The organism is Enterobacter asburiae (assembly GCF_001521715.1).
Taxonomy (GTDB): Bacteria; Pseudomonadota; Gammaproteobacteria; order Enterobacterales; family Enterobacteriaceae; genus Enterobacter; species Enterobacter asburiae.
In genome coordinates, this window is record NZ_CP011863.1 from 742,508 (window position 1) to 797,107 (window position 54,600).

At 59.0% G+C, this 54,600-nt stretch carries 56 protein-coding genes, 2 tRNA genes, 2 pseudogenes and 1 riboswitch (2 of these 61 only partly in view); of the genes and pseudogenes, 30 read left to right on the forward strand and 30 right to left on the reverse strand.

The genetic code is table 11. The annotated features are described in order from the left end of the window. Positions 1 to 433, forward strand: the 3' portion of a protein-coding gene (gene uraD, locus ACJ69_RS03605) for a 2-oxo-4-hydroxy-4-carboxy-5-ureidoimidazoline decarboxylase (protein ID WP_059346451.1). It extends 68 nt beyond the left edge of the window; only the last 433 of its 501 coding nucleotides appear in the window; its start codon lies beyond the left edge, outside the window; the stop codon is at positions 431 to 433. Further along, entirely contained in the window at positions 430 to 753 is a 324-nt protein-coding gene (uraH, locus tag ACJ69_RS03610) for a hydroxyisourate hydrolase (RefSeq protein WP_059346452.1), read from the forward strand. Before uraD ends, uraH begins: the two co-directional genes overlap by 4 nt. Here the strand turns inward: uraH and guaD are convergent. Both guaD and ACJ69_RS03620 read right to left on the reverse strand, forming a co-directional pair. Beyond that, positions 733 to 2,052 carry a guanine deaminase gene (gene guaD / locus ACJ69_RS03615; RefSeq protein WP_059346453.1) on the reverse strand — a complete coding sequence of 440 codons (1,320 nt, stop codon included), beginning with the start codon at positions 2,050 to 2,052 and terminating at the stop codon, positions 733 to 735. The genes uraH and guaD overlap by 21 nt on opposite strands. Before the next feature lie 98 nt (positions 2,053 to 2,150). Continuing rightward, on the reverse strand, positions 2,151 to 3,647 hold the full coding sequence (locus ACJ69_RS03620; RefSeq protein ID WP_059346454.1) for an NCS1 family nucleobase:cation symporter-1: 1,497 nt from the start codon (positions 3,645 to 3,647) through the stop codon (positions 2,151 to 2,153). A 144-nt stretch (positions 3,648 to 3,791) separates the two neighbouring features. Between ACJ69_RS03620 and ACJ69_RS03625 the strand changes: the two genes are divergently transcribed. From ACJ69_RS03625 to puuE, 3 genes and pseudogenes are all read left to right on the forward strand, one after another. Next, positions 3,792 to 4,508 (forward strand): GntR family transcriptional regulator, encoded by a 717-nt coding sequence (locus ACJ69_RS03625; RefSeq protein WP_059346455.1) that lies wholly within the window; start codon positions 3,792 to 3,794, stop codon positions 4,506 to 4,508. Next, positions 4,508 to 5,382: pseudogene (gene hpxA / locus ACJ69_RS03630) on the forward strand (allantoin racemase). The gene ACJ69_RS03625 and the pseudogene hpxA overlap by 1 nt, the downstream one beginning before the upstream one ends. Then, the gene (puuE, locus tag ACJ69_RS03635; RefSeq protein WP_230598734.1) at positions 5,300 to 6,199 is read left to right on the forward strand and encodes an allantoinase PuuE; all 900 of its coding nucleotides are present in this window, start codon (positions 5,300 to 5,302) and stop codon (positions 6,197 to 6,199) included. The pseudogene hpxA and the gene puuE overlap by 83 nt, the downstream one beginning before the upstream one ends. A gap of 69 nt (positions 6,200 to 6,268) precedes the next feature. Here puuE and hpxZ read toward each other — a convergent pair. The 4 genes and pseudogenes from hpxZ to hpxW form a co-directional block, all read right to left on the reverse strand. Continuing rightward, positions 6,269 to 6,654 (reverse strand): annotated as a pseudogene (gene hpxZ / locus ACJ69_RS03640) (oxalurate catabolism protein HpxZ). Further along, on the reverse strand, positions 6,651 to 8,048 hold the full coding sequence (locus ACJ69_RS03645) for an AtzE family amidohydrolase (protein WP_059346458.1): 1,398 nt from the start codon (positions 8,046 to 8,048) through the stop codon (positions 6,651 to 6,653). The pseudogene hpxZ and the gene ACJ69_RS03645 overlap by 4 nt, the downstream one beginning before the upstream one ends. After that, a complete protein-coding gene (gene hpxX / locus ACJ69_RS03650) occupies positions 8,045 to 8,233 on the reverse strand; it encodes an oxalurate catabolism protein HpxX (RefSeq protein ID WP_054830440.1) in 189 nt (62 codons plus the stop codon). Before hpxX ends, ACJ69_RS03645 begins: the two co-directional genes overlap by 4 nt. Before the next feature lie 10 nt (positions 8,234 to 8,243). After that, positions 8,244 to 9,827 (reverse strand): oxamate amidohydrolase, encoded by a 1,584-nt coding sequence (hpxW, locus tag ACJ69_RS03655; RefSeq protein WP_059346459.1) that lies wholly within the window; start codon positions 9,825 to 9,827, stop codon positions 8,244 to 8,246. A 142-nt stretch (positions 9,828 to 9,969) separates the two neighbouring features. On the opposite strand from hpxW, the gene hpxU reads away from it, so the two are divergent. The 7 genes from hpxU (at position 9,970) to hpxK (ending at position 16,317) form a co-directional block, all read left to right on the forward strand. Continuing rightward, a complete protein-coding gene (hpxU, locus tag ACJ69_RS03660) occupies positions 9,970 to 10,809 on the forward strand; it encodes a MurR/RpiR family transcriptional regulator HpxU (protein ID WP_023311063.1) in 840 nt (279 codons plus the stop codon). Positions 10,810 to 11,000: 191 nt separating this feature from the next. Further along, entirely contained in the window at positions 11,001 to 11,783 is a 783-nt protein-coding gene (locus ACJ69_RS03665; RefSeq protein ID WP_023311064.1) for a transporter substrate-binding domain-containing protein, read from the forward strand. A gap of 4 nt (positions 11,784 to 11,787) precedes the next feature. Then, positions 11,788 to 12,453 (forward strand): amino acid ABC transporter permease, encoded by a 666-nt coding sequence (locus ACJ69_RS03670; protein ID WP_032648997.1) that lies wholly within the window; start codon positions 11,788 to 11,790, stop codon positions 12,451 to 12,453. Beyond that, positions 12,453 to 13,109: an amino acid ABC transporter permease gene (locus tag ACJ69_RS03675; RefSeq protein WP_071789398.1), complete on the forward strand. Its 657-nt coding sequence runs from the start codon at positions 12,453 to 12,455 to the stop codon at positions 13,107 to 13,109. Before ACJ69_RS03670 ends, ACJ69_RS03675 begins: the two co-directional genes overlap by 1 nt. Continuing rightward, entirely contained in the window at positions 13,090 to 13,827 is a 738-nt protein-coding gene (locus ACJ69_RS03680; protein WP_008499843.1) for an amino acid ABC transporter ATP-binding protein, read from the forward strand. The genes ACJ69_RS03675 and ACJ69_RS03680 overlap by 20 nt, the downstream gene beginning before the upstream one ends. A 13-nt stretch (positions 13,828 to 13,840) precedes the next feature. Further along, positions 13,841 to 15,082, forward strand: coding sequence for a pyridoxal-phosphate-dependent aminotransferase family protein (locus ACJ69_RS03685; RefSeq protein WP_023335201.1), 1,242 nt, complete (start codon positions 13,841 to 13,843; stop codon positions 15,080 to 15,082). Then, positions 15,079 to 16,317 (forward strand): allantoate amidohydrolase, encoded by a 1,239-nt coding sequence (gene hpxK, locus ACJ69_RS03690; protein WP_059346460.1) that lies wholly within the window; start codon positions 15,079 to 15,081, stop codon positions 16,315 to 16,317. Before ACJ69_RS03685 ends, hpxK begins: the two co-directional genes overlap by 4 nt. A gap of 43 nt (positions 16,318 to 16,360) precedes the next feature. Here hpxK and ACJ69_RS03695 read toward each other — a convergent pair whose 3' ends face one another. Next, positions 16,361 to 17,362: a magnesium transporter gene (locus ACJ69_RS03695; protein WP_054830409.1), complete on the reverse strand. Its 1,002-nt coding sequence runs from the start codon at positions 17,360 to 17,362 to the stop codon at positions 16,361 to 16,363. A gap of 60 nt (positions 17,363 to 17,422) precedes the next feature. Beyond that, a riboswitch (M-box (ykoK) riboswitch) is annotated at positions 17,423 to 17,592 on the reverse strand. A gap of 159 nt (positions 17,593 to 17,751) precedes the next feature. On the opposite strand from ACJ69_RS03695, the gene ACJ69_RS03700 reads away from it, so the two are divergent. Beyond that, the gene (locus ACJ69_RS03700; RefSeq protein WP_054830410.1) at positions 17,752 to 18,255 is read left to right on the forward strand and encodes a DedA family protein; all 504 of its coding nucleotides are present in this window, start codon (positions 17,752 to 17,754) and stop codon (positions 18,253 to 18,255) included. A gap of 1 nt (position 18,256) precedes the next feature. Here ACJ69_RS03700 and ACJ69_RS03705 read toward each other — a convergent pair whose 3' ends face one another. After that, positions 18,257 to 19,006: an SDR family oxidoreductase gene (locus tag ACJ69_RS03705; RefSeq protein WP_029741836.1), complete on the reverse strand. Its 750-nt coding sequence runs from the start codon at positions 19,004 to 19,006 to the stop codon at positions 18,257 to 18,259. 100 nt (positions 19,007 to 19,106) lie between these two features. On the opposite strand from ACJ69_RS03705, the gene ACJ69_RS03710 reads away from it, so the two are divergent. Then, a complete protein-coding gene (locus ACJ69_RS03710) occupies positions 19,107 to 19,466 on the forward strand; it encodes a winged helix-turn-helix transcriptional regulator (RefSeq protein WP_023335206.1) in 360 nt (119 codons plus the stop codon). A gap of 1 nt (position 19,467) precedes the next feature. On the opposite strand, the gene ACJ69_RS03715 is transcribed toward ACJ69_RS03710, so the two are convergent. Both ACJ69_RS03715 and ACJ69_RS03720 read right to left on the reverse strand, forming a co-directional pair. Beyond that, complete coding sequence (locus tag ACJ69_RS03715; protein ID WP_059346461.1) at positions 19,468 to 20,262, reverse strand: SDR family NAD(P)-dependent oxidoreductase; 795 nt, start codon at positions 20,260 to 20,262, stop codon at positions 19,468 to 19,470. A 125-nt stretch (positions 20,263 to 20,387) separates the two neighbouring features. Further along, on the reverse strand, positions 20,388 to 20,831 hold the full coding sequence (locus ACJ69_RS03720; RefSeq protein ID WP_059346462.1) for a winged helix-turn-helix transcriptional regulator: 444 nt from the start codon (positions 20,829 to 20,831) through the stop codon (positions 20,388 to 20,390). A gap of 152 nt (positions 20,832 to 20,983) precedes the next feature. On the opposite strand from ACJ69_RS03720, the gene agp reads away from it, so the two are divergent. Then, positions 20,984 to 22,225, forward strand: coding sequence for a bifunctional glucose-1-phosphatase/inositol phosphatase (gene agp / locus ACJ69_RS03725; protein ID WP_059346463.1), 1,242 nt, complete (start codon positions 20,984 to 20,986; stop codon positions 22,223 to 22,225). A gap of 33 nt (positions 22,226 to 22,258) precedes the next feature. Here the strand turns inward: agp and ACJ69_RS03730 are convergent, their stop codons facing one another. Beyond that, entirely contained in the window at positions 22,259 to 22,486 is a 228-nt protein-coding gene (locus ACJ69_RS03730; RefSeq protein WP_008499832.1) for a YccJ family protein, read from the reverse strand. A 20-nt stretch (positions 22,487 to 22,506) separates the two neighbouring features. Then, positions 22,507 to 23,103, reverse strand: a complete 597-nt coding sequence (wrbA, locus tag ACJ69_RS03735; RefSeq protein ID WP_023311076.1) for an NAD(P)H:quinone oxidoreductase — start codon at positions 23,101 to 23,103, stop codon at positions 22,507 to 22,509. Positions 23,104 to 23,493: 390 nt separating this feature from the next. On the opposite strand from wrbA, the gene ACJ69_RS03740 reads away from it, so the two are divergent. Both ACJ69_RS03740 and ACJ69_RS03745 read left to right on the forward strand, forming a co-directional pair. After that, positions 23,494 to 23,664 carry a con-10 family general stress protein gene (locus ACJ69_RS03740; protein WP_023311077.1) on the forward strand — a complete coding sequence of 57 codons (171 nt, stop codon included), beginning with the start codon at positions 23,494 to 23,496 and terminating at the stop codon, positions 23,662 to 23,664. Between the two features lie 117 nt (positions 23,665 to 23,781). Further along, the gene (locus tag ACJ69_RS03745; protein ID WP_059346464.1) at positions 23,782 to 24,705 is read left to right on the forward strand and encodes a DMT family transporter; all 924 of its coding nucleotides are present in this window, start codon (positions 23,782 to 23,784) and stop codon (positions 24,703 to 24,705) included. Here ACJ69_RS03745 and rutG read toward each other — a convergent pair. Genes rutG through rutA form a run of 7 tightly spaced genes read right to left on the reverse strand, consistent with a single transcriptional unit; the run spans position 24,693 to position 30,127 of the window. After that, on the reverse strand, positions 24,693 to 26,015 hold the full coding sequence (rutG, locus tag ACJ69_RS03750) for a pyrimidine utilization transport protein G (protein WP_054830356.1): 1,323 nt from the start codon (positions 26,013 to 26,015) through the stop codon (positions 24,693 to 24,695). The genes ACJ69_RS03745 and rutG overlap by 13 nt on opposite strands. 21 nt (positions 26,016 to 26,036) lie before the next feature. Further along, positions 26,037 to 26,531 (reverse strand): NADH-dependent FMN reductase RutF, encoded by a 495-nt coding sequence (rutF, locus tag ACJ69_RS03755; protein WP_023311082.1) that lies wholly within the window; start codon positions 26,529 to 26,531, stop codon positions 26,037 to 26,039. A 9-nt stretch (positions 26,532 to 26,540) separates the two neighbouring features. Further along, on the reverse strand, positions 26,541 to 27,131 hold the full coding sequence (locus ACJ69_RS03760; protein ID WP_054830357.1) for a malonic semialdehyde reductase: 591 nt from the start codon (positions 27,129 to 27,131) through the stop codon (positions 26,541 to 26,543). A gap of 9 nt (positions 27,132 to 27,140) precedes the next feature. Then, complete coding sequence (gene rutD / locus ACJ69_RS03765; protein WP_059346465.1) at positions 27,141 to 27,941, reverse strand: pyrimidine utilization protein D; 801 nt, start codon at positions 27,939 to 27,941, stop codon at positions 27,141 to 27,143. 7 nt (positions 27,942 to 27,948) lie between these two features. Then, a complete protein-coding gene (gene rutC, locus ACJ69_RS03770) occupies positions 27,949 to 28,335 on the reverse strand; it encodes a pyrimidine utilization protein C (protein ID WP_010429508.1) in 387 nt (128 codons plus the stop codon). An 11-nt stretch (positions 28,336 to 28,346) separates the two neighbouring features. Continuing rightward, positions 28,347 to 29,036: a pyrimidine utilization protein B gene (gene rutB, locus ACJ69_RS03775; RefSeq protein ID WP_028012657.1), complete on the reverse strand. Its 690-nt coding sequence runs from the start codon at positions 29,034 to 29,036 to the stop codon at positions 28,347 to 28,349. Then, entirely contained in the window at positions 29,036 to 30,127 is a 1,092-nt protein-coding gene (rutA, locus tag ACJ69_RS03780; protein WP_059346466.1) for a pyrimidine utilization protein A, read from the reverse strand. The genes rutB and rutA overlap by 1 nt, the downstream gene beginning before the upstream one ends. Before the next feature lie 245 nt (positions 30,128 to 30,372). Here rutA and rutR point away from each other — a divergent pair, with 245 nt between their 5' ends. Then, positions 30,373 to 31,011 carry an HTH-type transcriptional regulator RutR gene (gene rutR, locus ACJ69_RS03785; RefSeq protein ID WP_029742089.1) on the forward strand — a complete coding sequence of 213 codons (639 nt, stop codon included), beginning with the start codon at positions 30,373 to 30,375 and terminating at the stop codon, positions 31,009 to 31,011. On the opposite strand, the gene ACJ69_RS03790 is transcribed toward rutR, so the two are convergent. After that, positions 31,008 to 31,403: a lysozyme inhibitor LprI family protein gene (locus ACJ69_RS03790; protein WP_059346467.1), complete on the reverse strand. Its 396-nt coding sequence runs from the start codon at positions 31,401 to 31,403 to the stop codon at positions 31,008 to 31,010. The genes rutR and ACJ69_RS03790 overlap by 4 nt on opposite strands. A gap of 51 nt (positions 31,404 to 31,454) precedes the next feature. After that, entirely contained in the window at positions 31,455 to 35,417 is a 3,963-nt protein-coding gene (putA, locus tag ACJ69_RS03795; protein WP_059346468.1) for a trifunctional transcriptional regulator/proline dehydrogenase/L-glutamate gamma-semialdehyde dehydrogenase, read from the reverse strand. A gap of 422 nt (positions 35,418 to 35,839) precedes the next feature. Between putA and putP the strand changes: the two genes are divergently transcribed. Both putP and ACJ69_RS03805 read left to right on the forward strand, forming a co-directional pair. Continuing rightward, positions 35,840 to 37,348, forward strand: a complete 1,509-nt coding sequence (gene putP / locus ACJ69_RS03800) for a sodium/proline symporter PutP (protein ID WP_029742086.1) — start codon at positions 35,840 to 35,842, stop codon at positions 37,346 to 37,348. 116 nt (positions 37,349 to 37,464) lie between these two features. Next, the gene (locus tag ACJ69_RS03805; protein ID WP_038417548.1) at positions 37,465 to 37,884 is read left to right on the forward strand and encodes a DUF3574 domain-containing protein; all 420 of its coding nucleotides are present in this window, start codon (positions 37,465 to 37,467) and stop codon (positions 37,882 to 37,884) included. A gap of 79 nt (positions 37,885 to 37,963) precedes the next feature. On the opposite strand, the gene ACJ69_RS03810 is transcribed toward ACJ69_RS03805, so the two are convergent. After that, positions 37,964 to 39,148 carry a NupC/NupG family nucleoside CNT transporter gene (locus tag ACJ69_RS03810; protein WP_054830147.1) on the reverse strand — a complete coding sequence of 395 codons (1,185 nt, stop codon included), beginning with the start codon at positions 39,146 to 39,148 and terminating at the stop codon, positions 37,964 to 37,966. Between the two features lie 251 nt (positions 39,149 to 39,399). On the opposite strand from ACJ69_RS03810, the gene efeU reads away from it, so the two are divergent. The 5 genes from efeU (at position 39,400) to ACJ69_RS03835 (ending at position 45,882) form a co-directional block, all read left to right on the forward strand. Next, positions 39,400 to 40,233, forward strand: a complete 834-nt coding sequence (gene efeU, locus ACJ69_RS03815) for an iron uptake transporter permease EfeU (RefSeq protein ID WP_023327085.1) — start codon at positions 39,400 to 39,402, stop codon at positions 40,231 to 40,233. 40 nt (positions 40,234 to 40,273) lie between these two features. Continuing rightward, positions 40,274 to 41,401, forward strand: coding sequence for an iron uptake system protein EfeO (gene efeO, locus ACJ69_RS03820; protein WP_059346469.1), 1,128 nt, complete (start codon positions 40,274 to 40,276; stop codon positions 41,399 to 41,401). Between the two features lie 5 nt (positions 41,402 to 41,406). Further along, complete coding sequence (gene efeB / locus ACJ69_RS03825; protein ID WP_054830148.1) at positions 41,407 to 42,690, forward strand: iron uptake transporter deferrochelatase/peroxidase subunit; 1,284 nt, start codon at positions 41,407 to 41,409, stop codon at positions 42,688 to 42,690. Between the two features lie 500 nt (positions 42,691 to 43,190). Continuing rightward, positions 43,191 to 43,982: a phosphate starvation-inducible protein PhoH gene (gene phoH / locus ACJ69_RS03830; protein ID WP_029740192.1), complete on the forward strand. Its 792-nt coding sequence runs from the start codon at positions 43,191 to 43,193 to the stop codon at positions 43,980 to 43,982. Between the two features lie 394 nt (positions 43,983 to 44,376). Continuing rightward, a complete protein-coding gene (locus tag ACJ69_RS03835) occupies positions 44,377 to 45,882 on the forward strand; it encodes an alanine/glycine:cation symporter family protein (protein ID WP_029740193.1) in 1,506 nt (501 codons plus the stop codon). A 243-nt stretch (positions 45,883 to 46,125) separates the two neighbouring features. On the opposite strand, the gene ACJ69_RS03840 is transcribed toward ACJ69_RS03835, so the two are convergent. The 3 genes from ACJ69_RS03840 to ACJ69_RS03850 form a co-directional block, all read right to left on the reverse strand. Continuing rightward, a tRNA-Ser gene (locus ACJ69_RS03840) sits at positions 46,126 to 46,213 on the reverse strand. A gap of 147 nt (positions 46,214 to 46,360) precedes the next feature. Continuing rightward, on the reverse strand, positions 46,361 to 47,038 hold the full coding sequence (locus ACJ69_RS03845; RefSeq protein WP_025755865.1) for an isochorismatase family protein: 678 nt from the start codon (positions 47,036 to 47,038) through the stop codon (positions 46,361 to 46,363). 20 nt (positions 47,039 to 47,058) lie between these two features. Next, positions 47,059 to 47,919, reverse strand: coding sequence for a pirin family protein (locus ACJ69_RS03850; protein WP_059346471.1), 861 nt, complete (start codon positions 47,917 to 47,919; stop codon positions 47,059 to 47,061). A 109-nt stretch (positions 47,920 to 48,028) separates the two neighbouring features. On the opposite strand from ACJ69_RS03850, the gene ACJ69_RS03855 reads away from it, so the two are divergent. After that, entirely contained in the window at positions 48,029 to 48,934 is a 906-nt protein-coding gene (locus ACJ69_RS03855; RefSeq protein WP_029742217.1) for a LysR family transcriptional regulator, read from the forward strand. A gap of 243 nt (positions 48,935 to 49,177) precedes the next feature. Here ACJ69_RS03855 and ACJ69_RS03860 read toward each other — a convergent pair. Further along, positions 49,178 to 49,265: transfer RNA gene (locus ACJ69_RS03860), tRNA-Ser, on the reverse strand. 232 nt (positions 49,266 to 49,497) lie between these two features. On the opposite strand from ACJ69_RS03860, the gene ghrA reads away from it, so the two are divergent. The 4 genes from ghrA (at position 49,498) to ACJ69_RS03880 (ending at position 52,413) form a co-directional block, all read left to right on the forward strand. Further along, positions 49,498 to 50,436 (forward strand): glyoxylate/hydroxypyruvate reductase GhrA, encoded by a 939-nt coding sequence (ghrA, locus tag ACJ69_RS03865; RefSeq protein WP_054830149.1) that lies wholly within the window; start codon positions 49,498 to 49,500, stop codon positions 50,434 to 50,436. Between the two features lie 84 nt (positions 50,437 to 50,520). Then, a complete protein-coding gene (locus tag ACJ69_RS03870; RefSeq protein WP_054830150.1) occupies positions 50,521 to 51,258 on the forward strand; it encodes a phosphatase in 738 nt (245 codons plus the stop codon). A 21-nt stretch (positions 51,259 to 51,279) separates the two neighbouring features. Then, positions 51,280 to 51,834, forward strand: a complete 555-nt coding sequence (locus ACJ69_RS03875) for a TorD/DmsD family molecular chaperone (RefSeq protein WP_059346472.1) — start codon at positions 51,280 to 51,282, stop codon at positions 51,832 to 51,834. 96 nt (positions 51,835 to 51,930) lie between these two features. Beyond that, complete coding sequence (locus ACJ69_RS03880) at positions 51,931 to 52,413, forward strand: DUF1097 domain-containing protein (RefSeq protein WP_133550280.1); 483 nt, start codon at positions 51,931 to 51,933, stop codon at positions 52,411 to 52,413. A gap of 43 nt (positions 52,414 to 52,456) precedes the next feature. Here ACJ69_RS03880 and csgG read toward each other — a convergent pair whose 3' ends face one another. The 4 genes in view from csgG to csgD are tightly spaced (at most 26 nt apart) and all read right to left on the reverse strand, a layout consistent with a single transcriptional unit that may run on beyond the window. Then, positions 52,457 to 53,290, reverse strand: coding sequence for a curli production assembly/transport protein CsgG (gene csgG / locus ACJ69_RS03885; protein ID WP_024908984.1), 834 nt, complete (start codon positions 53,288 to 53,290; stop codon positions 52,457 to 52,459). 26 nt (positions 53,291 to 53,316) lie between these two features. Then, positions 53,317 to 53,730, reverse strand: a complete 414-nt coding sequence (csgF, locus tag ACJ69_RS03890; RefSeq protein WP_023311106.1) for a curli production assembly/transport protein CsgF — start codon at positions 53,728 to 53,730, stop codon at positions 53,317 to 53,319. A 23-nt stretch (positions 53,731 to 53,753) separates the two neighbouring features. Then, positions 53,754 to 54,143, reverse strand: coding sequence for a curli production assembly/transport protein CsgE (gene csgE, locus ACJ69_RS03895; RefSeq protein WP_047648113.1), 390 nt, complete (start codon positions 54,141 to 54,143; stop codon positions 53,754 to 53,756). 4 nt (positions 54,144 to 54,147) lie between these two features. Continuing rightward, positions 54,148 to 54,600: the 3' portion of a biofilm master transcriptional regulator CsgD gene (gene csgD, locus ACJ69_RS03900; RefSeq protein ID WP_021240790.1), read on the reverse strand. Its footprint extends 198 nt past the window's final position; the window shows 453 of its 651 coding nt (coding positions 199–651); its start codon lies beyond the right edge, outside the window; its stop codon occupies positions 54,148 to 54,150.

Consider the following 54,600-nt stretch of genomic DNA (forward strand, 5'->3'; position numbering starts at 1 on the left):
GGCGCTCCCCGGCTGGGCCGATGCGCTGGCTCTGGGGCGGCCCTACGCCAGCCGGGACGAATTGTTCAGTACGGCAAACGCGCTGACGCAAGACTGGGACGAAGCGTCGCTGGCGCAGGCCCTGAGCGCCCATCCGCGCATCGGGGAAAAACCCGCAGGTTCACAGGCGGAGGCGGCGCTGTCGCGCCAGGAGCAGGGCGCGGTGAACGATCGCGATGCTGCCCTTGCCCAGGCGCTGCGCGAGGGCAATGCCCGCTACGAGGCCCGCTTCGGACGCGTCTTTCTGATCCGCGCGAAGGGCCGCAGCGGCGAGGAGATTTTACAGGCGCTGCACGCGCGGCTGGAGAACAGCGACGCGCAGGAAGTCCGTGCCGCGCTGGAACAGTTGCGGGAAATTACGCTGCTACGGCTGGAAGGAGTCATTAGCGAATGAGCACACTCAGCACCCATATTCTCGATATCTCGACGGGCAAACCCGCAGAGGGCGTGACGGTTCATCTACAACAGGACGGGAACACGCTGGCCACGGGCGTGACCAACGCCCAGGGGCGCATCGCCGCGTTCGTTCCCTCTCTGCCCGCAGGCCGCTATCGGCTGGTGGCCGAGATCGGCGCGTGGTTTCGCGAAACCGGTCGCGACACGCTCTACCCCTGTGCGCAAATTGATTTTGTGACGGGAGAAGCGGCAGGCGAGCACTTCCACCTGCCGTTTGTGATTGCGCCCGGCGGGTGGTCAACCTACCGCGGCAGTTGACCATACCCGCTCGCCGTTGACCCAGGTCTCGCTGATGTTGCGCTCGTCGCCGAGAGTCATCAGCACAAAAAGCTGCTCGTAGATATCCTGACAGCGGCGATTGCGCAGGCGCTGCAGCGGCGTCACGTCAGGGTCGATCACCACGAAATCCGCCTCTTTGCCGGGCGCGAAATTGCCAATCTTATCGTCGAGCCGGAGGGCGTGCGCGCCGCCCAGCGTGGCGTGATAAAACGCCTCGCTGGCGCGCAGGCGGTAGCTCTGAAGCTGGCCGACCTTGTAGGCCTCCCCCAGCGTGCGCAGCATGCTGAAGGTGGTGCCCGCACCGACGTCGGTGCCGATGCCCATCCGCACGCTGTGCTGCCAGCAGGCGGGCAGGCGAAACAGCCCGCTGCCGAGAAACAGGTTTGAGGTGGGGCAAAACGCCACCGCCGAGCCGGTGTCGTGCAGGCACTGCCACTCGCTGTGGTGAAGGTGAATCGCGTGTGCAAACACGCTGCGCTCGCCGGTCAGGCCGTAGTGGTGATACACGTCCAGATAGCGCTCGTGCTCCGGCCAGAGGTCGCTCACCCAGGCCACTTCGTTGGGGTTTTCGCTCAGGTGGGTCTGCATCCAGGTATCCGGGAACTCCTCTCTGAGCAGGCTGACCGCGGCAAGCAGCTCGGGGGATGAGGTCGGGGCAAAGCGCGGGGTAATGGCATAGCCCAGCCGTCCCCGGTGGTGCCAGCGCTGGATCAGCGCCCGCGTCTGCCGGTAGCTCTGCTTCGCGTCTTCGCTCAGGTAGTCCGGCGCGTGTCTGTCCATCATCACCTTTCCGGCGATAAGGCGCATGTTCAGGCGCAGGGCTTCGGTAAACAGCGCCTCGACCGATTCCGGATGCAGCGTGCAAAACACCAGCGCGGTGGTGGTGCCGTTGCTCACCAGCTGGTGAATGAAAAATTCGGCGATCTCTTTCGCGTAGGCTTCATCGGAAAACTGGCTCTCCACCGGGAAGGTGTAGGTGGTCAACCACTCCAGCAGCTGTTCGCCAAAGGCGCCGATCATCTCCGTTTGCGGATAATGGACGTGGGTGTCGACAAAACCGGGCAGCAGCAGCCTGCCGCGCAGGTCGGTGTAGCCCTTGTGGGGGTCAAGATACTGCTCGCCCTCCTGCCACGGCATGTGCGCCAGAATTTTCCCGCTCTGTATAAACAGCAGCCCGTCCTCAAGGTAGCGCGCGTGTTGGGCAATCGCGTCTGCGCTGTCGCAGACCTGTGCAATATCAAAAAATGCGCCGCGGATCGCTGTCTGGTAATCCATCATGGTTCCTGCCTTAGTGTTTGCGTAGCGGGGTGATAAGGCGCAGCAAGAACGGTGCCAGAATGAACGGGCCGCAGACACGCTGCGGCCGGAGGAGGGGGTTACTCTTTTTGCGTTGCCACGCGGGAGCTGAACGACGTCGCGCTCGCCGTCTCGCGGTCTTCCCGCGCCAGCCAGCGGTAGGTCACGCCGCCGAGGAAGACGCCGATAAACCAGCTGAAGTTCGCCACCTCATGCAGGGCCGGGATAAAGCTAATCACCAGGCCTACGGCAACGGACGGGATCAGCGCGCCAATGGCTTTCGGGTTAAAGCCGTTGCGGTACCAGTATTTGCCCTTTGGCGTGTCGTCGAACAGATCGTCGACCGACACCTTGCCGCGCTTAATCAGGTAGAAGTCGGCAATCAGAATGCCGAACAGCGGGCCGATGAACGCCCCGAGCACGTCCAGGGTGTAGTGGATAAGCTCCGGCGAGTTGAACAGGTTCCACGGGGTGAGCAGGATCGAGCCGACGGCGGCAATCATGCCCCCGGTGCGGAAGCTGATTTTCTGCGGCGAGCAGTTAGAGAAATCAAACGCCGGGGAGACAAAGTTCGCGACGATGTTGATCCCGATGGTGGCGGTGATCATCGTCAGCAGGCCAATCGCCACGGCCAGATCGTTGCCCACGCGGCTGACGGTTTCGATCGGGTCGGTGATCATGCGGCCAAACAGCGACTGGGTGCCGGAGACAATCACCACGGTGACGATGGAGAACAGCAGGAAGTTAAACGGCAGGCCCCAGCGGTTGCCGCGGCGGATCTCGCCCATGCTTTTGCCGTAGCGGGAGAAGTCGCCAAAGTTGAGCAGCGGGCCGGAGAAGTAAGATACCACCAGCGCGGTCGCGGTGATCATCTGCCAGGTCTGCTCGCCCGCGCTCAGGGATTTGCTGGCGAGAGTGAAGGAAATGCCGTCAAAACCGGTCTTGTATACAATCCAGCCTGCGAGGGCCAGCATCACCACGTAGACCGCCGGACCGGCGATATCAATAAAGCGCTTGATGGCGCTCATGCCGTGCCAGAAAACCATCGCCTGCAGTACCCACATAATGGCAAAGCAGATCCAGCCGAGATGCGACAGGCCCTGGAACGCGTCTGTTGTAAGCGAAGAGAGCGACGGCCAGAACTTCAGCGCCACCAGCATCAGGGCGTTGGCGGCCAGATAGGTCTGAATGCCGTACCACGCGAAGGCAATCAGCCCGCGGATCACCGCCGGAATATTGGCCCCGAAGACGCCAAACGCCTGACGGCTGATCACCGCGTAGGGCACCCCCGCCATCTGGCTCGGTTTAGCCACCAGGTTGGCGCACAATTGCACGATGCAAATCCCCACCAGCAGGCAGAGCAGCACCTGCCAGCTTGCCAGCCCGAGCGTAAAAAAGCTCGCGGCGACAACATAACCCCCCATGCTGTGAACGTCCGACATCCAGAACGAAAAGATGTTGTACCAGCTCCAGTTCTGGTCACGCGTCGGTGCCAGATCCTCATTGCAAAGACGTGGGCTGTAAACCGCACCGGAATCAGCGGCCGTACCCTGCTGCGCGTTTTGACTGTTTGGCATGAAACCTGCTCCTGTGAATGAAAACCCGTTGAGTGGGAGTGCAGACGGTGTTGCAGGATCCAGGCCAAAATAATAAATCTTGTATGCAATATTTTATTTTTATGTATACGATTCGATAACGAAGAGTAAAAGACGGAGTGGTGAATGAACAACATAAACGCCCTGCAGACCGCGCCAGACCTGCATGACAAAGATGAATCGATCTTTCAGGCGCTGATGACCGCGATTGTCGAACATCAGCTGCTGCCGGGGAGCAAGCTGCCGGAAGAGGCGCTGGCCGAGGTGTTTGGCGTAAGCCGCACGGGTATCCGCAAGGTGCTTCAACGACTCGCGGCTGTGCAAATGGTCACCTTAACGCCCAAGCGTGGTGCACACGTTGCCAGCCCGACGGTGGAAGAGGCGCAGCACATCTTCCGCACCCGCGCCCTGCTGGAGGTCGCCAACCTGCCGGACGTGCTGGCCCGCTGCCAGCCGCCGCACCTTGCCGCGCTGGAGGCCATCATTCGCCAGGAGCAGCAGGCGCACGAGGCGTACGACGGCCCGGCGGCAATTCGCCACTCCGCCAATTTCCACATCCAGCTGCAGGCCATCTCCGGCAACCAGGTGCTGACTGAAATGGTGACCGGCCTGAGCCAGCGCTCGTCGCTGGTGATTGCCACCTGGGGTGCGCCGTGGCGTCAGGGGTGCCGCTGCAACGATCACGAACAGCTGGTGGATCTGCTGCGCCAGAAGGCGCTCCAGCCGCTCAGCGATGCCTTAATGCACCATTTTGAACGTATCGTCGCCAGCCTCTGCTTCGAGCGGGCGGGCGAGTGCCTGCCTGATTTTGCCCGGCTGTTTGCCGGCCACAAGGAGTCGTAATGTCCTCTGTCTGTATACAAGTGATTAACCCCAACACCAGCCTCGCGATGACGGAAACCATCGGCGCGGCGGCCCGCGCGGTGGCGGCGCCGGGTACGGAGATCCTCGCGGTCTGCCCGAGCGCGGGCGTGCCGTCTATCGAGGGACACTTTGATGAAGCCATCGCCGCTGTGGGGGTTCTCGAACAGGTCAGGCTCGGCAGAGAGCAGGGCGTGGACGGTCACGTCATCGCCTGCTTTGGCGATCCGGGCCTGCTGGCGGCGCGCGAGCTTGCGCAGGGGCCGGTGGTGGGCATTGCGGAAGCCGCCATGCATATGGCGACGCTGGTGGCGACGCGCTTTTCGGTGGTCACCACGCTGCCGCGCACGCTGATTATTGCCCGTCATCTGCTGCACCAGTATGGCTTTCAGGACAGGTGCGCGGCGCTGCACGCTATCGATCTCCCTGTGCTGGCGCTGGAAGACGGCAGCGGTCTGGCGCAGGAAAAAGTGCGCGCGCGCTGTATACAGGCGCTGAAAGAGGACGGCTGCGGCGCCATCGTGCTGGGCTGCGGCGGCATGGCGACGCTGGCGCAGGAGCTGACGCGCGAGCTGCGCGTGCCGGTCATCGACGGCGTCAGCGCGGCGGTGAAGATGGTGGAATCGCTTGTGGCGCTGGGGCTGTCGACCAGCAAGCACGGGGATCTGGCCTTCCCGGAGAAAAAAGCGTTAAGCGGACAGTTTCAGGCACTGAATCCATTTTAATTTTTGGGGGTGGCAATGGGGCTTTTTGAACAGAATTACCCGCGGGATCTGCGCGGCTACGCGGGCAACCCGCCGCACGCGCGGTGGCCGAATCAGGCGCGCGTCGCCGTGCAGTTTGTGCTCAATTATGAGGAAGGGGCGGAAAACCACGTTCTGCACGGCGATGCCGGATCCGAGCAGTTCCTGTCGGACATCATCGGCGCGGCCAGCTACCCGGATAAACACATGTCGATGGACTCCCTCTACGAATACGGCAGCCGCGCCGGGTTCTGGCGGATCCACGGTGAATTTCAAAAGCGCGGCCTGCCGCTGACGGTCTTTGGCGTGGCGATGGCGCTGGCGCGTCACCCGGAGATCGTCGAGGCAATCAGGGCGGCGGATTACGACGTGGTGAGCCACGGCTGGCGCTGGATCCACTATCAGCACATGGATATCCAACAGGAGCGCGAACACCTGCACAAGGCGGTGCAGGTGCTGACCGACCTGTTCGGCAAGCCGCCAACGGGCTGGTACACCGGGCGCGACAGCCCCAACACCCGCCAGCTGGTGGTGGAGCACGGCGGCTTCGACTACGACAGCGACTACTACGGCGACGATCTGCCCTTCTGGACGGAAGTGGCCTGCGGCGACGGCTCCCGTAAACCGCACCTGATCGTGCCGTATACGCTGGATGCGAACGACATGCGCTTCGCCACCGCGCAGGGGTTTAACACCGCCGAGCAGTTCTATACGTATTTGAAGGACAGTTTTGACGTGCTGTACGAAGAAGGGGAAAGCGCGCCGAAGATGATGTCCATCGGCATGCACTGCCGCCTGCTGGGGCGGCCGGGGCGTTTTCGCGCGCTGCAGCGGTTCCTGGATTATATTCAGCAGCATGAGCGGGTGTGGGTCTGTACCCGCCAGCAGATTGCCGACCACTGGCGGGAGGTGCATCCGTTTCAGAAATAAGTGTGCCGCGTTTAGCCGGGTGGCGGCTGCGCCTTACCCGGCCTACAGGACCTCGTATTCCCGGTGGCGTTACACCATCAAACTCACCTGCGCCGCCACGATCCGCCACCCGTAGGCAAACCGCACCCACGTCTGCTGCTGGCGGCCAATGCGCTCCGTGCCCTCACGGGTAAACTCGGTGCTGCACACGGCATAATCCTCCCCGAAGGTGGTAATCACGGTGTGGCGCAGCGTCCGCTGCAGCCCGGCGGCGGGCGCGCCGCGCGAAAGGCGCGGATTTCATCAATCCCGTACAGGTTTTCACCCGCCCCCAGACGCACCGTGTTTTTGTCGTGCCAGAACAGCTCGTCCAGCACCGCAACGTTGTTGCTCACCAGCGCGTCTTCATAGCGGTAAAACGCGGCGGTCACCTCGGCAACCACCCACGGCAGGTTAATGTCATCGTGATTCATCATGCGGCCACCTCCGCCGGACGGGCATCGGTGATGCCACTCTCCTCCAGCACGCGCGCGACGCGCAGGCAGGCCTGCTCGTTAAACGGCGCGGCAATCAGCTGCAGGCCAATCGGCGCACCCTGGGCGGTGCGCAGCGGAACGGTGGTCACGGGCAGGCCTAAAAACGAAATCGGCTGGGTCAGCATCCCCATGCTGGCGCGGATGGGGAGCGGCTGACCGTTAATCTCCATGGTTTGCTCACCCGCGAGCGTCGCGCTGCGCGGCGTTGCCGGAGCGATCAGCACGTCGGCCTGCGCGAACAGGGTTTTAAACGCCTGCCGGGCGTGCGCGCGAAACCGCTGGGCCTGAATGTACCAGGCGGAGGGGATCATCGCCCCGGCCAGCAGGCGCTCCCGGGAGTGCGGCTCAAAACGCTCGGGCTCGCAGCGAAGCGCGGGCAGGTACTGATTTCCCCCTTCGGAGGCGCTGATGATAAACGCCGCGGAGCGCGCCAGCTCGGCGTCCGGGAACTGCAGCTCATCCTGCACGTCGAGCGCCTTCGCCACCCGCGCCACGGCGTCTCTGGCATCCGCATCGCACCAGGTGGTGAAGTAGCCGCCGAGCACCGCGCAGCGCAGGCCGTCAAGCCCCCGGTCGAGCAGGGGGCGCGTCTGCTCGCGCGAGCTCTCTGCCTGAAAACCGTCGCTGCTGTCCCGGCCCTGCAGCGCGTCGTACACGGACGCCAGATCGCACACGCGGCGGGCAAAGGGGCCGATATGATCGAGGCTCGCGACAAACGGATGGCTGCCGGATCGCGACAGGCGGCCAAAGGTGGGCTTCAGGCCATAGATGCCGCACAGGGAGGCCGGAACGCGAATCGAGCCGTTGGTGTCGGTGCCGAGCGAAAAGTGCACCAGCCCGGCGGCCACGGCGGCGGCCGAGCCGCCGGACGATCCGCCCGCAATGCGCGCCAGATCGTGCGGGTTACGCGTGGTGCCGTAGTGGCTGTTTTCGGTTGTGAAGCCGTAGGCGTAGGCGTCCATATTTACCATCCCGGTCAGCAGCCCGCCCGCGCTGCGCAGCTGGCGCACCGCGAAGCTGTCAGCGGCCGCGGCAGGGCGCTGGCTGAACAGCTCTGCCCCGGCAAGGGTGGTGTGACCGGCAACGTCGAACAGGTTTTTTACCGCGTAGGGCACGCCCGCCAGCGGGGGCAGGGGGCGCTTTTCGCGGCGCAGGGTGTCGATGCTCTCGGCCTCGGCGAGCATGCGCGCTTCCGTCACGGCGGTCCAGGCGCCGATCTGCGGGTTAACGCGCGCAATCGCCTCCAGCGTCTGGCGGGCAATCTCGCGAGCGCTCAGCTCGCCCGCGCTCAGCGCATGCTGGATCGCGCTGATACTCATCTCGTGTAGCCTCATGCTTTGTATACTCCTGCGATCTCCAGACGGTCGTCGAGCGGCAGCGCCATCAGCGGGGCGGCCAGGGTGGCAATGCGGCTGAACTGCAGCTGCAGCTCGGCGCGGCGGGCATCGTCCAGCGTCACGCCGAGAACGGACTCCATTTGCGCCAGATACGCCTGCCAGTCGGGTTGTGGTGTCGTCATTGTTTTCTCCTCAGAATCCGGCGGCCGCGCCGTTGCTGCGCGGGTCAAATGCCCCTTCGAACAGCCCGTTGGGGTGGCGGACAATCGCGCCCGCGTGGCCCATCGCTTCGCTGAAGTCAGGGAATATTTCCACCTCGTGTCCGAGTGCCTGAAGCCGTGAGACCGTCTCAGCGGTAAAGCGTCCTTCCAGCTTTAACGTGTCAGAGGTTTGTCCCCAGGTGCGCCCCAGCAGCCAGCGAGGGCGGGAAATGCTTTCCTGTAAAGGCACGCCCTGAATCGCGTAGCGGGTAAAGAGCGCGGCCTGGGTTTGCGGCTGGCCGTCGCCGCCCATCGATCCGTAGACCATCACGCGCCCGTCCTTAAGACGCGCCGCCGCCGGGTTCAGGGTATGGAAAGGCTGCTTGCCCGGCGCGAGGGCCAGAAGATGATTGGGATCGAGGCTGAACGATGCGCCCCGGTTCTGCCAGACGATGCCGGTGTCGGGCAGCACCACGCCGCTGCCGAACTCGTGATAGATACTCTGGATAAACGACACGGCGAGTCCGCTGTTATCCATTACCCCCATCCACACCGTATCGCCGGGGCCTTTTCCGGTGCCCCACGGCGCGGCGCGGCCGTCGTCAACCCTGTCGGCAAGCGCCTGCAGAGCGGCGGGATCCAGCAGACCCTGAATATCGGTTTTCAGCTCGCGCGGGTCGGTGATGTGGGCATCGCGCAGGCCAAAGGCCAGCTTGGTGGCTTCAACGATGCGGTGAACGGTGTCGGCGTCGTCGGCCTCCGCCATATTCAGGCGGTCGGTGATGCCGAGTATTGCCAGCGAGACCAGCCCCTGCGTCGGCGGGGCGTGGTTAAAGATCTCCCCCTGCTGATGCTGTAGCCTCAGCGGCGCGGTGCGCCGGGCAGCGTGCGCGTGTAAATCGGCCAGCGTCACGGGCAGGCCCAGCGTTTCCATGCCGTGCGCCAGCACGTCCGCCAGCGGGCCGCGGTAAAAGCTGTCCAGACCGTCCTCCGCCAGGCGCGTCAGGGTCGTGGCCATGGCGGGCTGGTAAAAGCGGCTGCCGACCTCTGGTGGCTTACCGTCCACCAGCCAGGTTTCCGCGAAGCCGGGGACGTCCTTCAGCTCGTCGAATTTGCTAGCCGTGGCGTGGGCCTGAGAGGCCGTGACCGGCGTGCTGTTCTGCGCGTACTCAATGGCGTCGGCCAGCAGGCGGGCCAGCGGCAGCGCCTTGCCGGTCATCTCGCGCGAGACCTTCAGCGCCTCGTCCCAGCCGCTCACCGTGCCGGCGACGGTCAGCGCCGCGCGGGGGCCGCGGTGGGGAATATGCGCCAGCCCGTCGTAGGCGGCGAGCGTTGCGCGCGATCCCGCCGCGCCGCTGGCATCAATGGCGACAGGTTCGCCTTCCGGCGGCACGATAAGCCAGAAGCCATCGCCGCCCAGGCCGTTCATGTGCGGATAAACCACGGCAATGGTGGCCGCCGCGGCGACCATTGCCTCTATGGCGCTGCCGCCTTCGCGCAGCACCGCCAGCGCGCTCTGGCTGGCAAGATGGTGGGGCGCAACGGCCATGCCGTGCGTGGAGACATTACTTTGCATAAAGCGTCCTCGTAACCCTGAAAGTCACAAGGTGCTGCAAAAGCTGTTCCAGTTCTGAGAGAAAAGTTTCAGTAAACTGGCACGTATAATGAAAGGTAGAATGAAAGGCAAAATGTGATGAAACAAAAGTTACAGAGGCGCTATGGAACAACTGGATGAACGTCTGAAAGCACAGTACCCGTCGCTGTCGCCGCAGGAGCAGCGGGTGGCGGATTTTATTTTCGATCATTTTGACGATCTGATTAGCTACAACAGCGCCGAGCTGGCGCAGCTGAGCGGGGTGTCGAAAGCCACGGTCAGCCGTCTGTTTAAGCGTCTGGGCTATGAGAAATATAAAGACATGCGCGACGAGCTGCGCACCCTGCGCCAGAGCGGGATGCCGCTCACCGATAACCGCGACGCGGTGCAGGGCAATACGCTGCTGGCGCGCCACTATAAGCAGGAGATGGCGAACCTGACCCAGTGGGTTAATGCCCTCGACGCGCAGCAGTTTGCCGACGCGATGGCCTGCATGGTGAAGGCGCGGCGCATCGTCATTATCGGCATGCGTAACGCCTATCCGGCGGCGCTGCACCTGCGCCAGCAGCTGCTGCAGGCGCGCGGTCAGGTGCTGGTCCTGCCGCAGCCGGGGCAGAGCCTGGGCGAAGAGCTGGTGGATTTAACGCCGGACGATCTGGTGGTCATGATGGCCTTTCGCCGCCGCCCGCGCATTATCCGCCCGCTGATGCAGCAGCTTCAGAGCAGCGGTATTCCAGTGCTGCTGATGTGCGAGCCGCAGGCGCACAGCCTGTTTCCGCTGGCGAGCTGGCAGCTCTGCGCCCCGCTGGACAGCGTCTCGGCCTATGACAGCTACTCCTCGGTCAACAGCCTGATTAATCTGCTGGCGAATGCCTTCCTGCATGAAATTCTCGATAAAGGCCGCCCGCGCATTCACGAGATTGCCTCCCTCTACCAGCAGCTGGACGAACTCGAACAGCGATAATGGGGCATCAGGCTGGTGCTTTGCATTAAAATGGTGCATCTGACGGGTCGGGAAAACATACGTTTTTTCGATCCGTCCGCGTTTTATCAGGCTTCGAAAGAATATTCCCCGCTTCGCCCTATCTGGCACATTAGTTGCAAAATCACATTCAAAGAATCTTTTGTTTCATGTTAACGTTACGGGGAAGCACCATGAAAAAATTGTTGATTGCACTGGCCGGGGCCGCATGCCTCTTCACACAGCTGCCGGCAAAGGCTGACCAGCTTCAGGATATCGAGAAGCGCGGCACCATTCGCATTGCCGTTCCGCAGGACTTCCCGCCGTTTGGCTCGGTGGGGACCGACCTGCAGCCGCAGGGCTATGACATCGACATGGCGCGCTATCTGGCCAAACAGATGAAGCTCAAGCTGCAGCTGGTGCCGGTGACCAGCGCCAACCGCGTGCCGTACCTGCAAACCGATAAGGTGGATCTGGTCATTTCAAGCCTCGGTAAAAACCCGGAGCGCGAGAAGGTGATCGACTTCAGCCGCGCCTACGCGCCGTTCTTCCTCGGCGTGTTTGGTCCGAAAGGGGCCGAGCTGAAGGACGCCGCCGCGCTGAGCGGAAAAACCATCGGCGTGACGCGCGGGGCGGTGGAGGACATGGTGCTGACCGGCCTGGCGCCGAAAGACGCGGACGTGAAGCGCTACGAAGACAACAACACCACGCTCTCCGCCTACCTCTCCGGACAGGTGCAGTACGTGGCAACCGGCAACCTGGTGGTGGCGGCTATTTCGCGCCAGAACGCGGATAAAGCCCCGGTGCCGAGCTTTATGCTGAAAGATTCGCCGTGCTTTATTGGCCTGAAGAAAAACGAACCGGCCCTGAAGGCAAAAGTGGATGCGCTGATTGAGCAGGGCATCAAGGACGGCACGCTGAACGGCCTGTCTGAGCAATGGCTGAAGGCCCCGCTGCCGGCAAACCTTGGCGCCTGAGCCGATGACGGAGCAACTTGATTTCTCCGCGCTCTGGCCGCACTGGCCGGAGCTGCTGGCGGGGCTGTGGGTCACCGTTCAGCTGACGGTGATGGCGACCGTCGGCGGGCTGGCGACAGGGATTTTCGGGGCGGCGATCCGCAGCGGACGCACCACCTGGTTCAGCCGGATCTGGGGCGCGTATGTGGAAATCATCCGCAACACGCCGTTTGTCGTGCAACTGTTTTTCATCGTCTTCGGCCTGCCGAATCTCGGGCTGAAGATGACGGCGGGGGAAGCGGCGCTGCTGGCCATGGTGGTGAACCTGGGCGCCTACAGCACCGAGATTATCCGCGCGGGCATTCAGGTCACGCCGAAAGGGCAGTGGGAAGCCGGACGCGTGCTGGGGTTGACCCGGCTGCAGACCTTTATCCGCGTGGTGCTGCCGCCCGCGCTGCAGCGCATTTACCCGGCGCTGGTGAGCCAGTGCATTATCGTGATGCTAGGCTCGTCGGTGGTGTCGCAGGTCTCGTATGAAGAGCTGACCTTCGCCGCCAACCTGATCCAGTCCAGAACGTTTCTGAGCTTTGAGGTTTATCTGGTGACAACCGGGATTTACTTAGCGCTGTCGATTACCCTGCGCCAGCTGATGATGGCGGCGGGACGGAAATGGCTGGGGGTGCAGGCATGATGACCACCTTTACCGACTGGGACATTATTCGCAACCTGCTGCTGGCCGGACGCTGGACGGTGCTGCTGTCGCTGGTGGCGTTTGTCGGCGGGGCGGCGGTGACGCTGCCGCTCCTGCTGCTGCGCCTGACGGGCGGGCGCGCGGTGAAGCGCATCATCCGCGGCTATATTGAGCTGTTTCAGGGCACGCCGCTGCTGATGCAGCTGTTCCTGGCCTTCTTTGGCGTGGCGCTGTTCGGCATCGACGTCTCGCCGTGGACCGCCGCCTCGCTGGCGCTCACCTTCTACACCAGCGCGTTTCTGCTCGATATCTGGAACGGCAGCATTCGCGCCCTGCCGAAAGGGCAGTGGGAAGCGTCGCGCTGCCTGGGGCTGACCTTCGGCCAGACCCTGTTTCGCGTCGTCGCCCCGCAGGCGCTGCGCATCGGCATCGCCCCGACGGTCGGCTTTGCCGTGCAGGTGATTAAAGGTACCGCGCTGGCGTCGATTATCGGCTTCATCGAGCTGACCAAGGCCGGGACCATGCTGACCAACGTGACGTATCAGCCGTTTAAGGTCTTTGCGCTGGTGGCACTCGGCTACTTTATTCTGTGTTATCCGCTGTCGCGCTACAGCCGCTATCTGGAGACGAAATTCAATGCCTCTCATCACCATTAATCAGGTGCAGAAATACTACGGCGATAACCACGTGCTCAAGGGCGTCGATCTGGATATCGACATGGGCCAGGTGATCTCCATTATCGGACGCAGCGGATCGGGCAAAAGTACGCTGCTGCGCTGCATCAACGGACTGGAAGGCTATCAGGACGGCAGCATCAAGCTGGGCGGCATGACCATTACCGATCGGGATTCTCAGGCGCGGGAAATCAGCCGCTCGGTCGGGATGGTGTTCCAGAGCTTTAACCTGTTCCCGCACATGACGGCGCTGGAAAACGTGATGCTCGCCCCGCGTCGGGTGCTGAAGAAAAGCGCCGCCGAATGCCGCGAGCTGGCGCAGCGCATGCTGGAGAAAGTGGGCTTAGGCGATCGTCTGGATTACTACCCGTCGAGCCTCTCCGGCGGCCAGCAGCAGCGCGTGGCAATTGCCCGGGCGCTGGCCATGTCGCCGAAAGTTTTACTTTGTGACGAGATCACCTCCGCGCTCGACCCGGAGCTGGTGGGCGAAGTGCTCAAGGTGCTGGAGCAGCTGGCGGCCGAGGGGATGACGCTCATACTGGTTACCCATGAAATGAATTTTGCCCGCGAAGTGGGCGACCGCGTGGTGTTTATGCACCAGGGGAAAGTCTGGGAGCAGGGCGACAGCAAAACGCTGTTCGCCAACCCGCAGACCACGGAACTGAAGCAGTTCATCTCCTCCGTGCGCGGCCTCAACTGATAAGGACTTAACAATGGATATCGCACGCTTTCCGCAAATCAACCCGCCCCAGCGCCTGCTGATGGGGCCGGGCCCGATCAACGCCGACCCGCGCGTGCTCCGCGCCATGTCGAGCCAGCTGATCGGCCAGTACGATCCGGCCATGACCCACTACATGAACGAGGTGATGGCGCTCTATCGCGGGGTGTTCCGCACCGAGAACCGCTGGACGATGCTGGTGGACGGCACCTCCCGCGCGGGAATTGAAGCCATTCTGGTCTCCGCCATCCGCCCGGGAGATAAGGTGCTGGTGCCGGTCTTTGGCCGTTTTGGTCACCTGCTGTGCGAAATTGCCCGCCGCTGCCGCGCCGAGGTGCATACCATCGAGGTGCCGTGGGGCGAGGTGTTTACCCCGGACCAGGTTGAGGATGCGATTAAGCGTATTCGCCCGCGCCTGCTGCTGACCGTGCAGGGCGACACCTCCACCACCATGCTGCAGCCGCTCGCCGAGCTCGGCGCCATCTGCCGCCGCTACGACGTGCTGTTTTACACCGACGCCACCGCGTCGCTCGGCGGCAACGCGCTGGAGACCGATGACTGGGGGCTGGACGCCGTCTCGGCCGGGATGCAGAAGTGCCTCGGCGGCCCGTCGGGCACGTCGCCGATCACCCTGAGCGCGCGCATGGAGGAGGCGATTCGCCGCCGCAAATGCGTTGAGGAGGGCATCCGCACCGACGCCCACCGCGACGGCGACGAGGAGATGATCTACTCCAACTATTTCGATCTCGGCATGGTGATGGACTACTGGGGGCCGGAGCGGCTGAACCACCATACCGAAGCCACCACCGCGCTGTTTGGCGCCCGCGAATGCGCGCGTCTGATCCTGCAGGAAGGGCTGGATAACGGCATCGCGCGCCATAAGCTGCACGGCGATGCGCTGTTGAAGGGCATTCAGGCGATGGGGCTGGAGACCTTCGGCGACCTGAAGCACAAGATGAACAACGTGCTGGGCGTGGTTATCCCGCAGGGCGTCAACGGCGACCAGGTGCGTAAGCTGATGCTGGAGGATTTCGGGATTGAAATCGGCACCTCGTTTGGTCCGCTGCACGGCAAAGTGTGGCGCATTGGCACCATGGGCTACAACGCGCGCAAAGACTGCGTGATGACCACCCTGAGCGCGCTGGAGTCGGTGCTGAACTACCTGAAATTCACCACCACGCAGGGGGCCGCCATGCAGGCCGCGTGGGACCACTATCGCCGCGAGACGCCGCAATGAGCCCGGCGGCTGAACGGGTGATGGCGCGCGCCGACGCGCTGGCCGCCATCAGCGAAACCCCGGATGCGCTGACGAGGGTTTATCTCTCAACCCAGCATCTGCAGGCCAACCAGCTGGTGGGGCAGTGGATGAGCCAGGCGGGAATGACCGTCTGGCAGGACAGCGTGGGCAACATCTGTGGACGTTATGAGGGCGCGAAGGAAGGGGCGCAGGCGGTGCTGCTCGGCTCGCATCTGGATACCGTGCGCAACGCCGGGCGCTACGACGGTATGCTCGGCGTGCTTGCCGCCATTGAGGTGGTGGACAGCCTTCACCAGCAGGATGTGCATCTGGCGCAGGCCATCGAGATTGTCGGCTTTTGCGACGAAGAGGGGACCCGCTTCGGCATTACGCTGTTAGGCAGCCGGGGGCTGACGGGCACCTGGCCGCAGGGCTGGCTGGAAAAAGCCGACGCCAGCGGAATCAGCGTGGCGCAGGCGATGACCCTGGTGGGGCTCGATCCTGCCCGCGTGCGGCATGCCGCGCGCCGTCAGGAGGATTTCAGCGCCTATCTGGAGCTGCATATTGAGCAGGGGCCGTGCCTTGAGCAGGAGGTGCTCGCCCTTGGCGTGGTGGAAGCCATTAACGGCGCGCGCCGTCTGAACTGCCGCTTCACCGGCGAGGCCGGTCACGCGGGAACCGTGCCGATGCACCACCGCAGGGACGCGCTGGCCGCCGCCGCCGAGTGGATGGTTATTATTGAAAACGCTACCCGACAGCAGGGCGGCAACCTGGTGGCGACGGTTGGCGAGCTGCGCTGCCTGCCGGGGGCGGTGAACGTGATCCCCGGCGAGGTTCAGCTCTCGCTGGATATTCGCGGGCCGCAGGATGCGCCGCTGGATCGGTTGCTTAACGACCTGCTGGAACATGCGCAGGCGATCGCCTCGCGCCGCGGTCTGGACTTCAGCGCCGAGGAGTTTTACCGCATTGCCGCCACGCCGTGCGATTTCCACCTGCAAAACGTGCTGGGGGAGGCCGTCACATCGGTACAGGGGCGCTCGCTAATGCTGCCCAGCGGTGCGGGCCACGACGCGATTGCCATCGCGGAACGCTGGCCGGTCGGCATGCTGTTTGTGCGCTGCAAAGAAGGCGTCAGCCATCATCCGGCGGAATCGGTGATGGCTGAAGATGTCGCCCTGGCGATTGAGGCGTTTGGGCGGGCGGTGAGAACGCTGGCCGACGGTGGCCCGTGTTAAATTGTAGGCCGGGTAAGCGCAGCGCCACCCGGCAAGGTCAGCGTTACTCCAGCCCCAGCGTATATTGCGCGATCTTAAAGTAGATAATCAGCCCGGTACCGTCGATAAGCGTCGCGATAAACGGCGCGGAGACAACCGCCGGGTCAATGCCGCAGCGCTTGAGCACCATCGGAATGACGGACGACACGATCGCGCTCCAGAGCGTTATGCACACCAGCGTCAGGCTGACGATAAGGGTGATTTCCAGCCCAATCCCCATCATCCAGGCGCGAATGCACCCGGCGATACCGAGCGTGGCGGCAATCATCAGCGAGGTGGTCATCTCTTTACGCAGCACGCGGCCCACGTCGCGCAGACGGACTTCCCCCAGCGCCATGGCGCGCACCAGCGTGGAGGTGATCTGCGTCCCGCTGTTGCCGCCCGTGCCGATCAGCAGCGGAATAAAGAACGCCAGCGCGATAGCGGACTCCAGCGCCTCTTCAAAATGCTGGATCACCGAGCTGGTGTAGGCCTCCGCGACAAACAGCAGCAGCAGCCAGACGGAGCGTTTCTTCCACAGGCTGTACGGGCTGGTGTCCAGATAGGGCTTCTCCAGCGGCAGCGTTGCCCCCTGAAGCTGGGCGTCTTCGGTGACGTCATCTTCCAGCAGATGGGCGATTTCGCGCTCGGTCAGGCAGCCGACGAGCTTGCCGTGGGTGACCACGGGCACCACGTCCGCGCCGCCGTGCGCCAGCAGTCCGGCAACGTCGGCACGTTCATCCTCCGGTTTGACCTGCAAAAACTGCGAAATCATCAGCGATTTCATCGGCTGTACCGTGTCGGCGGTCTGCAGCAATTTACGCACGGCAATCATGCCCGCCAGGCGGCCATTGTCTTCAATAAAAATATGAGACGGAATATCGTCGTCTTTTAATTTTTCGAAGAATTGCTCGCGCGCCAGCGCCACGCATAATGAAATATCGAGGACAATAAAATCGGTATTCATATATTGCGCGATGGCGCTGTCATTGAATGCCAGGTTCTGGTTGTGAATAGCGTAAGACATAGTGAATTCCCTTTGAATAATAACATCTCTCAGGGGCGAGCAAGACAGGGCATGTCGAAGAGGAGATCCCCACGTCCTGGGTTCAGCACTGTACACCGTATCCCGTAAGGGAAGTTATACTGACAAAGCCTTGATTCGACAGTGCCTGTTTTACCCTGTGTCGATTCTCTCGAACCTACCAGAGCGATAACGTGTATTTGTACAGGAGCCTCGCCATAACGAGATCGTTGTAAAACGAGAGGAATAATACGCTTATTTAAATTTACCGCTCAGGAAATTAAATAATGTTTAAGAACGGTTTAGACGATTTTTATTAATAAAATGTTGAGGGTTTATTTAAGTTAATTCATTTCTAATGGAGGATTAAATAACCAACGGAGGAGGGGAGAATGGCGTGGTTTGATAATCTGCTGAATCATTTTGCGCTGTATCCGGCACATCTTTTCGCGCTGTTATTTGTGATGGCGCTGAGTAAATCGACGGTGCTAGTCTCCTCCGTGCTGCCGCCCGCCTCGGTGATGCTGCTGGCGGGCATTACCGTCAGCCAGGCGAGCATGCATCCTGTGCAGGCCTGGCTGGCCGTGGTGTTGGGGGCAGCGGCGGGTTCGGTGCTGAACTACCATATCGGCCGACTGATGGGGCACACCCGGCTGGTCACGCGTTTTACCTCAAAGCATGCCGATAAGTTCTTGCGGATACAGCATCAGCTGCAAAAGAACGGCGTCATCGTGCTGTTTACGTCGCGTTTTCTGGCGGTGTTGCGCTACATCGTCCCGCTGGCGGCGGGGATGCTCAGGCTGAATGCAGTCAAGGTCTACGCCGTCAGCCTGCTTTCCGCCTGCGCATGGGCGGCGCTGTATGTCGGCATCGTCACCGGCATCAGCGCCTTTTGAGTTACAAACTCCCCATTCCGCCGTCCACCAGCAGCTCCGTTCCCACCGTGTAGCTCGACTCATCGGAGGCCAGATAGAGCGCGGCTTTTGCCAGCTCCGTCGTCGAGCCCATTCTGCCGAGCGGCACCAGCTTGATGATCTCTGCCATCATCGCGTTAAGCGCCTCGTCGCTTAAGCCCGTCTTCGTAAACGCCGGGGTTTCCACCGGACCGGGGCTCAGGCCGTTGACGCGGATCCCGCGCGGCAGCAGCTCCGCCGACAGCGTGCGCGCCAGCGACAGCAGGGCGGCCTTGCTCGCGGCATACACGCTGCTGGTGGGCAGGCCGATGCGCGCGCTCACGGAGCCGCAGAGGATCACCGACGACGGGTTATTCAGCAGCGGCAGCAGCGCCTGAATTAAAAAGAAGGGTCCCTTCAGGTTGATGCCCATCAGGCGGTCCCAGGCATCCTCCTGCCAGGCTTCCAGCGGCGCGTGCGTCACGTCGCCCGCGTTGAGAAACACCGCGTCGAGGCGCGGCCAGCGGGCGGCGAGGGTTTCCGCCAGCGCTTTTTGCGACGCGATATCGCCCGCATCGGTCGGGATCACCCAGGCCTTATCGCCAAGAATACGTTCTGCTTCGGCGAGGGTGTCCGGGTTGCGTCCGGTCACGGCGACGCGCGCGCCTTCGGCGATAAACGCCTGCGCGGTGGCGAGGCCGATGCCGCTGGTGCCGCCGGTAATCAGCGTATATTTATCTGTTAAACGACCCATGTTCTTCTCCTGAAATGTCACTGGAGAAAGCACTATAGAAACGTTAGTATCGAAAGGAAACCAGGTACCAAATGGATACTAACGAGGCAAGAGGTGTGCTATGGCAGAAATGCTGGAGGTTTGCTGTGAAAAAAAATCTGAGGCGTATACCTGCCCGATGACGCAGTTTGTGAACCTGATTTCCGGTAAATGGGCGATCCCCATTCTCTACCGCCTGATTGTGTTCAACACGCCCGTACGCTTTGGCGATCTGCTGCGGGCCGCTGCCCCCATCACGCAGAAAGAGCTGACGAAGCAGCTGCGCCTGTTTGAGCAGCGCGGGCTGGTGACGCGGACGGTCTACCCGGAGATCCCCCCGCGCGTGGAGTATCAAATCACCGAGCTGGGGCTAACCCTGCAGGACGCACTCTCGCCGCTGGCCGCCTGGATGAGCGAGTACGGCGACCAGCTTGAGCGTTAGGCTACTGTTTCACGTAGCGCGGTGCCGGAATGCCGGTGCGCGCGCTGTTGAACAGCTCAAGGCGCGCCGCTTCGTAGCGATCCCACAGGCCGGCGTCGTGCATCGGCGGGATGGTGATCGGTTCACCCTGATCCAGACCCGCCAGCGATGCATCCACCATATCGTCGGTGGTCATCACCGATCCTTCCGGCAGATCGTTTACCGTGACGCCCGAATGGCTCCAGATTTCCGTCGCCGTGGCGGCGGGCAGCACGGCCTGAATGCGCACGCTGCTGTCGGCAAATTCTTCCTGTAACCCACGGGTAAAGCTCAGAACCCACGCCTTGGTGGCGCTGTAGAGCGCGCTGCCCGCCCGGACGTGCAGTGCCAGCACGGACGCGATATTGATCAGCGTGCCGCGATTGTTCTGCGCCAGGCGGGGCAGGATGGCGTAGGTCAAACGCATCAGCGCCGTGGTGTTCAGGGTGTTAATGGCCTGATGCTGCGCCACATCGCCTGCGAGGAACGGCGCCATCTGCGCGGTGCCAGCGTTGTTAATGAGCGTATCAATGGCGGTATTGCTGCGCAGCTCCTCTTCCACGGCGCTGATGCCGGCTTCATCGGTAAGATCGGCCACCAGAATATCGACGGCTACGCCATAGCGCGCGCGCAGGTCGGCAGCGAGGGCTTTCAGGCGATCTTCGCGACGAGCGACCAGCACCAGGTTAGCGCCGCGCGCGGCAAGGCGATCGGCATAAACGGCACCAATCCCGGAAGAGGCACCCGTAATCAGGGCGGTGGTGATTTGCGTAGTCATCGTGTGTTTCCTCAAGGCAAAGTGGGTTATTTGGTTTCAAGATGAAACTGAATAAACTCTCTGCTATTTGGTTTTATAATGCAACCATTTTGCTGAGCATTTTGTGCTTTTGCCGTCGGTTACGATCAGGAGGGAAGTTTTGCCACGATCTCTTCAGGCGTCAGTTCGCGCCCATCGTCGGCGATAAGCGCCAGCTTGCGCAGGGGTTTGCGCTGTTCAGCATCGACCAGCACGGTGCCGCATTCGTTATCCGCAAACAAAAATTCATTGCCCCACTGGGAGAGGGCAACCAGCACCGTTTGCAGGGCGCGCCCCTTTTCGGTCAGGACGTATTCCTGCCAGGCGCTGCCGTCGGACGCGGGCTGAAGCCGGAGGATGCCTTCGTCGACCAGCAGTTTCAGCCGCGCGGTCAGCATGTTTTTCGCGATGCCGAGACTTTTCTGGAACTCGCCGAAGCGTTTAATCCCGCGCAGCGCGTCGCGCACGATCAGCAGCGACCACCAGTCGCCGATGATATCCAACGAACGGGCGACGGGGCAGGTGCTCTCTTCGAGGCGGGTACGTTTCACGGTCAATTCTCCGGTGGTGTGTGGTTTTATTATAAAACTTATTGGTACACACCGTAAGCACGTTAATCATCAGTTTGAGAAATGCTTCCCGGAAAATTGTCACCAATCTGTCACACTGAACGCGACATTTTAAAACGAGTGAGGAATTAGGGATGAGAAAAGCACTACTCGCGCTGGCGGTCGCCGGTTCCATTTCAGCAACGTTTGGCGTGCAGGCGCAAGAGACGCCGGAAGGGTATCAGCTGGAGCAAGTTTTAATCATGAGTCGCCATAACCTGCGCGCGCCGCTCGCCAATAACGGCAGCGTGCTGGAGCAGTCCACTCCGAAGCAGTGGCCGGAGTGGGAGGTGCCGGGCGGTCAGCTCACCACCAAGGGCGGCGTGCTGGAAGTCTATATGGGCCATTACATGCGCGAGTGGCTGGCGCAGCAGGGGATGGTGAAGACGGGAGAGTGCCCAGCGGCGGATAGCGTTTATGCTTACGCCAACAGCCTGCAGCGTACCGTCGCGACCGCGCAGTTCTTCATCACCGGCGCGTTCCCGGGCTGCGACGTTCCCGTGCACCATCAGGAAAAAATGGGCACCATGGATCCGACCTTTAATCCGGTGATTACCGATAACTCGCCGGAATTACGCGAAAAAGCGCTCAAGGCGATGGAGTCCGAGCGGCAGAAAATGCAGCTTACCGAAAGCTATAAGCTGCTGGAGCAGATGACGAACTACCCCGATTCTCCGTCCTGCAAAGAGAAAAAGGTCTGCTCGCTGGCGGACGCGAAAGATACCTTCAGCGCCGACTATGAAAAAGAGCCTGGCGTATCCGGGCCGCTGAAGGTGGGCAACTCGCTGGTGGACGCGTTCACGCTGCAGTATTACGAAGGCTTCCCGGCCGACCAGGTGGCCTGGGGCGAAATCAAAACCGACCAGCAGTGGCGCGTGCTGTCGAAGCTGAAGAACGGCTATCAGGATTCGCTGTTTACCTCCACGGAAGTGGCGCAAAACGTGGCGAAGCCGCTGGTGAAGTACATTGATAAAACGCTGGTCACCGAACAGGCAAAAGCGCCGAAAATCACCCTGCTGGTGGGGCATGACTCGAACATTGCTTCCCTGCTGACGGCCCTGGATTTCAAACCGTATCAGCTGCACGACCAGCAGGAGCGCACCCCCATTGGCGGCAAGATTGTCTTCCAGCGCTGGCATGACAAAAACGCCAATCAGGAGCTGATGAAAATTGAGTATGTCTACCAGAGTTCAGAGCAGCTGCGTAACGCCAGCGTGCTGTCGCTTCAGTCGCCCGCGCAGCGCGTGACGCTGGAGCTGAAAGGCTGCCCGGTGGATGCGAACGGCTTCTGTCCTGTCGATAAATTCAATGCGGTAATGAATAACGCGGCGAAGTAAAGGAGAACCCCCCGCTGCGGCGGGGGCAAACGCTTAGACGTTTTTACGTTCGATGGTTTGCTCGCCCCAGAAGAGCGAGTCTTTATCCGTTTTTTCGAAGGCGCGCACCAGCACCTCATCGTTACCTTCCTCCCAAATCTGCTCGGCCAGCTTTTCATCGTACTTCGCGACTTCAAAGATAGCTTCGGCAATCTCCGGAGAGGTGTTGCGTAAACTTGCCCATTCGCCCACGTGGTGAGCTTTGGATTCTTGAGTTGGCATGCTTGTCCTCCTGTTGGGTATTAGCCGTTCAGTTTTTTGGCCAGACCCGCGACGTATTCACCCTGATAGCGGGCGATAGACAGTTCTTCATTGCTTGGCTGACGTGAGCCATCCCCACCGGCAATGGTGGTTGCGCCGTACGGCGTACCGCCACGCACCTGGGAAATGTCAAACAGCTCCTGGGCGCCGTAGCCAATCGGCACAATCACCATCCCGTGATGAGCAAGGGTAGTCCAGGTTGAGGTAATCGTCTGCTCCTGACCGCCGCCGGTGCCGGTTGAGCTGAATACGCTGGCGAGTTTGCCGTAGAGCGCCCCGGATGCCCAAAGCCCGCCGGTTTGATCGAGGAAGGTGCGCATCTGGCCTGACATATTGCCGAAGCGGGTTGGGGTGCCGAAGATAATGGCATCATAGTCCGCCAGCTCCTGCGGGGTGGCGACCGGAGCGTTTTGCGTTTTCCCCCCGGCTTTCAGGAAGGCTTCCGCCTGCATGGTTTCCGGTACGCGTTTCACCACAACCTCAACGCCATCAACCCTGTTTGCACCTTCTGCTACCGCGTGAGCCATGGTTTCAATGTGTCCATACATGGAATAATAGAGCACCAGAACTTTTGCCATTTTGCATCACTCCTCGTTGGTTTTTCTGACAGCGGATCGCTGCCTTCTTTTAAAGATATGCCATCACAGCCAGACTGCAAAAATGAACGGCATTTCTTTGATTTATAACAATATGGTTACAAAAAGGCGTTGTAGCAAAATGATACAACTTTTTGGCGGCGGATTTTTGAAATGATAAGAAAGGTTTATGAATCACCGTCGCGTCATCTCACCCGAAAGGCTGAGTTCATGTTGCAGAATATTACCTGCGGCTTGCCGGATAGCGGCATTCCACTAAGCTTAGTTTCACGCGGCACAGATAAAGGCACTGTCCTTGTGTTGCGAGGTGAAAGAATCCTCTTTTACTGAATGCAATATGATGTCTAATGTTTCACATTCTGGAGGTTAGAGATGGCAAACCATCGTGGTGGTTCAGGTAATTTCGCAGAAGACCGTGAAAGAGCATCAGAAGCAGGCCGTAAAGGTGGCCAGCATAGCGGGGGCAACTTCAAGAATGACCCGCAACGCGCATCTGAAGCTGGCAAGAAAGGGGGCAAAAACAGCCACGGCAGCAGTAAGTAACACGCCGGGTTGAACCCCTGCCGCCGGGATCTCCCGGCGGTTTTTTTATTTCTGCAACATTGAACTGTAACCAAAGGCAACGCACACTAGAGAATTGATCTTAACCGCGAGTGCCGCATGTCTGTCTCACGCTTCAAATTCTCCGTTAAACCGCAGGAAGCCATCCTCATCCTCATCACCATGTTCTGGGGCGGGACGTTTCTGGCCGTTCAGTACGCGGTGACCCTCAGCGACCCGTTCTTTTTTGTTGGCCTGCGCTTTGCGACGGCGGCGCTTGCCGTAGGGCTGATTTCACTTAAAACGCTGCGGGGGCTGAGGCTTACAGAGCTTAAGGCCGGCGTGGCGATTGGGGTGGCGATAGCGATGGGCTACAGCCTGCAAACGTGGGGATTGCAGACCATCCCCAGCAGCAAATCCGCGTTTATCACAGCGATGTATGTGCCGCTGGTGCCGCTATTGCAGTGGCTCTGTCTCGGCAGAATTCCGGGTCTGATGTCATGTATTGGCATCGTGCTGGCGTTTATCGGCCTGATCCTACTGGCCGGCCCGGAAAACAACCTGCTTGCGCTGGGGCCGGGCGAAATCATCACCCTGATTGGGGCGATTGCCATTGCTGCGGAAATTATTCTGATTAGCGCCTGGGCGGGCAAGGTCGACGTCAAACGGGTGACGGTGGTGCAGCTCGCCACGGCGTCGCTGGTGGCGTTTGCGACGATGGTTCCGGCAGGTGAATCCGTGCCGCCGATGTCCACCGGCCTGGTGGTGGTCGCACTGGGGCTGGGTATCTTCAGCGCCATTATTCAGGTCACCATGAACTGGGCGCAGCGCAGCGTATCGCCAACCCGCGCGACGGTGATTTATACCGGCGAACCGGTCTGGGCGGGAATTTTCGGACGCATTGCTGGTGAGCGCTTGCCGCTTCTGGCGCTGGTGGGCGCGGCATTTATTGTCGCCGGGGTGCTGGTGAGCGAGTTAAAGCTCAAACGGAAGAAAAACGCGCTGCCAGAAAATGACAGCGCGGCGTTAAATCAGGAATCCTGATGCACGACGGCGCCCTGCGGCGCGGCGGCCATCCGGCGGCTCAGCAGGGCGTTAAGCAGGATCGCGCCGAAGGTCGCCGTACCAATCCCGCCAATCGTAAACCCGCCCAGCGTCAGGGCAAAATCGCCCGCGCCCAGCACCAGCGTGACCGCCACCATAATCAGGTTGCCGTTCTGGCTGAGATCGACTCGATGCTGCACCCAGATACGCGCCCCGGCCACGGCGATCAGCCCAAACACCACAATCGATGCCCCGCCGATGACCGGTGACGGAATGGTGTGGATCAGCGCGCCGAACTTCGGCGAGAAGCCGAGCAGCATCGCCATCACCGCCGCCGCCACGAAGACCAGCGTCGAGTAGACCTTGGTCACCGCCATCACGCCAATATTTTCGGCATAGGTGGTGACGCCGCTGCCGCCCACGGAACCGGAGAGCATGGTCGCCAGACCGTCACCGACGAACGCGCGGCCCATGTACGGATCCATGCTGCGCCCGGTCATTCCCGCAACCGCCTTCAGGTGGCCTAAATTCTCTGCCACCAGGATCACCGCCACCGGTGCGATAAGCATCATCGCCTGGGTGTTAAAGGTGGGCGAGGTCACCTTCGGCAGGCCAAACCAGGCGGCCTGATGCAGTAGGGTAAAATCAACCGGCTTTCCCAGACCGAAAACGTTGGCCAGCAGGGCGTAGACCAGACAGGCGACAATCAGCCCAACCAGGATCAGTAGCCGCTGGATCATGCCGCGCGTGAACACCGCCACCAGGCCGATGCACAGCACGGTGATCACCGCCATCCAGCTTTCAAACGGCGAGGCGGAGACGCTCCTGACCGCAATCGGGGCGAGATTGAGGCCTATCGCCATCACCACGGCGCCCGTCACGACGGGGGGCATCATTCGCTCGATCCAGCGCGTGCCGATTTTCATCACCACCAGACCAATCAGGGTGTACACCAGGCCGCAGGCGATGATGCCGCCGAGGGCCACGCTCAGGTTGGGGTTGATCCCCTGGCCGTTAAATCCGGTGGTGGCGATGACCACCCCGACAAAGGCGGCGCTGGAGCCGAGATAGCTGGGCACGCGCCCGCCGGTGATGAAAAAGAACAGCAGGGTACCGATACCCGACATCAAAATAGACAGGTTGGGATCGAGTCCCATCAGCATCGGCATCAGCACGGTGGCGCCAAACATGGCGACCGCGTGCTGAACGCCCATCACCATCGTCTGCCCGAGCGGGAGGCGTTCATCCGGCGCGACCACGCCTGCTTCTGTGGAGGTCGATTTCAACTGCCAGTGGGGAAATCCGAACATGGTCTGTCTCCTTAGAGCGGGTTAACAGGCGGGGCGCATAAGCGCGTGGTAGCCGCGGTCAAACCACACCAGCCCTTGCGGCGCGGGGTGGCGAATAATCGAAATAATGTCGCAAAAAAGAATGTCGTGGGTGCCGACGCTCACCACCTGGCTGATGCGGCAGTCAAACGAGGCCAGCGCATCTTCCAGGCGCGGACAGCCCGTGTCGCCCGTCTGCCAGCGGGCGGCGGCAAAGCGTTCCGCCATCGGCGTTTTCCCGCCAAACAGGTTAGATAAAGGCTCCTGTCCTGCGCTCAGGGTATTCACGCAAAGGGTGCGGTTCTCGCTAAAGGTTGGCCAGACGGACGCGCCGCGGTTCAGGCACACCAGCAGGGTAGGCGGTGAATCCGTGACGCTGCACACCGCGCTGGCGGTGAAGCCTGCCATCCCCGCCGGGCCGTCGGTGGTGATGATGTTGACCGCCGCGCCAACGCAGGCCATGGCGTCGCGAAAGGTTTGTTTATCCGGTGTCGTCATAATCGCTCCTTACGCCAGCCCGCAGGCATCGTCGAAGTCCAGACGCGGCAGGCGCCCGTAAAGTTTGCGGGTATCGCCATAGCCAATGTTGATCAGCAGATTGCTTTTAAGCGTGGTGCCGGTGAAAAAGGCCTCGTCGACCTTCTGGCGGTCAAATCCCGACATCGGGCCGGTGTCCAGCCCCAGGGCGCGACAGGCGAAAATCAGGTAGGCGGCCTGCATTGAGCTGTTGCGAAAGGCGGTCTCTTCCGCATGCGCGGGGCTGGCGGTAAACCAGCTCTTTGCATCGCCGTGTGGGAACAGCTCGGGCAGGCGCTCGTAGAATTCACTGTCCCAGGCAACAATCGCCGTGACCGGGGCGGTGAGCGTTTTCTCGAGGTTGCCGCTGGAGAGCGCCGGGCGCAGCTTCTCTTTCCCCTCCGCGCTTCGCACAAACACAATTCGCGCCGGGGAGCAGTTGGCGGACGTGGGCCCCCATTTCATCAGGTTGTAGATTTCGCGCAGCGTTTCGTCGCTGACGGGCATATCCAGCCAGCCGTTGTGGGTGCGGGCGCCGGTAAACAGCGTTTCCAGCGCGGCGGGGGTAATGGCTTCGCTCATTAAAGCTCCTTATAAAGCGGGTTCCGGGCTGTGCAGCAGGCTGGCAAGCCCGTTCAGCAGCAGGGTGTTAAAGGTATCCGGCTCGGTGACGTTGCAGGCATGCCCGCCCTGGCGCATCACCGCGCTGCGGCTGTGCGGGATCGCCGCCTGCAGTTCCGACGAGCAGACGGAGGGCACCAGCATGTCGTCGGCGGAACAGATAATCTGTACCGGGCAGCGAATGCGCGCGGCATGGCGGCTGAAGTCGGCCTTTTTCAGGGCGCTGAGCCTGTGCAGCAGGTTGGATTTGCCCTGGAAATGGGCCAGCGCCAGCGCCTCTTCTGCCTCCAGGCGAGGTGCGCGGGCGGCCATCCAGTCCGCCGGGTAGAGAAACAGCGGCTGCGCTTCGACCCACGCCTGCGCGCCGCCGTAATGCAGCAGGCGCTCGCGGATCTGAAAGCAGCGGCGGGTGTGGGCGTTGAGGGTCAGCCAGCCGTTGACGCATACCAGCGCGGTGAGGGCGTCTGGCCTGTCGAGGGCCAGCTGCAGGCCGACCAGCGCCCCCAGCGCGTGACCCACGACGCAGTAGCGGGCAATCCCGGCATCCGCCAGCGCCTGGGCCAGCTCGTCCGTCATCTGCGCAAGGCTGTACCCTTCCGGCAGGGTGTCAGGGTTATTGCCCGTTCCCCGCTGGTCATAGCACACCACCTGATACTCCGGCTCCAGCGCGGCCAGCTGGGGCAGCCAGTAGCTGCCGCTGCCGCCAAGACCGGAAATAAAGACCACCACGGGCGCGCACTCGTACGGCGGCGGCGAGACGGAAAGTTTCATACCTGCCTCACTTCGCGATGTGCGCAACGGTGGCGATTTCAACCAGCGCCTCTGGCTTCACCAGCCCGCACTGAATGCAGAATCGCGCCGGTTTATCGCCGGGGAAGAACTCGGCGTAAATCTCGTTAATCGCGGCGTAGTTTTTCCAGTCGGTGATAAAGATGCTGTTGAAGGTCACATCCTCCATCGTGCCACCCGCCGTTTCGATCACGGTTTTGATCGTCTCGAGCACGTGGCGGGTTTGCGCCTTTGGGTCGTTGATAAACACCACGTTGTTGTCTTTATCAAACGGCAGCGTGCCGGAGACATACACCACGCCGTCGGCGAGGGTGCCGGGAACAAACGGGGCAATCGGCGTGCTGGTACCCGGCGGGATGATTACGGATTTCGGCATCAGGTGTCTCCTCAGGCGATACGGGCGAGCGGGGGATTCAGGGCGTCGCAGAAATCTGCAACGTTACTGACCCAGCCAAAAAAGGTTTCAATATTGAACAGGGCTGCTTTCTGGGCGAATTCCGGCCCGGCCTGATGGGTCGCGTCTTCCAGCACCACGCCAAAATATTCGAGGAAAAAGCCGTCGCGCAGGGTCGACTCCACGCAGACGTTGGTGGCAATTCCGGTAAACACCAGATGACGAATGCCCCGGCTGCGCAGCAGGCTGTCGAGCGGGGTGTTGAAAAAGCCGCTGTAGCGCGGTTTGGGCAGGACAATATCGCCCGCCTGCGGTACCAGCTCATCCACCAGCTGATAGTCCCAGCCGCCTTTCGCCAGCAGCTTGCCCTGCAGTTCGGGCCGTTTACGCATGGTTTTAAGGGCGTTCGACTTGTGGAAGTTGGGCGAGCCAGGGCCGCCGGCCTCGACGTACTGGTCATCCCAGCCGTTCTGGAACCAGATGATGAGCATGCCCGCGGCGCGCGCGGCGGCAACGGCGGTTTTAATGTTCTCAATCACCGGCCGGGTGGCGGAGACGTCGAACCCCGCCAGATCCAGATAACCGCCCTGGCTGGCGTAGGCGTTTTGCATGTCCACCACGATCAGCGCGCTCTGCTGCGGCGCGAAGGTGATGGCTTCCGGGCGTGCGTTAAGGGTCGTCATTACGCCACCTCCTTCGTGACGGCAGGAATGTGGGCGCGGCACTGCATCAGCGGCTGGATGCGCTCGCCGAAGGTCTCCACGCCGGTCAGGAAATCGTCGAAGGTCAGCAGAACGCCTTCCGCACCGGGCACGGCCGCCACTTCGTCAAGCATTCTGGCGACGCTGGCATAAGAGCCGACCAGGGTGCCCATGTTGATATTGACGGCGGAGGTCGGGTCGGCCATCTGGCGGACGTTGGTATCCGCCCCGGAGCGGGTATCCTTCTGGCTCTGTTCGGTGAGCCAGCTCAGGGCCTCCTCGTCGGCGCCGTCCTTATAGCGCTCCCATTTGGCGCGCGCGGCGTCGTCGGTTTCGTCGGCGATCACCATGAACAGCACGTAGGAGCCCACATCGCGCCCGGTCCTGTCGGCGGCCTCTTTCATCCGTGCGGCGGTCGGGGCGAAGGCGGCAGGCGTGTTCACGCCTTTGCCGAAGCAGAAGTTAAAGTCGGCGTATTTGGCGGAAAATTCCATCCCCGCGTTGCTCTGTCCGGCGCAAATCACCTTCATCGGCACAGACGGCTGCGGGCTGACGCGGCAGTCGTTCATGGTGAAGAAGTCACCCTTGAAATCGCTTTTGCCGGTACCCCACAGGTCGCGCAGCACCTGGACGTATTCGGTCAGGTAGTCGTAGCGACGCGAGAAGTAGTCGTCACCCGGCCAGAGCCCCATCTGCTCGTACTCGGGTTTTTGCCAGCCGGTGACCAGGTTGACGCCAAAGCGCCCGCCGGAGATGGAGTCGATGGTGGAGGCCATGCGCGCCACGATCGCCGGGGGCAGGGTGAGCGTGGCGGCGGTAGCGTAGATTTGGATCCGCGAGGTGACCGCGGCCAGCCCGGCCATCAGGGTAAAGGACTCCAGGTTGTGGTCCCAGAATTCGGTTTTGCCGCCAAAGCCGCGCAGCTTGATCATCGAAAGCGCAAAGTCGAAATGGTAGTGTTCCGCTTTCTGCACGATGGCTTTATTGAGCTCAAAGGTCGGCATGTACTGCGGTGCAGCGGTCGAGATAAGCCAGCCGTTGTTGCCGATCGGTACAAATACGCCAATTTTCATCACGAACCTCTCTTCATTACGTCGCAGGTGTAGCGGTGTTTTTGCAAAGGCAGTGCCAGTTTTGAAAATGGCAGTGTTATTAATGTGTTAATTAGAAGTTGGTGGATTGATGCGGCTAAATGTGGACTAACTGGTCAAAAACTTTGCACAGAAAACAGGCATTCATGCGCGATCGGAGTGCAGGATGTCGTGGCGAGACGGGGGTTTTGCTATGCTGAGGGCAACGCAGAATAAGGAGAGCGGGAATGACACAAGGCGCAGTGAAAACACCAGGTAAACGTTCGCAGGCGGTGAGTGCCAAGAAGCAGGCGATCCTCAGCGCGGCGCTGGAGACTTTTTCGCAGTTTGGTATTCACGGCACGCGCCTGGAGCAGGTGGCGGAGCAGTCCGGGGTATCCAAAACCAATCTGCTCTACTACTACCCGTCGAAAGAGGCGCTCTATATCGCGGTGATGCAGCAGATCCTCGATATCTGGCTGGCGCCGCTGAAGGCCTTCCGCGCAGAGCTGGCCCCGCTGGTGGCGATCAAAGAGTACATTCGCCTGAAGCTGGAGGTGTCGCGCGATTACCCGCAGGCATCAAGGCTGTTTTGTCTTGAGATGCTGCAGGGCGCGCCGCTGTTGCAGGCGGAACTCACCGGAGATTTAAAGCAGCTGGTGGACGATAAGTCGGCCATTATTGCCGGATGGGTCGCCAGCGGAAAGCTGGCTCCGGTCGACCCGCATCATCTGATCTTTATGATTTGGGCCTCCACCCAGCATTACGCTGACTTTGCGGCCCAGGTTGAAGCGGTGACCGGTAAAACGCTGCAGGACGAGGCGTTTTTCCACAGCACGCTGGAAAACGTGCAGCGGATGATTATCGAAGGGATCCGCCTGCGCTAGTTCCCCGGCGGGAGAGGGCAGCTTAAGTCGCCCTCTTCACACTGCATCAGCGAGGCCAGAAACGCTTCGCGCTCGACGGTTTTTTCCGCCAGGCACTGGTTAACAATCATTGGCTGGACGCTCCCGCCTTCCGTCCCCGAACCGATAAAGGCGCAGTCCGCATCGCGCAGGGTAATCCACGCCTGCTGCGCTTTTTTCAGCAGGTCGCGCTGGGGTGCCGCTGCACGCTTAACGGCGGCCTGATAGGTCTGGTTGAGTTTTTTATCGGCAGCCTGGTACTGCTGCGCGCTACAGGTATTCAGTTCAAGCTGGGTGGTCGCTTTGTCGCACTCGTCGGCCAGCGCGCTGGCGCTTATTAGCAGTGCTGCACTGGCGATAAGATATCGTTTCATATACTCCCCAATAAAATAAGGCTCCGTCTCCGGAGCCTTATTAGCACAGCGTTAGCCTATTGTCATCAGGCTGGCGTTACCGCCTGCCGCCGCGGTGTTGACGCTGAGCGAGCGCTCCACGTACAGACGCTCCAGCAGCAGGTTGGTTTCCCCGCGGGCGAAGCCCTGTACCGAAACGATGGCACCGCTGCGGGCCGCAACCTGCTCGCACAGTTCGCGCAGCTGATCGGAATCACCGTGGTAGATCACCGCATCAAACGGCTGGGTCAGCAGGTTATCGGCTTTCGCGAAGCGAATGCGGGCCGAGACCGCCTTCGGCAGCTGTTTGGCGAGATCGCGATGCAGGGCATCTTCCGGCCACAGCACTTCACAGCCGGTAGCCATCGCGGCGGCCAGCTGCACCAGCGCGTCCTGCTCGTTATCGGCCACGCACAGCACGCGCTCGCGCGGCATCAGCGTCCAGGTGTTGCGCTCGCCGGTTGGACCCGGCAGCAGACGCTGCGTGCCCGCCTGCGCCAGCTCGCCGTACTGCTGGGCGACGGCACGCAGCTCAGGACGTTTTTCCGCCCATGAGATGAGCGCCTCCAGCGGCTGCGTCAGCACGGCTTTCAGCTGCGCATCCACCGGATAGTCCGCATCCTGGCGTGCCAGGGTGACGCCCAGGGCGTTCTCCGGACGGTTCGCCAGCAGGCGGTACAGGTAGAGCGGACCGCCCGCTTTCGGACCGGTGCCGGAGAGGCCTTCGCCGCCAAACGGCTGTACGCCCACGACCGCGCCAACCATGTTGCGGTTGACGTACAGGTTGCCCACTTTGGCGCTGCCGGTCACCTGCGCGATAGTCTCGTCGATACGGGTATGCACGCCGAGCGTCAGGCCATAGCCGGAGGCGTTGATCTGCTCAACCAGCTCGTTCAGGTTGTTACGGTTGTAGCGCACCACGTGCAGCACCGGGCCGAAGACCTCTTTTTTCAGCTCGTCGAAGCTTGCCAGCTCAATCAGCGTTGGCGGCACAAAGGTGCCGGTCCGCCATTCGCGGGTATCTTCGCTGTTCTCACGCACCGCCTGGAACACCGGACGGCCTTTCGCGCGCATGGTCTGAATGTGGTTTTCGATGTTGGCTTTGGCTTCCGCGTCGATCACCGGTCCGATGTCGGTGGTGAGACGGCCCGGGTTGCCCATGCGGCATTCGGCCATCGCGCCGCGCAGCATCTTCAGCGTGTGGTCCGCCACGTCGTCCTGCAGGCACAGCACGCGCAGAGCGGAGCAGCGCTGACCGGCGCTGTCGAACGCGGAGGCCAGCACGTCGACCACCACCTGCTCGGTGAGCGCGGAGGAGTCAACGATCATGGCGTTCATCCCGCCGGTTTCCGCGATGAGCGGCGTAGGGCGACCCTGTGCATCCAGACGGGTGGCAATGTTGCGCTGCAGCAGCGACGCCACTTCGGTCGAGCCGGTAAACATCACGCCGCGCACGCGGTTATCGGAGGTCAGTTTGGCACCGACCGTTTCACCACGGCCCGGCAGCAGCTGAACCACGCCCGCCGGCACGCCGGCTTCCAGAAGAATGTTGATACCCTGAGCGGCAATCAGCGGGGTCTGCTCTGCCGGTTTTGCCAGCACGCTGTTGCCTGCGGCCAGGGCGGCGGCAATCTGGCCGGTGAAGATCGCCAGCGGGAAGTTCCACGGGCTGATACAGACGACCGGACCCAGCGGACGGTGGGTTTCGTTATCGAAGTCATCGCGCACCTGACCGGCGTAGTAGTGCAGGAAGTCGACGGCCTCGCGCACTTCGGCAATCGCGTTGCTGAAGGTTTTACCCGCCTCGCGTACCAGAATGCCGATGAGCGACTGCATCTGATCTTCCATCAGCACCGCTGCACGCTCCAGAATCGCGGCGCGCTCCTGCGGCGGGGTGGCGAACCAGATAGGGGCGTTGTTCACCGCGCTGTCCAGCGCCTGATCCACTTCCGCTTCGGTCGCTTCACGCGCGTAGCCGACGATATCCTTCGGCTCGGCCGGGTTGATCACCGGCTGCATGTCGCCGTCAGCAGCGGGCTGCTCCAGAATCGGTTTAGCCTGCCACTTCTGCAGCGCGCTGTTGAGCAGGGCAGAGGAGAGGGACGCCAGACGGTGTTCGTTGGCGAGATCCAGACCCGCCGAGTTGACGCGGCCTTTGCCGTACAGCTCGCGCGGCAGGGCAATCTTCGGATGCGGCAGGCCAACCTGGCCTTCCTGCGCCGCCATCTTCTCAACGGCCTGGACCGGGTCGGCCACCAGCTCGTCCAGCGGCAGCGTGGTGTCGGCGATGCGGTTAACGAAGGAGGTGTTCGCGCCGTTTTCCAGCAGACGACGCACCAGGTACGCCAGCAGGGTTTCGTGCGTTCCCACAGGAGCATAGATTCGGCATGGGCGGTTCAGCTTGCCGTCCGCCACTTTACCGGTGACCTGCTCGTACAGCGGTTCACCCATGCCGTGCAGGCACTGGAACTCGTACTGGCCCGGATAGTAGTTCTGCCCGGCCAGGCTGTAGATTGCCGCCAGGGTGTGGGCGTTGTGGGTAGCGAACTGCGGATAGATCAGGTTCGGCACGCCGAGCAGTTTTTTCGCACAGGCGAGGTAAGAGACGTCGGTGTAAACCTTGCGGGTATAGACCGGATAGCCTTCCAGCCCTTCCATCTGGGCGCGTTTGATTTCGCTGTCCCAGTAGGCGCCTTTCACCAGACGGATCATCAGGCGACGGCGGCTGCGGCTTGCCAGGTCAATCAGGTAATCAATGACGAACGGGCAGCGCTTCTGGTAGGCCTGGATAACGAAGCCAATGCCGTTCCAGCCTGCCAGCTCCGGCTCGAAGCACAGTTTTTCCAGCAGATCGAGGGAGATCTCCAGACGGTCGGCCTCTTCGGCGTCGATGTTAATGCCGATGTCATACTGGCGCGCCAGCAGGGTCAGGGACTTCAGGCGCGGGTAGAGCTCTTCCATCACCCGGTCGTACTGCGCGCGGCTGTAGCGCGGGTGCAGGGCGGAGAGCTTAATGGAGATGCCCGGGCCTTCATAAATACCGCGACCGTTGGACGCTTTACCGATAGCGTGGATCGCCTGCTGGTATGAGACCATGTAGGCCTGCGCGTCGGCGGCGGTCAGGGCCGCTTCGCCCAACATGTCGTACGAGTAGCGGAAACCTTTATCTTCCAGCTTGCGGGCGTTCGCCAGCGCTTCGGCAATGGTTTCCCCGGTAACGAACTGCTCGCCCATCAGGCGCATCGCCATGTCCACGCCCTTGCGGATCAGCGGCTCGCCGCTCTTGCCGATGATGCGGTTCAGAGAGCGGGAGAGATTGGCTTCGTTATGGGTGGAGACCAGTTTGCCAGTGAACAGCAGGCCCCAGGTTGCCGCGTTGACGAACAGCGACGGGCTGCGGCCAATGTGGGAGTGCCAGTTGCCGTTGCTGATCTTGTCGCGGATCAGCGCGTCGCGGGTAGCTTTATCCGGAATACGCAGCAGCGCTTCCGCGAGGCACATCAGCGCCACGCCTTCCTGAGACGAGAGGGAAAACTCCTGCAGCAGACCCTGAACCATCCCGGCGCGGCCGGTGGCGGTTTTCTGGTTGCGCAGCTTGTCGGCTAACTGATACGCCAGGCTGTGCGCCTGTGCGGCAATGGCTTCCGGCAGGCGAGCCTGCTCCAGCAGCATCGGCACGGCGTCGGTTTCGGCACGGCGGTAGGCGCCGGTAATGGCGGCACGGCTGACGGACTGCGGCAGGATCTGCTCGGCGAATTCGAGGAACGGCTGATGGTTCTCGTCGCCAGCGGCTGGAGCCTCCTCGCTTTCGTTCGCCGCGCCGGCCAGCAGGGCAGGCAGCTCCGGCAGGCCCTCATCGCTCTCGAGTCTTTCGAGATAGTTAAAAATCGCCTGCTTAATTAACCAGTGCGGCGTGCGGTCAATGCGGGTTGCTGCGGTCTTAATCCGTTCGCGGGTTGCGTCATCCAGCTTAACCCCCATGGTGGTCATACCCATGCCAAAGCTCCTGTTGTTCTGTAATAGCGTTCTGTAGATAGCGTGAAATATCCCCCATGTTGCAACTTTGTGCAACCGTGTTAAATGTGACCTGGTTTGCAACCCGGAAAATGAATGGATTGTTAACGAATGGTTAGCTGGAAAAACACGCTGGCTTTTGTGCGGGAAGCCTGGTTTTATGCGGCAGTTAACACTTTTCAAAGGTGCAACCCGTAAAAGCGTGAGCGAGTGCAACCTATAGGAAACTCGTATCAAACCGGGGATGAAATTGATGTAAATGCAGTGTTAAATCGTTTGTCAGCGGAAGGCGCATACGGCAGGATAGCGCGCCCAACCGAAACACAAGATACATTCACCTCGTTCCGGTGATCATATAACAAGGCAGCCCGGATGGTTGTCGCTCGACATTTTGGAGAATTTGAATGGCTATTAGCACACCGATGCTGGTGACATTTCTCGTTTATATTTTTGGCATGATCCTGATAGGGTTTTTGGCGTGGCGTTCTACAAAGAACTTTGACGACTACATTCTGGGCGGACGCAGTTTAGGCCCAATGGTGACCGCACTCTCTGCGGGCGCATCCGACATGAGCGGCTGGCTGCTGATGGGGCTGCCCGGCGCGATTTTCATCTCCGGTATATCGGAAAGCTGGATCGCCATCGGCCTGACTCTCGGCGCGTGGATCAACTGGAAGCTGGTGGCAGGCCGTCTGCGCGTGCATACCGAGGCCAACAACAACGCCCTGACGCTGCCGGATTACTTCACCGGACGTTTTGAAGATAACAGCCGCATCCTGCGCATTATCTCCGCGGTGGTTATTCTGCTGTTCTTCACCATCTACTGCGCCTCCGGCATCGTGGCCGGCGCGCGTCTGTTCGAAAGCACCTTCGGCATGAGCTATGAAACCGCCCTGTGGGCCGGTGCGGCGGCGACCATCCTCTATACCTTCGTGGGCGGTTTCCTGGCGGTAAGCTGGACCGACACCGTGCAGGCGAGCCTGATGATCTTCGCCCTGATCCTGACCCCGGTGATTGTGATTTTCACCGTTGGCGGCTTTGGCGAATCGCTTGAAGTGATCAAGCAGAAGAGCATCGAAAACGTCGACATGCTGAAAGGGCTGAACTTCGTGGCCATCGTCTCCCTGATGGGCTGGGGCCTGGGCTACTTCGGTCAGCCGCATATCCTGGCGCGCTTTATGGCGGCGGATTCTCACCACACCATCGTTCATGCCCGTCGTATCAGTATGACGTGGATGATCCTGTGTCTGGCAGGCGCGTGTGCGGTCGGCTTCTTCGGCATCGCGTACTTCAACAACAACCCGGCGCAGGCGGGCGCGGTGAACCAGAACGCCGAGCGCGTGTTCATCGAGCTGGCGCAAATTCTGTTCAACCCGTGGATTGCCGGTATCCTGCTCTCCGCAATCCTGGCGGCGGTGATGTCTACCCTGAGCTGCCAGCTGCTGGTCTGCTCCAGTGCGATCACCGAAGACCTCTACAAAGCCTTCCTGCGTAAAAACGCGAGCCAGAAAGAGCTGGTGTGGGTAGGGCGCTTTATGGTGCTGGTGGTGGCGCTGATTGCCATCGCGCTGGCGGCCAACCCGAATAACCGCGTGCTGGGCCTGGTGAGCTACGCGTGGGCGGGCTTCGGTGCCGCGTTTGGTCCGGTGGTGCTGTTCTCCGTACTGTGGTCACGCATGACACGCAACGGCGCGCTGGCGGGGATGATCATCGGTGCGGTGACCGTTATCGTCTGGAAACAGTTCGCGTGGCTGGGCCTGTACGAAATCATTCCGGGCTTTATCTTCGGCAGCATCGGCATCGTGGTGTTCAGCCTGCTGGGTAAAGCCCCGTCTGCCTCCATGCAGAAACGCTTTGCGGAAGCCGACGCGCATTACCATACTGCGCCGCCGTCTAAGCTCCAGGCAGAATAATTATTCTCGCTGCACAATCCAGGCCGGGTGAGCGCAAGCGCACCCGGCTTTTTTCTTGCCAAAATCCGTAATTTCCTGTGATATCCATGTGCTTATAACAATGAGGATAGCGAAACATGACAATCAAAACAGGGGTAATGGCAGCGGCATTATTGATGCTCGCTGGCTGCACGGCGCCATCGCAACATGCGGCGGTGGAGACCTGCAAAGCGGATAACCAGATGCAGCAAACCACGCTCTATTTCGGCTTAAATCGACCTGCCGGGGCGCAGATCACCGGCAACGAGTGGCAGCAGTTTGTTGACCAGGACGTGACGCCGCGCTTTCGCGATGGCTTAACGGTATTTGACGCGCGCGGGCAGTGGCTGGGGAACGACGGAAAAGTGGCGCGTGAACCCAGCAAAGCGCTGATGCTGATCCACGGTAAGGATGCGCAGAGCGAGAAGAACATCGAAGCGTTACGCGGGATTTATAAATCACGCTTCGCGCAGGAGTCGGTGATGCGCGTCGATCAGCCGGTGTGCGTGCAGTTCTAAAAAACGGCGGGAAATCCCGCCGTTGTTGTATCGTAGGCCCGCGCAAGCGAAGCGCCGCCGGGCATTAACCGCACAAAACTTACAGCACCAGCCCCGCAAAGCTCGCCGACAGCAGGCTCACCAGCGTCGCGCCGTACACCAGACGCAGACCAAACCGCGATACCACGTTCCCCTGCTGCTCGTTCAGGCCCTTAATCGCCCCGGCCACAATGCCGATGGACGCGAAGTTCGCGAAGGACACCAGGAAGACGGACAAAATGCCCAGTCCGCGAGGGGACATCTGATGCGCGATTTTTTGCAGCTCAATCATCGCCACAAATTCATTCGCCACCAGCTTGGTCGCCATAATACTGCCCGCGTTCAGGGCGTCACTTAGCGGAATACCCACCAGCCACGCCAGCGGATAAAATACATAGCCCAGGATCTGCTGGAAGCTCATGCCAAATACGCTGGAGAAGAGGGCGTTAACGGCGCTAATAAGGGCGATAAAGCCAATCAGCATGGCCAGAATAATCATCGCCACCTTAAAACCGGCCAGAATATACTCGCCGAGCATTTCGAAGAAGCTCTGCGATTCATGCAGTTTTTCCAGCCTGATATCCGGCTCCGCTTCCGGGCGCGCCGGGTTGATGACGGAGAGAATAATAAAGGTGCTGAACATGTTCAGAATCAGCGCCGCGACGACAAATTTGGCGTCGAGCATGGTCATATAGGCGCCGACAATCGACAGGGAGACCGTCGACATCGCCGTGGCCGCCATGGTGAAGAGACGACGAGAGGAGAGATCGCCCAGCACGCCCTTGTAGGCAATGAAGTTTTCCGACTGGCCGAGGATCAGCGAACTCACCGCGTTAAAGGATTCCAGCTTGCCCATACCGTTCAGTTTTGACAGCAGCGTACCGATGACCCGAATAAAAATCGGCAGGATCCGCCAGTGCTGAAGAATACCAATCAGCGCGGAAATAAAAATAATCGGGCAAAGCACGCCGAGGAAAATGAACGCCAGCCCTTTTTCACCCATTCCGCCAAAGACGAAATTCGTCCCTTCCGAAGCAAATTTCAGCAGTGATTCAAAGAAGCCGGAAACATATTTAATCAGGAATAAACCGCTTTCGGCGTGCAGGAAAAAGAACGCCAGCGCAATTTCAATAACAATCAGCTGTAAAACATAACGAATGCGAATTTTTCGGCGGTCGAAACTTACCAGCCAGGCAAGCGCGAGAATAATGACCAGCGCCAGCAGGAAATGGACAATTTTAAACATAATTAATTTTCACCAGGTGTTTGAGGCGGATATTTAGCCACAGCCCCGTACCAGCGTAAATGGGCATTTTCGTTATAACTTATAAACCTGAACGTAACGTATGTAACTATTATCAGGCTCGGCGTTTACAACTCGTCATCAAAACACCACACATTTCGCTTGTGTTTCTTTTCGCCGTAATGATAATCACTATCACAAGAATTTACCTTTCTTTGCATCAGTTGACCGCGATAAACATTTAAGGTGTCGGCATGTTTGTTCCATTTCTCATTATGTTACGTGAAGGGCTTGAAGCTGCCCTTATCGTGAGCCTCATCGCCAGTTATCTGAAGCGAACCCAGCGCGGACGCTGGATTGGCGTCATGTGGGTCGGGGTATTCCTTGCCGCAGCACTCTGTCTGGGCCTCGGTATCCTCATCAACGAAACCACCGGGGAGTTCCCGCAGAAAGAGCAGGAGCTGTTTGAGGGTATCGTCGCCGTGATTGCGGTGGTGATCCTTACCTGGATGGTGTTCTGGATGCGTAAAGTCTCGCGCAACGTGAAGGTGCAGCTGGAGCAGGCGGTGGATAACGCGCTGCAAAAGGGCAATAACCACGGCTGGGCGCTCATTATGATGGTCTTTTTCGCCGTCGCGCGTGAAGGCCTGGAGTCCGTTTTCTTCCTGCTGGCGGCGTTTCAGCAGGACGTGGGGATCTGGCCGCCTCTGGGGGCCGTGCTGGGTCTTGCTACGGCCGTGGTGCTCGGTTTCCTGCTCTACTGGGGCGGTATTCGCCTGAACCTGGGCGCCTTCTTCAAGTGGACCAGCCTGTTTATTCTGCTGGTGGCGGCAGGGCTGGCGGCGGGGGCGATACGCGCCTTCCACGAGGCGGGCCTGTGGAACCATTTCCAGGACGTGGCGTTTGACCTCAGCAACGTGCTCTCCACCCATTCACTGACCGGCACCCTGCTCGAAGGTATCTTCGGCTATCAGGAAACGCCGAGCGTCAGCGAAGTGGCGATGTACTTTATTTATCTGGTTCCGGCGCTGGTGCTGTTCGCAATGCCGCCGCGTACCGGCACGCAGGCGTCGCGCGTTACGCCATAATTTTTGTTTTAGTTACAACATACTTTTAAAGGGAAGAGTCATGGCAATTCAGTTCCGTCGTAGTGCGTTATGCGCAGGCATTGCCGCGCTGTTCGCTTCTGCATTCTCCGCCTGGGGCGCGGATGTACCTCAGGTTAAAGTCACCGTTAATGATAAGCAGTGTGAGCCGATGACCCTCACGGTGAACAGCGGCAAAACCCAGTTCATTATTCAGAACCACAGCCAGAAGGCGCTGGAGTGGGAGATCCTGAAAGGGGTTCTGGTGGTGGAGGAGCGCGAAAACATCGCCCCTGGCTTCAGCCAGAAGATGACCGCCAACCTGCAGCCGGGTGAGTATGAGATGACCTGTGGCCTGCTGACCAACCCTAAAGGGAAGCTGATCGTCAAAGGTGAAGCGACGGCCGATGCGGCGAAAGGCGCTGCGGTGCTGAGCCTGGGCGACGCGATCGCCGCGTATAAAGCCTATGTCACGAAAGAGACGGCGGACCTGGCGACGGCAACCAAAGCCTTTACCGATGCGGTGAAGGCCGGTGACATCGAAAAAGCGAAATCCCTGTATGCGCCAACCCGTCAGCACTACGAGCGCATCGAGCCGATTGCTGAACTGTTCTCTGACCTTGATGGCAGCATTGATGCCCGCGAAGATGATTTCGAGCAGAAAGCCGCCGATCCGAAATTCACCGGTTTCCACCGTCTGGAAAAAGCCCTGTTTGGCGACAACTCCACCAAAGGGATGGATAAATATGCCGAGCAGCTGAACGGCGACGTGCTGGAGCTGCAAAAGCGCATCAGCGAGCTGGCTTTCCCGCCGTCAAAAGTGGTGGGCGGCGCGGCTGGCCTGATTGAAGAAGTGGCCGCGAGCAAAATCAGCGGCGAAGAAGATCGCTACAGCCATACCGATCTGTGGGACTTCCAGGCCAACGTCGACGGCGCGCAGAAAATTGTTAACCTGCTGCGTCCTCAGCTGCAAAAAGAGAACGGCGAACTGCTGGCCAAAGTGGATGCCAACTTCAAAAAAGTCGACACCATTCTGGCGAAGTACCGGACTAAAGACGGGTTTGAAACCTACGACAAGCTGACCGATGCCGACCGTAACGCGCTGAAAGGCCCGATTACCGCTCTGGCGGAAGATCTCTCTCTGCTGCGCGGCGTACTGGGTCTGGACTAAGCACGATGAATAAGCATAGCGAGAACGATGTGGTTGAGCCTTCACGTCGTCGATTGTTAAAAGGGGTGGGGGCGCTGGGGGGCGCTCTTGCTCTGGCCGGTGGCTGTCCGGTAGCGCATGCGGCGAAACCGCAAAGCGCGCCCGGCACGCTGTCACCCAATGCCCGCATGGAGACGCAGCCGTTTTATGGCGAACATCAGTCGGGCATCCTGACTCCGCAGCAGGCGTCCATGATGCTGGTGGCCTTTGATTCGCTGGCCAGTGATAAAGCCGATCTGGAGCGCCTGTTCCGCCTGCTGACGACGCGAATCGCGTTTCTCACCGCTGGCGGACCGGCGCCCGATACGCCGAACCCGCGTCTGCCGCCAATGGACTCCGGCATTCTGGGGCCGTTTATCGCCCCGGATAACCTGACTATTACCGTTTCGCTCGGTGAGTCGCTGTTTGACGCGCGCTATGGGCTGGCAAAACAGAAGCCGAAAGCGCTGCAGAAAATGACGCGTTTCCCGAACGACTCCCTGGACGCGGCGCTGTGTCATGGCGACCTGCTTCTGCAGATTTGTGCCAATACCCAGGACACGGTGATCCACGCCCTGCGCGATATCATCAAGCACACGCCGGATCTTCTGAGCGTGCGCTGGAAGCGGGAAGGTTTTATCTCGGACCACGCCGCCCGCAGTAAAGGGAAAGAGACGCCGGTGAACCTGCTGGGCTTTAAGGACGGTACGGCCAACCCTGACAGCCACGATGGTGCGCTCATGAAGGAGGTGGTGTGGGTCACTGCCGATCAGGGCGAACCGGCGTGGGCGGTGGGCGGCAGCTATCAGGCGGTACGGATTATCCAGTTCCACGTGGAGTTCTGGGACCGCACACCGCTGAAAGAGCAGCAGACGATCTTTGGTCGCGATAAGCAAAGCGGCGCGCCGCTCGGCATGAAGAACGAGCATGACGTGCCCGACTACGCCAGCGATCCGAATGGCGATACCATCGCGCTGGACAGCCACATTCGTCTGGCCAATCCGCGCACCAAAGAGACGCAGTCCAGCCTGATGATGCGTCGTGGCTACAGCTATTCGCTCGGCGTGACCAACTCCGGTCAGCTTGATATGGGCCTGCTGTTCGTCTGCTATCAGCACGATCTGGAAAAAGGCTTCCTGACCGTGCAGAAGCGGCTCAACGGCGAAGCGCTGGAAGAGTACATTAAGCCCATCGGCGGCGGCTATTTCTTTGCCCTGCCGGGCGTGCGCGATCGGAACGCATACCTCGCTCAAGGTCTTATTGAAGCCTGATAATTGTCCCCGCAACAGTTCGCGGGGACATTATTTTTTCATATGACTATCCTCCTGTTATATTTCTGTAATATTTCTATATGAGACTGATTTCACCTGTAGGGACAGTCTTAAAAGTTGCATTCAGGTAAAATAAATGTTGCATTTATGATAACTCCTGATGTACTTAAGATAAGACAGCGGTAGTTCCCGGCAGTGATGCTGAATCACTATGGAGATCGCGAATGGTTGCGTCCTGTACTGGACAAGGTAAACATAACAACCGCAGCACCCGGCGCGGAGGCTCAGACTCCGGCAGCGATTTCCTCACCACTAAATTCTCCCCCCTTCCTCAAGATTCTGATTCGACCGACGTGCAGAACGGTGCGCGTAGCTGTTCCGTATCGTTATCCGATAAAGCAAGCAATGGCTTACAAGGAAGCCAACCCTCTGATGTTCGTGCGCATAATCGTGCCGAAGCTGGCGCGTGTGATGAATACCAACAACTCAAGGTGCTATCCATGGGAAGACAAAAAGCAGTGATCAAAGCTCGTCGCGAAGCAAAACGTGTGCTGAGACGGGATTCACGTAGCCATAAACAGCGTGAAGAAGAATCGGTCACCTCGCTTGTGCAGATGAGTGGCGTAGAAGCAATTGGCATGGCCCGAGACAGCCGTGATAATTCTCCAATTGTGGCGCGCAATGAGGCTCAGGCGCACTACCTGAATGCTATCGAGAGTAAACAGCTCATCTTTGCAACCGGTGAAGCCGGATGCGGGAAAACCTGGATCAGTGCAGCCAAAGCGGCGGAAGCGCTGATTCATAAGGACGTGGAGCGCATTATTGTTACCCGTCCTGTACTGCAGGCTGATGAAGATCTCGGCTTCCTGCCCGGAGATATTTCGGAGAAGTTTGCTCCGTACTTCAGGCCCGTCTATGACGTGCTGGTGAAGCGACTGGGCGCATCCTTTATGCAGTACTGCCTGCGACCAGAGATTGGCAAGGTGGAAATCGCGCCGTTCGCCTATATGCGCGGACGTACATTTGAAAATGCGGTCGTCATTCTTGACGAGGCTCAGAACGTGACCGCTGCGCAAATGAAGATGTTTTTAACGCGCCTCGGGGAGAACGTGACGGTTATCGTTAACGGCGATATTACCCAGTGTGACCTGCCATCCGGCGTGAAATCCGGGCTGAGCGACGCCATGTCACGTTTTGAGGAAGATGAGATGATTGGGGTGGTACGCTTCACCAAAGAGGACTGTGTGCGTTCCGCGCTCTGTCAGCGCACGCTGCAAGTCTATTCCGACTAAAGGTAAAGCATTATCGTTTTACCTCTTTACTGTAATGTCTTCCCGGCGTAATGCCGGGAAGCATCGTATATACTTCGCAGAAATTCTCCCTTATTTAAGCACCGTATTGCTGAATCAATAATTTCGATTATTAAATGGGTGGGTGTTTTTATTCTTTTTTGCAGAAGTGTGATATGAAGTGATAATACCCACAAAATACCTGTGAATATAATGAGCGCGCTAATTGTTAGTTAAAAATTAAACGTGAATGTTGTCACAGAACATTACTACGAAGTAAAAATTAAGTTGGTGTCTTCAGGTGAGTTATCTATGTTTCGTACTTGTTCGAACAAAATTCTAAGAAGAAACACAACAGGGGAGCCTTTTCCCTGAAACATCACGCTGAGGGTCATACATGAACGAACTGGTTGGTGCTATTAATGGTGTAATCTGGAGCCCTGCGTTAATATTTTTATGTCTGGGTGTCGGCCTCTATTTCTCGCTGCGTAGTCGCTTCCTGCAATTACGCCATATCAAACATATGATTACCCTGATGTTCCAGGGGCGTCCTACCGATGCAGGCGTATCGTCGTTTCAGGCGCTTACGATGACGCTGGCAGGCCGCGTGGGGACAGGGAATATCGCCGGTGTGGCCACGGCAATTACCTTTGGTGGTCCGGGCGCGCTTTTCTGGATGTGGATAGTCGCTTTTTTAGGTGCCAGCTCCGCATTTGTCGAATCCACCCTGGGACAAGTTTATAAAGAAAAAATTAACGGTGAATATCGCGGCGGTCCTGCCTTTTATATTGAAAAAGGTTTAGGCGTTAAGTGGTACGCATGGTTATTTGCTATTGTGACTATTTTTTCCTGCGGATTATTACTTCCGGGCGTGCAGGCAAACTCGATTGGGGCGAGCCTGGATATTGCTTTTGGTCTGAGTCCGAACGTTACGGCGGCATTACTTGCTGTGCTGTTAAGTTTTATTATTTTCGGCGGTGTGAAAAGGATCGCCAGCTTTAGCAGCATGGTCGTTCCATTTATGGCGCTGGGGTATATTATTGTCGCCTGCGTGATTATCGCCATTAATATTAACCAGCTCCCTTCGGTTATTCTGCTGATCTGGAAAAGTGCATTCGGCCTTGAAGCAGGTTTCGGTGCTATCCTGGGTCAGGCCATCATGTGGGGCGTTAAGCGCGGCGTCTATTCCAACGAGGCCGCGCAGGGGACCGGGCCGCATGCATCATCTGCGGCGGCAGTAAGCCATCCGGTGAAGCAGGGGCTGGTTCAGGCGTTCTCGGTCTACATCGACACGCTGTTTGTCTGCTCCGCGACCGGGTTTATGCTGCTGATCACCGGGCTGTATAACGTCCAGGGCGTCGACGGCGCAGCGCTTTATACCGGCATTGCTGGCGTGGCCGCGGGTCCTGGCTATGTGCAGACGGCGATGGAAAGTATGATGCCGGGCTTTGGTAATTACTTTGTTGCCATAGCGCTGTTCTTCTTTGCTTTCACGACGATTATTGCCTACTATTATATTGCCGAAACTAATATCGCCTTCATTAACCGTAAAATTCACCGTCCGTGGCTGACATTCTTGCTCAAGCTATGTCTGATGGCCTCCACGGTATATGGCACGGTTCGCACCGCGGATCTGGCATGGGGACTGGGGGATATTGGGGTTGGGCTGATGGCGTGGCTCAACATTATTGCCATTGTTCTGTTGCATAAAAAAGCGTTTGCCAGCCTTAAGGATTATGAAATCCAGAATGCGCAGGGGCTGGATCCACAGTTTGACCCGATTCGGCTGGGGATTAAAAATGCGGATTACTGGCTTGATGGGCGTAAGGATGAGGATGGTGTTCAGCCTGAGCAGGTTTCATCGCTTGAAAGAAAGCAGCCGGCAGCAAAGTTGAATAGCTGAGGAATCGAATAAAAAAGCCCGGGCATTAGTTCGGGCTTTTTTATATAGCTGAGGCGGCTCAGTCCGCACCGGGGGGGATTGACTCGCTTCGCTCGCCCTACGGGCAGCCTGTTCGCTGCGCTCTCAGTCTGTCCAACTGGCTGTCGCCAGTTGTCGAACCCCGGTCGGGGATTCTCATCCCCCCACAGACGTGCAATATGCGAAAAAAAAGCCCGCATTTTCATGCGAGCTCTTCTTTAAATATGGCGGTGAGGGGGGGATTCGAACCCCCGATACGTTGCCGTATACACACTTTCCAGGCGTGCTCCTTCAGCCACTCGGACACCTCACCATATTGTTTTGCTGCCTGACCGCTTGGGGGGCAACGGGGCGCTACTATAGGGAGTTGCGCTAACACGGTCAAGCAGATTTTCAGCTTTAGTGCCTGTTCGGTTAAGCATTAATCAGCTCCACGGTTTTTAGGTCGTGGAGCAGGGGATTAACGCTGTGAATCGAGCACTTCGCTGTTTTTAACCACTTCCTGCGCTTTGCCGTAGCTTTCGATCAACAGCTGGTAAGCCGGGAAGATGTGGGTATACACCTCAGCCCACTCAGCTGCGTCCTCACGGTTCCAGGTTCTCTGGATCTCGGAGGCCACCGCCGCCGTATCCATCGGGACCACGCCGGCCTGCACCACGCGCGCCAGGGTGATCTCCTGCGCCATTTTGCTGTAGGTACCGGAGGCATCAATCACCGCAAACACTTTATAGCCGTCCGCCACCGCGCTGATTGACGGGAACGCCATGCAGACGCTGGTGATTGTGCCCGCGATAATCAGCGTCTTACGCCCTGTCGCTTTCACCGCCGCAACAAACTCCGGGTTATCCCAGGCGTTGATCTCCCCTTTACGGGCAACATACTGCGCATGCGGCGCGTTGGCGTGGATCTCCGGGATAAGCGGTCCGTTCGGTCCCTGTGGAACGGACGCGGTGGTGATCACCGGGATCTTCGCCAGGGTAGCGATTTTTGCCAGCGCAGCCGCACGGGCGCGCAGTTCCGGCATTGGCATATCCCCAACGGTCTGGAACAGACCGCTCTGGTGATCGATAAGCAACATCACCGCATCGTTCACATCAATAACCGGACGTGCGCCATTAAAATTCGCAGGTGTAGACATTATCTTCTCCTTTATAACGTTCAGATCTGGCCGAAGCGGCCGGAGTTAAAATCACGAATGGCTTCGTTGATTTCGCTTTTACTGTTCATCACAAACGGGCCATAGCCCACGATGGGTTCATTCAGCGGCTCGCCGGCCATCAGCAGTACTTTGGCATCGCTGTTCGCCTCCATGTGCAGTTTGTCGCCTTCCTGACTCAATACGACCAGCTGAGCTTCACCCGCCTGCGTTGTACCGTTCAGCGTGATATTGCCTTCAAGCACGACCAGCGCGGTGCTCCAGCCTTCGGGCTGATTGAGCGTCAGGTGGCTTCCCTGGTTCAGCGCAATATCCCAGACGTTGAGCGGTGAGAAGGTGTGCGCCGGGCCGGTTACAGCCTCGTAGCGACCGGCAATGACCCGCAGCGAACCGCTGTTGTCCGGTAGCGTCACGGTCGGGATCGCATTCTTCGTAATGCTCTGGTAGCCCGGTGCCGCCATCTTGTCTTTGGCCGGCAGGTTGACCCAAAGCTGCATCATTTTCAGTTCTCCGCCTTTCTGCGAGAACGCGCTGGAGTGGAACTCCTCGTGCAAAATGCCTGCACCTGCCGTCATCCACTGCACGTCGCCGGGGCCAATGACGCCGCCTTTGCCCGTAGAATCGCGATGCTCCACTTCACCGGAATAGACGATGGTGACCGTTTCAAAACCCCGGTGAGGGTGTTGGCCTACGCCGCGTTTCGCCCCATCTGCCGGAAAGGTGTACGGGCCCGCGTAGTCCAGCAGCAGGAACGGGCTCAGCGGCTCGCCGTGCGTCTGATAAGAGAACATTGAACGGACCGGGAAACCATCGCCAACCCAGTGCTGGCGGGGAGCGGTATAAACGCCTGTTACGTTTTTCATGATTAACTCCTGATGTTCTGTTGATGTAATTAGCTTATATTCAGAGTTAATATCCCGGTAGATAGTGAAAATGGCATTCACTGTTCTGAAATTGGAACGATGAGGATTTATGCAGGATCTCAATGACTTCGTCTGGTTTGTGAAGGTGGTGGACTACGGTGGCTTTGCCGCGGCGGGAAGGGCGCTTGATCTGCCAAAGTCCAGGCTAAGCCGCCGGATAGCGCAGCTGGAAGAACGCCTTGGCGTGCGGCTTATCCACCGAACAACCCGACAGTTTACGGTGACCGAGGTCGGGCAGACCTTCTACCAGCACTGTAAAGCGATGATGGTGGAGGCCGAGGCCGCGGAGGAAGCCGTTGCGGCACTGCAGGCTGAACCGCGCGGTGTTGTCAGAATTACGTGCCCGATAACTCTGTTGCATGTCCACGTGGGTCCGATGCTGGCCAGATTTATGGCGCGCTACCCCGGGATCAATCTTCAGCTTGAGGCGACCAACCGGCGGGTAGACCTGGTGGGTGAGGGGGTTGATATCGCTATCCGCGTACGCCCGCGTCCGTTTGATGACAGCGACCTGGTATTAAGGGTGCTGGCTGACAGGGGGCATTGTCTGGTCGCCGGTCCGGCCTTAATTCAACGCATGGGCGAACCCGTCGTGCCATCTGAACTCAGTGCCTGGCCCGGGTTAAGCATGAACGAGGGGAAACATATTCATAAATGGGAGCTGTCCGGCCCCGGAGGTGCCAAAGCGGAGATCCATTACCACCCCCGATTGATTACCACCGATATGCTGGCGCTACGTGAAGCTGCCATGGCAGGCATCGGCGTGGTGCAGCTGCCGATTTTGATGGTCAAGGACCAGCTGGCGTCAGGGAAACTGGTACGGGTGCTCGACGCATGGGAACCCCGACGGGAAGTGATTCACGCGGTTTATCCTTCGCGGCGCGGCCTGCTGCCGTCGGTCAGGACGCTGGTGGATTTTCTGACCGAAGAGTATGCGCGGATGGTGGAAGAGTAGCACTTCCCTCTCCCCTGGGGAGAGGGGCAGGGAGAGGGGCTCAGGCCGCACCGAGTTGCATATAGCACCGGGGGGGATTGACTCGCTTCGCTCGCCCTGCGGGCAGCCTGTTCGCTTCGCTCTCAGTCTGTCCAACTGGCTGGCGCCAGTTGTCGAACCCCGGTCGGGGATTCTCATCCCCCCAGATGCGTGCAACATGCGAAAAAAAAAGCCCGCATTTTCATGCGAGCTCTTCTTTAAATATGGCGGTGAGGGGGGGATTCGAACCCCCGATACGTTGCCGTATACACACTTTCCAGGCGTGCTCCTTCAGCCACTCGGACACCTCACCATATTGTCATCCCGTTGTTGCCGGGACGGGCGCTAATGTAAGGAAAAGCCGAACTGCCGTCAACTCACTTTTTCAGTAATTTAGCGCGTTTAGACAAACTTCAGGCAACATGATTCTTAAATGTGCTGAAAGCGCCTTTTTTATCAGCAACACAGTCGCGCTATAAATTTGTTATGCTGACCGTCCAGTGAAAAAGCAAAATAAATCAGCGCAATAAAAGGCAGGAATGACTATGGATATACTTTTCTATCACCCCACGTTTGATACGGCATACTGGATCAAGGCGCTTTCGGCGGCGTTACCCGGCGCACGCGTTCGCGAGTGGAAGCGTGGCGATAATGAACATGCTGACTATGCGCTGGTCTGGCATCCTCCGGTAGAAATGCTCCAGGGCCGCACGCTGAAGGCCGTTTTTGCCCTGGGAGCCGGCGTGGATTCCATTCTGAGCAAACTGAAGGCTCATCCTGAAATGCTGCCGGAAGACGTCCCCCTTTTCCGCCTGGAAGATACCGGAATGGGCCAGCAGATGCAGGAGTATGCAGTGAGCCAGGTACTGCACTGGTTCCGCCGCTTCGATGATTATCAGCTATTTAAACAGCAGGCCCACTGGGAACCGCTGCCGGATTACCGTCGCGAAGACTTTACGATTGGCATCCTCGGTGCGGGCGTGCTGGGCTCAAAAGTGGCCGAAGCGCTCGCCCCGTGGGGATTCCCGCTGCGCTGCTGGAGCCGCAGCCGCAAGGATTATCCGGGCGTAGAGAGCTTTGCCGGAACGGATGAGCTTCCGGCCTTTCTGAAAGGCACGCGCGTGCTTATTAACCTGCTGCCAAACACGCCGGAAACGGTAGGGATCATCAATGAAGCCCTGCTCAACCAGCTCCTCGACCAGAGCTACCTGATGAACCTCGCGCGCGGGGTCCATGTCGTGGAAGGCGATCTGCTGAAGGCGCTGGATAGCGGAAAGCTCAAAGGCGCCATGCTGGATGTCTATAGCCGTGAGCCGCTGCCCGCGGAAAGCCCGCTGTGGGCGCACCCGCGCGTTGCGATGACCCCGCACGTGGCTGCCGTGACGCGTCCGGCAGAAGCGGTGGCGTATATCTCCCATACCATCAGCGAAATGGAAAAGGGTCACGCAGTCACCGGACAGGTCGACAGACAGCGCGGCTACTGAGAGAAACCCGGCGTTCGCCGGGTTTTTGCTAATATTCGCCGCTGATAACTGCTATCCTTTGGAAAAACCGCAGAGGAGAGAGAGATGTATCCCGTTGACCTGCATATGCACACCGTCGCCAGCACCCACGCGTATAGCAACCTCCATGATTATATCGCCCAGGCGAAGCTTAAAGGCATCAAGCTGTTCGCGATCACCGATCATGGCCCGGACATGGCGGATGCGCCGCACTACTGGCATTTTGTGAATATGCGGATCTGGCCACGTCTGGTGGACGGCATTGGGATACTGCGCGGCATTGAGGCGAACATCAAAAATACCGACGGTGAGATCGACTGCACCGGCCCGATGCTGACGTCTCTTGACCTTATCCTCGCCGGTTTCCATGAGCCGGTTTTCCCGCCTCAGGATAAAGACACCAATACCGCGGCGATGATTGCCACCATTGCCAGCGGCAATGTGCACATTATCAGCCACCCCGGCAACCCGAGGTACCCGATTGATATTCAGGCTGTCGCGCAGGCGGCAGCGAAGCACCGCGTGGCGCTGGAGATTAATAACTCCTCCTTTGTTCACTCGCGTAAGGGCAGCGAAGCCAACTGTCGCGAAGTGGCGGCCGCCGTGCGTGACGCGGGCGGAATGGTGGCGCTGGGGTCCGATTCTCATACCGCGTTTACGCTGGGTGATTTCAGCGAGTGCCTGAAAGTGCTGAATGATGTTAACTTCCCGGAAGCGCAAATCCTGAACGTGACCCCACGCCGCATGCTCGATTTCCTCGAGTCGCGCGGAGTGGAGCCGATTGCCGAATTTGCCGATCTTTAATTGTGTAATGGAATCATAAAAATGAACGAGTTTTCCATCCTCTGCCGCGTGCTGGGTACGCTCTATTATCGCCAGCCGCAAGACCCGCTGTTGGTTCCGCTCTTTACGTTAATTCGTGAAGGCAAACTGGCGCAGAACTGGCCGCTGGAACAGGATGATTTACTGGAACGTCTGCAAAAAAGCTGCGACATGCAGCAGATCGCGACGGACTACAATGCGCTGTTCGTTGGCGATGAGTGCCGCGTTTCGCCATACCGTTCAGCCTGGCAGGAAGGGGCAACGGAAGCGGAAGTCCGCGCGTTCCTCTCCACGCGCGGTATGCCGCTGAGCGATACGCCAGCCGATCATATCGGTACGCTGCTGCTGGCGGCATCCTGGATCGAAGACAACGCCGGTGATGATGAGAACGAAGCCATCGAAATCCTGTTCGAAACGTACCTGCTGCCGTGGGTCGGGACATTCCTGGGCAAAGTCGAAGCGCATGCCACCTCGCCATTCTGGAGAACGCTTGCCCCGCTGACCCGCGATGCTATCGCGGCGATGTGGGATGAGCTGGAAGAAGAGAACGAAGAGTGATTTGGATCACATAAATTCTGCAACTCAACATTCCAACTTGCACGTAATGTGCTGCCGATCTCATTTCTATGGTGCGCTTCTGCTAAGATGCGCGCCATGAACATATTACTTTGTATCGCAATAACGACAGGTATTCTCTCCGGGCTCTGGGGATGGGTGGCCGTGTCTCTCGGATTGCTCAGCTGGGCCGGGTTCCTCGGCTGTACCGCCTATTTCGCCTGTCCGCAGGGGGGCGTCAAAGGGCTGTTTATCTCTGGCTGCACGCTGATGAGCGGTGTTATCTGGGCGCTGGTGATCGTGAAAGGCAGCGCGCTGGCGCCGCATCTGGAAATCCTGGGATACGTCATGACGGGTGTCGTCGCCTTTTTAATGTGCATCCAGGCCAGGCATCTTCTGCTTTCATTTGTGCCGGGAACCTTTATGGGGGCATGTGCGACCTTTGCAGGGCAGGGTGACTGGAAGCAGGTAGTCCCTTCGCTGGCGCTGGGGTTGCTGTTTGGCTATGCCATGAAAAACAGCGGTCTATGGCTGGCGTCGCGGCGGGAAAAAGCGCAAAACATCACGGCAGTGAGCGAATAAAAAAAGGCGAGATAATCATCTCGCCTTTTTTATGCGCTTCCTGTCAGGATTCCGGAGGGACTGACATATCGCGGTATTTCACCAGGATCGGGTTCTGCACGTCTGCTTTGTTTTGCAGATCCCACAGCCCGCGGTCTATACCGTCGTTAATTAAGTAGATCACGCCGGTTTCAATGGCTGACATCAGACACATCATCACCGGTTCGTTAGAGGTGTAGCCGATTTCACCTTCCAGCAAACGCTGGTAATCGATGAAGCGGAATACCCCAGCCTGAACTTCATAAGACAGAATGGTTTTGCTGGTGTTCACCGAAGAGAGCACTTCGCCTGTACTGACGTTAACTACACGCAGGTTAACGGCGATTTGGTCGAGCTGATACTGGGTATCCGCACCGATACCGAAGTAACGTGCTCCCGCACCACCCGATTTAACGTTACTTTCGTAGCCAATAATCGATCCTTCAATCATCACGTTCGCTGCTGCCAGAGATTCCAGAGGCGTTCGGTTATTGGCCGCGACGGTACCATTTTCCTGTGCGGCGCGAATGATTTTCCGTTCATTCAACAGGTTCTGGAGACCCTGACGTTCCAGCGGAATAAACCAGTGCGAATCCTTGAGCGCGGTAACCAGCATCGCGGTGGCGCTTTGCGGCACGGCCGTGGAGAAGTTACTTGCCGGGTAAGGTTTAAATTGCCCGGTTTCATCCTGAATGTTGTATACGGAGACAAATATTTTCCCCGTTGGAGCAGGTAAATGCGTTAAATCACGATAACTCTGGGCCCGAGGCATTAATGTAGGTTTTGCAGCTTCTTTAGGTGGAGCAGTTAAACAACCGCTCAATAAGCACACTGCAACAAATATCAGGAAGCGCTGCATGATCGTTGTCCTTATTTAGCTATTGTTTAAAAGTCAGTTGAATTACTTTGTAGACCGGAAACCTGAATGGTGGAGATTCTTCCGGTTTTACGATCGGTCACGTTCAACTGAAGCTGTCCGTCCGTGTTGGCGATATCAACGATAAAGTCGTTGGTAACCATCCGGCCTGGTTTACCGGTATTAATGTTGGTCAGTAACCCGCCTAAAATCTGCGACTGGATAGCCTGAGTGAAGTTATCCAGTGCGGACGGGGTATCAATGCTAAAATCCTTTAAGCTCGGATCCTTATAGGAGTTTTGCGCCTGGGCTTCGTTCAGCAGGAACGCGCCGTTATTAGGGTTACCGCCAAAGTTAGGGTTACGGAACTGAAACGTCATGTTTCCGGCCCAGCTGATGGGTGTTATCAGCATTATCGAAACAACTGCATATGCAATACGCATGACAGCCTCCGCATATCGGTTCGCTAGAACTCGTCTTTTGCTAAATCGCTGGTGCTTAATAGGGCTTTATCTATTTGCAGGCGATTAATAGCGTCTTCTGATTGTTCCAGTGCTAAGACGACGTTTTTATCGAAGTCTATTTTGGTCGGGAATAAAAACGTTTGATAAATAACGTTCTGATTAGCCGTTATTGTTATCCAACTTCCCCATCGTGCACTGGGCCGCTCGTTGATTGTTATATTACCCGTATAGGTACTGTCCCATTTGTCACTGAAGGCACGGTAAAAACTGTGCCCGACCGATGAGACAGTGTGGTCTGTTAACAATCCGGGAACTTCGACCTCGACGGCCTTTAGATTCCCGGCAGCGAGCAGGAAACTCGCTGCGGCGATCCAACTCAACGTGCGCTTCATGTGATTAACGCCTGAGGTTATCGTTTGCCCACGAAACAGCCTGAGTTCGGTTTTTCACAGCTATCTTCTTGAAAAGATTATAAAGGTGCGTCTTTACCGTATTTTCGCTGATAAATAACGAACGGGCGATTTCAATATTTGAAGCACCAATGCGTAACTTGTTCAGGATCTCTTTCTCACGGTGCGTGAGCAGGGCTGACTCTGAGCTGTTATAGCGATAATTTCCGGAGTGCGTGATGAGATAGCTGGCAAGCTTTTGCGAAAAATAACATTCTCCGCGTAATATACCTTGCAGCCCCTCTACCACCCGGTCTTCTTCTTCCGTGACGTAGAACACGCCATTGATATGCGGCCAGCTTTCAATATCCCTGAAAGGATATTCATCAGGCGTATTCAACAATAGCACGCGGATATTATTGTTTTTCCTGCTTAAAATATCCTGCCAGTAATGGATAAG

Excerpts from the sequence above, each read along its gene's own strand:
- hpxX (WP_054830440.1), bottom strand. The coding sequence starts at position 8,233 with ATGACGACACCACAACCCGACTGGCAGGCGTATCTGGCGCAAATGGAG.
- putP (WP_029742086.1), top strand. The coding sequence starts at position 35,840 with ATGGCTATTAGCACACCGATGCTGGTGACATTTCTCGTTTATATTTTT.
- ACJ69_RS03790 (WP_059346467.1), bottom strand. The coding sequence starts at position 31,403 with ATGAAACGATATCTTATCGCCAGTGCAGCACTGCTAATAAGCGCCAGC.
- uraH (WP_059346452.1), top strand. The coding sequence starts at position 430 with ATGAGCACACTCAGCACCCATATTCTCGATATCTCGACGGGCAAACCC.
- ACJ69_RS03810 (WP_054830147.1), bottom strand. The coding sequence starts at position 39,148 with ATGTTTAAAATTGTCCATTTCCTGCTGGCGCTGGTCATTATTCTCGCG.
- ACJ69_RS03670 (WP_032648997.1), top strand. The coding sequence starts at position 11,788 with ATGACGGAGCAACTTGATTTCTCCGCGCTCTGGCCGCACTGGCCGGAG.
- csgG (WP_024908984.1), bottom strand. The coding sequence starts at position 53,290 with ATGCAGCGCTTCCTGATATTTGTTGCAGTGTGCTTATTGAGCGGTTGT.
- phoH (WP_029740192.1), top strand. The coding sequence starts at position 43,191 with ATGGGAAGACAAAAAGCAGTGATCAAAGCTCGTCGCGAAGCAAAACGT.
- ACJ69_RS03760 (WP_054830357.1), bottom strand. The coding sequence starts at position 27,131 with ATGAGCGAAGCCATTACCCCCGCCGCGCTGGAAACGCTGTTTACCGGC.
- csgF (WP_023311106.1), bottom strand. The coding sequence starts at position 53,730 with ATGCGTATTGCATATGCAGTTGTTTCGATAATGCTGATAACACCCATC.
- ACJ69_RS03845 (WP_025755865.1), bottom strand. The coding sequence starts at position 47,038 with ATGTCTACACCTGCGAATTTTAATGGCGCACGTCCGGTTATTGATGTG.
- csgE (WP_047648113.1), bottom strand. The coding sequence starts at position 54,143 with ATGAAGCGCACGTTGAGTTGGATCGCCGCAGCGAGTTTCCTGCTCGCT.
- ACJ69_RS03685 (WP_023335201.1), top strand. The coding sequence starts at position 13,841 with ATGGATATCGCACGCTTTCCGCAAATCAACCCGCCCCAGCGCCTGCTG.
- ACJ69_RS03850 (WP_059346471.1), bottom strand. The coding sequence starts at position 47,919 with ATGAAAAACGTAACAGGCGTTTATACCGCTCCCCGCCAGCACTGGGTT.
- wrbA (WP_023311076.1), bottom strand. The coding sequence starts at position 23,103 with ATGGCAAAAGTTCTGGTGCTCTATTATTCCATGTATGGACACATTGAA.
- rutD (WP_059346465.1), bottom strand. The coding sequence starts at position 27,941 with ATGAAACTTTCCGTCTCGCCGCCGCCGTACGAGTGCGCGCCCGTGGTG.
- ACJ69_RS03620 (WP_059346454.1), bottom strand. The coding sequence starts at position 3,647 with ATGCCAAACAGTCAAAACGCGCAGCAGGGTACGGCCGCTGATTCCGGT.
- efeU (WP_023327085.1), top strand. The coding sequence starts at position 39,400 with ATGTTTGTTCCATTTCTCATTATGTTACGTGAAGGGCTTGAAGCTGCC.
- ACJ69_RS03835 (WP_029740193.1), top strand. The coding sequence starts at position 44,377 with ATGAACGAACTGGTTGGTGCTATTAATGGTGTAATCTGGAGCCCTGCG.
- ACJ69_RS03880 (WP_133550280.1), top strand. The coding sequence starts at position 51,931 with ATGAACATATTACTTTGTATCGCAATAACGACAGGTATTCTCTCCGGG.
- rutA (WP_059346466.1), bottom strand. The coding sequence starts at position 30,127 with ATGAAAATTGGCGTATTTGTACCGATCGGCAACAACGGCTGGCTTATC.
- ACJ69_RS03870 (WP_054830150.1), top strand. The coding sequence starts at position 50,521 with ATGTATCCCGTTGACCTGCATATGCACACCGTCGCCAGCACCCACGCG.
- putA (WP_059346468.1), bottom strand. The coding sequence starts at position 35,417 with ATGGGTATGACCACCATGGGGGTTAAGCTGGATGACGCAACCCGCGAA.
- rutR (WP_029742089.1), top strand. The coding sequence starts at position 30,373 with ATGACACAAGGCGCAGTGAAAACACCAGGTAAACGTTCGCAGGCGGTG.
- ACJ69_RS03695 (WP_054830409.1), bottom strand. The coding sequence starts at position 17,362 with ATGTCTTACGCTATTCACAACCAGAACCTGGCATTCAATGACAGCGCC.
- ACJ69_RS03805 (WP_038417548.1), top strand. The coding sequence starts at position 37,465 with ATGACAATCAAAACAGGGGTAATGGCAGCGGCATTATTGATGCTCGCT.
- ACJ69_RS03675 (WP_071789398.1), top strand. The coding sequence starts at position 12,453 with ATGACCACCTTTACCGACTGGGACATTATTCGCAACCTGCTGCTGGCC.
- hpxU (WP_023311063.1), top strand. The coding sequence starts at position 9,970 with ATGGAACAACTGGATGAACGTCTGAAAGCACAGTACCCGTCGCTGTCG.
- ACJ69_RS03875 (WP_059346472.1), top strand. The coding sequence starts at position 51,280 with ATGAACGAGTTTTCCATCCTCTGCCGCGTGCTGGGTACGCTCTATTAT.
- rutG (WP_054830356.1), bottom strand. The coding sequence starts at position 26,015 with ATGTTCGGATTTCCCCACTGGCAGTTGAAATCGACCTCCACAGAAGCA.
- hpxW (WP_059346459.1), bottom strand. The coding sequence starts at position 9,827 with ATGCAAAGTAATGTCTCCACGCACGGCATGGCCGTTGCGCCCCACCAT.
- ACJ69_RS03710 (WP_023335206.1), top strand. The coding sequence starts at position 19,107 with ATGGCAGAAATGCTGGAGGTTTGCTGTGAAAAAAAATCTGAGGCGTAT.
- ACJ69_RS03705 (WP_029741836.1), bottom strand. The coding sequence starts at position 19,006 with ATGGGTCGTTTAACAGATAAATATACGCTGATTACCGGCGGCACCAGC.
- ACJ69_RS03680 (WP_008499843.1), top strand. The coding sequence starts at position 13,090 with ATGCCTCTCATCACCATTAATCAGGTGCAGAAATACTACGGCGATAAC.
- ACJ69_RS03740 (WP_023311077.1), top strand. The coding sequence starts at position 23,494 with ATGGCAAACCATCGTGGTGGTTCAGGTAATTTCGCAGAAGACCGTGAA.
- ACJ69_RS03625 (WP_059346455.1), top strand. The coding sequence starts at position 3,792 with ATGAACAACATAAACGCCCTGCAGACCGCGCCAGACCTGCATGACAAA.
- ghrA (WP_054830149.1), top strand. The coding sequence starts at position 49,498 with ATGGATATACTTTTCTATCACCCCACGTTTGATACGGCATACTGGATC.
- ACJ69_RS03665 (WP_023311064.1), top strand. The coding sequence starts at position 11,001 with ATGAAAAAATTGTTGATTGCACTGGCCGGGGCCGCATGCCTCTTCACA.
- ACJ69_RS03715 (WP_059346461.1), bottom strand. The coding sequence starts at position 20,262 with ATGACTACGCAAATCACCACCGCCCTGATTACGGGTGCCTCTTCCGGG.
- agp (WP_059346463.1), top strand. The coding sequence starts at position 20,984 with ATGAGAAAAGCACTACTCGCGCTGGCGGTCGCCGGTTCCATTTCAGCA.
- rutB (WP_028012657.1), bottom strand. The coding sequence starts at position 29,036 with ATGACGACCCTTAACGCACGCCCGGAAGCCATCACCTTCGCGCCGCAG.
- efeB (WP_054830148.1), top strand. The coding sequence starts at position 41,407 with ATGAATAAGCATAGCGAGAACGATGTGGTTGAGCCTTCACGTCGTCGA.
- ACJ69_RS03855 (WP_029742217.1), top strand. The coding sequence starts at position 48,029 with ATGCAGGATCTCAATGACTTCGTCTGGTTTGTGAAGGTGGTGGACTAC.
- hpxK (WP_059346460.1), top strand. The coding sequence starts at position 15,079 with ATGAGCCCGGCGGCTGAACGGGTGATGGCGCGCGCCGACGCGCTGGCC.
- efeO (WP_059346469.1), top strand. The coding sequence starts at position 40,274 with ATGGCAATTCAGTTCCGTCGTAGTGCGTTATGCGCAGGCATTGCCGCG.
- guaD (WP_059346453.1), bottom strand. The coding sequence starts at position 2,052 with ATGATGGATTACCAGACAGCGATCCGCGGCGCATTTTTTGATATTGCA.
- ACJ69_RS03645 (WP_059346458.1), bottom strand. The coding sequence starts at position 8,048 with ATGAGGCTACACGAGATGAGTATCAGCGCGATCCAGCATGCGCTGAGC.
- ACJ69_RS03745 (WP_059346464.1), top strand. The coding sequence starts at position 23,782 with ATGTCTGTCTCACGCTTCAAATTCTCCGTTAAACCGCAGGAAGCCATC.
- rutC (WP_010429508.1), bottom strand. The coding sequence starts at position 28,335 with ATGCCGAAATCCGTAATCATCCCGCCGGGTACCAGCACGCCGATTGCC.
- ACJ69_RS03730 (WP_008499832.1), bottom strand. The coding sequence starts at position 22,486 with ATGCCAACTCAAGAATCCAAAGCTCACCACGTGGGCGAATGGGCAAGT.
- ACJ69_RS03700 (WP_054830410.1), top strand. The coding sequence starts at position 17,752 with ATGGCGTGGTTTGATAATCTGCTGAATCATTTTGCGCTGTATCCGGCA.
- rutF (WP_023311082.1), bottom strand. The coding sequence starts at position 26,531 with ATGACGACACCGGATAAACAAACCTTTCGCGACGCCATGGCCTGCGTT.